The organism is Verrucosispora sp. SN26_14.1 (genome assembly GCF_004307965.1).
GTDB lineage: Bacteria > Actinomycetota > Actinomycetes > Mycobacteriales > Micromonosporaceae > Micromonospora.
Genome location: NZ_SISL01000008.1, coordinates 1 through 48675 on the forward strand (window position 1 = coordinate 1; position 48675 = coordinate 48675).

Sequence of the window (48675 nt, forward strand, 5' to 3'; positions counted from 1 at the left end):
TGATTTGTATAAGAGACAGGACTCGGCCGATCCGCGCGGCCCCCGCCTACGTCGGTGGTCAGCGACCGGCGAGCAGCCGGTTCACCGCCGTGTCGACGTCCAGGTGCTCGGCCTCCCGGCCGCGCGGGACGACGACGTAGGTCCGCCGCAGGAAGCGCACCAACACGCTGCGCGGCACCTCGAACAGGGCGTTGCCGTCGGGCGACGACAGCGCCAGCGCGACGAAGTCGCCGCGCGGGGTGGCCCACGGCCAGACCCGCACATCACCGATGCCGGCCGGTTCGTCGAGGCCGGTGACCAGCAGTTCGCGAGCGAACGACCAGCTCACCGCCTCGCCACCCGCCGATTCGGCGTGGAACAGGACATGGACCGCATACGGGTCAGCAGGGTCGTAGCGCAGACTGGCGCGCACCGGCAATGCGGTGGCGTCAGGCGCGACTAGCCTTAGCGACGTCTCGACCTCAACGGTCGTCGGTCGGATGACACTCATGGACGTTCTCCCCCCGGCACCGCGTGCGGAACGCGCGTGTCCCGCTTTTCCCATACTCAGGCGCTACCTCTGGCTACGCTCCGCCATACGCTGACTTCACCCAGTGGTGGGAGAGGGTTCGGAAAGGCCGCGAGAATGTGAAAATTCATCTAGGATTTCCGGTTCTGCCCAGTGCCTTGATCCCGCCCGATCATCGGGTAGCTCAGTCGTCGACTTACTCCGGTAACGTCCAGTCGGCCGTTGCAGTGACGGTCCCGCGCCACACTGGGCGTGAAATGATCGGTGAGCGATCCTCAGTGGATCAGCTGGCGAGGCGGGACCCGTCGAACGGCGCGGCCCGCAGAGCCGAACAGCGGGGGTGCGGGTGCCGAACGAACAGCACGACCGGCACGGTCGGTCAGTAGTCGACCACGAACCGGTCGACAATCGCCGAACCGGCCGCAACGAACGAGGCTTCACCGATGGGAATAGCCCCGCCGGACGGGGAAACCCTCACCGCATGCGGAACGAGCGAACCGAGACGGACCGGACCGACGCCGGGCCGGACGCCACCGGCGTACCCGGGCGGCCCCGCTGGCGGCAACGCGTCTCCACCACCCTCGCGCTGATCCGCGCCAACCCCACCGGCCGCCTCGCCCTCCGGGTCGTCATCGGCATCCTCGGCGCCCTCGTGGTCACCATCGGCATCGTGCTCATCCCGCTACCCGGCCCCGGCTGGCTCCTGGTGATCGCCGGCCTCGGCATCTGGGCCGTCGAGTTCCACTGGGCCAAACGCCTGCTCGCCTTCACCCGCCGTCACGTCCACGGCTGGACCGCCTGGGTGAAGCGACAGTCCCTGATCCTCCGACTGGTCATCGGCTCGGTCGGCCTCGTCTTCGTCGCCACCGTCGCGCTGCTCTCGATCAAATACAGCCTCGGCATCGACGTGATCGCCCAGGTCCTGCGCTACCTCGCCACGAACTGACCCCGGATTCGCGGGTCGGCCGCACGATCGGGTAGAGTCAGCCGCGCTGAGGGCGATTAGCTCAGCGGGAGAGCGCTTCGTTCACACCGAAGAGGTCACTGGTTCGATCCCAGTATCGCCCACGCAGCTCAGGCCACTTCCCGGCTTCGGGAGGTGGCCTTTCTGCTGCCCGTACAGCAGCGAAGTACAGCAGTTCGTCACCGCGTCAGGGATTCGCCGAGACGCTTGAGCGCGTCTCTCGTCGCCTGCGAGGACACCTGCGTGTAGATCTCCATCGTCACGGAGAAGCGGGCGTGCCGGAGGATCTGCATGGCGACTCGCGGGTGCACGTCGAGGTCGGCCAGGAGGGTGGCGCAGGTCCGCCGGGCGTCGTGAACGGTGATCGGCTTCGTTGCCGCCCTGTCGCAGCGGGTCTGCCAGGAGCGCTGGAAGTTGCGCGGCTCGATGGGCGTGCCGTAGCGGGTGGTGAACACCAGGTCGTTGTCGTGCCACGCCTTACCGGCCGTCGCGCGGGCCTCGTCGCGTTGGTGTTTGCGCAGTCGCAGTGCGGCCAGGCAGATGTCTGGCAGCGGCAGGGTGGCGTCGGATGCCTGGGTCTTGGTGTCGCGGTGCAGGAGCTTTCCGCGTACGCGTTGCAGTTGCCGCCCGATGGTCAGCTCCCCGGCGCCGAGGTCGACGTCGGCCCAGGTGAGGCCGAGGGCTTCGCCTTTGCGCAGGCCGGTGACGAGGACCAGGGCATACGCGGCGTAGAGCGGATCGGCGTCGGCGCGGGCGGATTCGAGGAAGCGGCGTGCCTCGTCGCTGGACCAGGACTTGCCGCGTCGACGGCGGACGGTGGCGAGGGTGACCGGCACGGCCGGATTCTTGGTGATGAGGTCTTCGGCCTGGGCGTGGGTGAGGGCGGCGCGCAGTGCGGCCCGGATGTCGCTGACCGTGCGCGTCGACGGGACCGCCTGGCAGCAGCGACCGACCGCGCAGCAGCGCCGCTTCTCCTTGCGGCGGGCGGCGTCCTTGCCCTGGGCGCAGCACTGACAGGTGCGGGCCACCTGGTTCAGCCAGGTCTGCACGTCCCGCGCCTGGAGCCGGTCGAGTCGCTTGGTGCCGAGGCCGGGGGAGAGGTAACGCCGGACGAACGTCTCGTAGGTGGCGTAGGTGAGCGGCGCCCGGTTCGGCTCGATGATCTCGGTCAGCCAGTAGGCGAGGAAGCTGCCCACGGTCGGCCCGCTGGTCGCCACCGGTCCGGCCTTGGCCTGCTGGTGCAGCTTGATCCACTTGTCGTGGACGGCGTCCCGGGTCTTGCCGTAGACGTACTTGCGGGTGCGCTTGCCGTCGGGCTTGGTGACCCAGACGTACGCGGCGAAGCCGTTGCGGTACGGGAAGATCGAGCCTTCGCCGTTGGCGCGGGCACGGGCGGGCATCAGGCGGCCTCCTGCCGGTCGATCTGCTCGCGGATGTAGTCGTCGACCCATTCGGGGAGGATGCGGCGGTACTTGCCGTCCTTGATGGAGCGCAGCTCACCGGTGGCGATCTTCATTTTGACCTTGGAGATGCCGAAGCCGAGCAGGACGGCGACCTCGGCGGGGGAGTACCACCGTGGGGTGAGGGTTCGGGTCACGCCGCCACCTCCGACCACAGCTGGTGGGCGAGTTCTTCCCGGCCGACGCGGCGGCGTTCGCGGTGTTGGGCGGCGGCGGTGTTGGCGAGCAGCGCGTCCCCGTCGGTGAGCCATCCGGAGCCGACGAAGGCGAGGGTGCCGACGGTGACGGAGCTGTCGTCGGTGCGGCGGTGGGTGGCGCGGGTGTCGCGGAGCAGTCCGAAGGTGACTGAGTACCGGCGGGCCTTGGTGAGGAAGTGACCGCCGTAGCCGAGCATGTGCGCCCACCGTCGCAGCCCGGCGTAGACATCGGGTGTGATGTCAAGGTTGCCTTGACGGTCGTCGGCCTGGGTGGCGGTGTCGCTGGTGCGGTGCCGGGTGGGGCGGCCGAGTCGCCAGCAGGCGTCGATGAGCCGGGCCAGGTGGTCGCCCTCCGGGTCGGCGTAGGCGTCGACGGTGCCCGGGGTGAGTCGGGTGGAGCAGTGGCCGGTGACCTCGGTGGCCTTGGTGGCGTACTTGGCCAGGTAGGCGGCCACCCTGGCGTCGGTCACGTCCCCGTCGCCGGTGCCGATGCGGCGCACGTCGACCTGCTCACCCCAGGCGACCGCCCAACCCTGCGGCCGATCGGGATGCGGCGGGGTGGCGAAGACGATTTGCCGGGCGGCGGCGTGCACGGCGGCGTCGAGGTCGTCCACGGTGATCCCGACCGGTGGCGGGACGAGGGCGTGCCGGTCGTCAGGGTCGACCCCGTCGAGACGCAGCAGGACGTGGAAGTGCACCGCGCCCCGGCGCTGCATCTCGGCGACCTTCCCGTGTGACACCCGCACCGGCGGCACCCGCCGCACCCGGCCGGAGTCGGTGACGACCTCGACTCTCGGGATACCGCGTCGGCGGCAGAGGGCGGCGAGCTGGCGTTCGACGGCCTGCTTGGTGCGCCGCCACAGCTCACCGGCGAAGACGTTCCAGACGACCTGGTGATCGTGGTCGTAGCAGTCCAGGCAGAGCGGCCGACCGAGCTGCGGATCGGCACGGTCGTGCCGGGCGAAGCAGGCCCCGGGCTGCCCGTGCGGGCAGGTGACAGCATCGCGGCGGGCGTGGCAGGGGGCCGGTCGGCAGTCGCAGCGCCGCCGGTCGGCACAGGTGTGCCGGGCTACGTGCCGGTGGTGGATCGCGCCGAACGACGGCGCGGTGAAGGTGGCGAAGACGACCGGGTGCCGAGCCACCGTGGCGGGGACGTTCTTTCCGCCGGTCAGGCCACAGCGGACGACCTGGAAGGCGTCACCGGCGTAGACCCAGGAGCAGTCCGGGCACTGAGCGGCCCGCCGGTTGCCGCACGCCTTGTAGAGCACCCGGTCGGGCAACTCATCGGTGTGCTGCTCGCCCAGGACCCGCCCGGTGTCCCGGTCGACGGCGGTCATGGTGCCGGTCAGCCGGATCGGACGGGCACAACCCCCGGCCGTCCGGGTGTGCTCCAACCAACCGAAGTAGTCGGGCGTGGCGGCCCGGTGCAGGGCCTGGGCGTCACGACCAGCGGCGACGCTGGGACGGTGCAGGGTGGACACGATCTCTCCTCAGGGCGGGTGGCAGGGACGGGCGACGAAACGCCACCGGTCGCCGGAACGCTGTCCGTCGGTGGTGTTCGTGGTGTCTCCTGGCACCGCCGTGGAGGGCGGCTGACGCCGGAGGGCGGGTGTGGCTGACCGCCGTTGAGGTGTGGTCCTTCCGGTTGCCGTGCTGGGTGAGGCCGGGACGGGTGGGGTGCCTGGAGGTCGGCATCCGGCGGGTTGCCGCAGGTGAGCCCCACCCGTCGAGGGAATGCGAATCCGGGCCATCGTGACGGCGGGAAGGCCGTGCTGGGCCACTCAGCGGATTCCGGGGCCGACATCGCGGCCAGCGTGATCGAGAGCTGGCGGGATCTGGCCCGCATCAGCGGCAGGAAGGCCGCTCAGCATCTCCGTGATCGAGCCCAGCGATCCGGCAGGAAGGCCGCACTGGCGTGCTCGACGACCGCCAGAGTAGCACCGGGTGCCGACTCGTCAACCCGCCGTGAACCTCGGTGCTGAGCTGGTCCGGACCGGCTGCCGACTGGTGTGGGAGGACTTTCTGTACGTCTATCAAGGCGGCCCTGAACGGGCCGCACGCGCCGCCGCCTGGGCGCGTGCCCGTCGCTCCGCTGGCGCTCCGACTCCGGCCACGCAATACGCCCGGCGGCTGGCGCGGAGAGCGGGTAGCCCGGTGGGCCGCCGCATGACGACAGGCCGTTTCCCGGTGGGGTGATGGGCCGGCAGCCGGCCGGGCCGCGCGGCGAGCACCGCGCGGCGTAGGGGAGCGCACGCCAGGTCCGTCGGCGGCTGCCGGGTCGGTGGCGGGGTTGCGGTTACTGCGCCTCCGGCGGGGGCGCTCCGGCTCCAGGATGGCCGGGGCTCCGTCGGCGGCTCGCGGTCCGTGGGTGGTTGCGCGGGCCATCCCGCCTGCCCTCGACCCGGGCAAGCCGAGCAGACCACCGCCCGACCCGCCAGCGTCCGACCGTGCGTCAAGGCCGTCTTGACGTGGCGGGCCGGGCGGCGGCCCGCTCCCCGGTGGGCGGGTCGACGGCAGACGGGATGGTAAGTGCTGGCCGCTAGCTAGCGCTCCTAAATGGCCGAGCGCTACTCTAACCTGGCCATAGTGGTAATAGCTTAACTACACCGTCAGCAATCGCCCCGAAAGGCGCGAGAAGCGCGGCTGTCCGTGCTGAGAAGTCACGGACTTTCGCCAAGAAGCCAGTTCCGGTCTCAGGAGTGTTCTGTAGCGCTGCACCCTCGGCTGCGATGCGTTCAACAATCGATGAAGGAAGTTGCCCGCTCGATTTCAATTCGGAGAGGAAGTGATCTAGCGCTATCCGACTCATAGCTTCCAGGTGCTGCGTAAACTGAATGCTTTGGTCGAATTTTGCCGCAATGTCGGCCGTCGAGTTCGCATTGACTGTTACGCCCGCGCTGTTCAGCGAGGCGGCAAAGCTTCGGCGAAGCTCGACAATTTCCGCCTTCGCGTCTTCCAATTCCTTGGCGAGGGCCGCTTGGGCCCGTGCTTGTCGAATGGCTACATCAATAGTCAAGCTTTGGTTCATTAGAATCTCTTGCAACTTTTCGCTGCTGGGATTTCTGAGCCGCACTATGACCTGTGCCGCCTTGTTGCAATTTGCCCTTGCGATTTGGTAGTGGGCTATTGCCTGCGAATACTCGCGGGACTCAAGAGCCACGAGCGCGGATGCGCGCTCCTTGTTCACAATGCTTTTGAGCTGCTCGGCTTCGAGTGTAATTGCGAGCCAGTCGGGTGCGCTTGCTGCACCTTCCAGGGTTTGTGTGATAACCTCGCAGGCGGCCTCGGCTTCTTGAAGTGCGCTCTCGTAGTGCCCACGAGATACGTGATCCTGGTATGCCATGTTGTGGAACATGTAACGAAACCCATTGACGTCGATCATCATCAGGTCGTCGATATTTGGGGGAAAGCCGAAATCGCCATTACTCCGTGCCTCGACTATTTGACGAGATGCTTCCTCTTGGAGCGCGATGGCTTGGCCCAGTAGAAGGTGGGCTCGCGAAAAGTTCCCACGGTTGCTGGACTGAATGGCTTGACTGAGCAGTAGTTGAGCCTCTGCGCTGGACAGGAACCACCTGGCGTCGTTGTCTTCGCTTGCACGATTCTGCAAATGGTCTACTGCAATACCGAAGAACCTGGCCGATTCCTCTGTATTCTGCATGGTCCTGAAATGCAAACCCATTTGTATGCCATGCATGCCGCCATAAAAATCAGCCGAAGCGCGCAATTCTTCAATAGCCTCGGCGGCCTTGTCTAATTCGTGAAAATTGGCCTCGGTGGAAGTTCGCACCTTGTCTTGTAGTGCAATAGCTGCATTCAACAGCCCTTGCGAGGCGGCCTGATAAAGTGTTCCTGATTTCGAGAATTTCCCTTGCGCTCCATACCCCCCCGCTCTCTCTGCCATCTCATGAAAGTGAGAAAGCAAATCTAGGTAGTGTTCAATCATCTCGGTCGTCAGGGGCTCCGACAGGGCGGCCGTCGCGGCTTCTGCGAGGCTGTCCAATTCGTCCTGCTCTTCCCATAATAGCTGAACATCGAGCACCATCGGTGCATGGTAGTCGTGGGAGGAGAGTTTCGGTCCGGCATGACTGAAAGGCGACACTTCGAACCTTTGGTCGGCCAGCCCTCTTGGCGAAGCATGCCGGAGAGAGAGGAGGCCCTCTCAAGTTGAAGCCCGAGCTCAGGAACCGATGATTGTGGGTGTAAGCCCCGTGGAGCCAATAGATCGGCCGACATCACAAGATCCGGAACATGCGCGGAATGATCAAGCAGCCGGCTGGCAAGCCGGTCGGCTCTCGTGCTGATAGGACGCGGAGTGCTGGTGCCGGCGCTACACCCTTCCTGCACCGTCTGCTAAACGCCGGTGCGGCAAGCTGCGGCGGACCTGCTCGGGGCACGCAGGGGGCACAAGACACCGTCAAACGTCGGCAACCAGCCAGCAGCGACGGCAGCCCACGACGGGGCGTGACCAGCGTGCCGACCAGGTCGCCGCAGGTCACCACCGAGCCGGTCTAAGTTCCGTTTCAACGTCTGACGCCGGAACTGGGTGACGATGGGCACGAGCAACGCTGGACGTCCATGGACTGCGGCGGACCGTCCTGGCAGCTGAGCCCTACTGCTGGCCCAGCTCATCGAAGGCGGGTGGTTCTCGTTCGCACCGAACCGGTCGTCGTGCCCGATGCAGGGGTCAATACCGGCGCGCAGGGGCACACCGGCTGCGGCAAGCTGGACGCTGCGTGCTCCGCCTGCCCAGTGGGACGACTACCCACGGTGCAGATCAGCACGATTCCCAAGCAGAGGGTCGCTGTCCCGACCAAGGGTCTTCATGCGCGCCAAGGCGCTTCGGGATCTCCAAGCGTCTCCAGCATCAGGTTGCACCAGGTAGTGGCAGCCCCAGCGGCAAGACGGGCATGGCGTGGACGGACCCATCCAGGGACTGAGTCACGTCCATGTCCCACACCAACCTGGTTGCGTAACTCAGTGACCCCTTGAGTCAGGCGAGACAGCGATCCGAGGATAGTCTTCAACGCCTTTGCTTCTTCTGTCGTGTCGGCTACGCCGGCAGCATGGAGGCGTAGTGCCTGCTGTGCCTGTGCGACCAGTGCTGGGAGGTCATCCTTTGGGTTGTATTCGACGCCACGTTCTCGCAGGACGAGCTTTGCGGTACTTTCAACCAGGTCTTTTGCGACGCTGACTGCCAGCCGAGGGTCGGTGTCCACACTGGCGGCGAGGCGCTTCAGATGCTCAGTGATGACGGCTGGGTCTGTGAGGGCGTTGAGAGCTGGTACCACCACGGTGCCTGCGGGAACTTGCTCCTGCAACCGGTAAAGCCGCTGGAGCAGGGGCTCGAATGCCTCGCCGACCATCTGTCGACGAGCTGCCCATGATCCGTATCCGTCGTGTGCTAGCCAGTAGCTGCGAAAGGATGTGAAGTCCTGCCAGGGGACTTCGATCGCTAGGCCGAGCCGGGCGCAGGTCGACCGTAGGGCTCGCAGAGCGAGGCGGGCCTCAGCGTCTGATAACCGCTCTCCTCCTCCCGTGCCAAAAGCCATGAAGTCGCCGTGTAGCAACAATGCGAGGGCTTCGGCCACATCCACATCATCAACGGCATCGACCGGACCTCGACGCAGCTGTTCCAGCAGATCAGTCTTGAATTTGCTGTCTACCGTAGGCCAGCTGCCGCCGAAGCCAGTGGTGGTCGTGGTATCGAAGAGGTCGTCAGGCGTCATCGCAAGCTCTCCGTGAGGTAAGGGGCGGCTGACGTTGTGATCACCATACGACGAGTTGGGATAGCAGTATGACTGGGCGTCTTTGCCGAACAGTCAGCCCGCTGCTGCCGACAGCAACGGTGACAGCAACAGGGCCAGACGTAGAGAGCCGGTGGTGGAGGGCTACGGATCAGCGCCCGACGTCATAGACGTGCGCGGACGGTGCCGGACAGTACGCCCAGAACTTACAAGCGAGGGGTCCGGATACCACTCCGGCGTGGAACGGGTCGCTGGCGTGTGAGGGTTATGGGGCGTCGGGCTGGTCGGTAGCGTTGGCGGTGGTGGCGGCCGATGGGTCGGTGGTGCGTCCTGTGCTATGCGAGGGGGGTCCGGGTGGATTCCTTGCCGGAGTTGACGTTCGGGCAGCGGTTGAAGGTCTATCGGGAGCGGTCCGGGAAGTCTCGGACGGTGCTGGGTGGGTTGGTGGGCCGCAGCGCCGAGTGGGTCAAGGCGGTGGAGACGGATCGGATTCTGCCGCCGCGAATTCACATGCTGGATCGCATCGCGCGAGCCTTGAAGATCGACGTGTCCGCCTTGGCTGCGGAGCTGGGCGATCGGTCTGTTGTGGTCAACGGGCCGGAGCATCCGGCGTTGGTGTCGGTCCGGGCGGCCCTGAATCAGGTGGCGCTTCCTGATGACGCGCCGCCGGAGTCGTTGTCTGGTCTGCGGGAGCGGCTTGCGGCGGGGTGGCGGGCGCGTCATCAGGCGGCGGATCACCGTACGGTGCTGGGCGGGCTGTTGCCGGGGTTGCTGCGGGACGGGCAGCGGGCCGTGTTGGCGTACGAGGGTGACCAGCGGCGGGAGGCGCAGGCCCTGTGGGCGGAGACGCTCGGGCTGGCACAGATGTTCGTCGCCTACCAGCCTGCCGCCGAGTTGTTGTGGCGGGTGACGGATCGGGCGATGGTGGCGGCGCAGGAGTCCGGTGATCCGGAGGCGCTCGCCCGTGCGGGGTGGTTCCTGTGTCAGGTGCATCGGGAGGCCGGTGACTGGGACACCGCGATGAGGGTGACGCTGGAGGTGTTGTCGGCGTTGGAGGCGCGGGCGGCTGACGGGAGCACCAATCTGTTGGCGTTGTGGGGTGCGCTGAACTTCGAGGCCGCGTACACGTCTGCTCGTGCTGGTGAGGAAGGTCGTGCCTGGCGGTACTGGGACCGCGCGGACCAGGTGGCGCAGCGCCTGCCGGAGAGCTTCTATCAGTCGCAGACGTCGTTCTCGCGGGTCATCATGGGTGCTCATGCGGTGACGGTGGCGGTGGAGTTGCAGCAGTCGGGCGAAGCGGTGCGGCAGGCCCGTCGCCATGATGCGGCGGCGATTCCGTCGAGGCCGCGTCGGGCACGCCACCTGATCGAGGTCGCGCGGGCGCACTACGGCAAGGACGACAAGGAAGCGACCGTGGCGGCGCTGCGGCAGGCGTACGAGTCTGCTCCGGAGACGATCCGGTTCAACGGGTACGCCCGCCAGATCACCATGGACCTGCTCGACGGTCCGCGTTCCACCCGGGATGCCGCCCGTGACCTGGCGACGAAGGTCGGACTCGTCTCCTGAACCAGGGGTAGGAACCTTACCCATCCCGCCCGGCCACCGACCGTAGCTTTCCGCTCACGGGATGCGGTGGTCGGTGCGAGTCACGCCCGGCCGCCGTGTCCCTCAGCCAGAGGGCGACCGAGCCGCCCTCATGAGCGACGAGGGAGGGTACGTGCGGCGCGTCTCATACGACGAATACGTCTCCGCCACCGCGTTGACCTTCGCCCGGCGGCATCGGCCGGTGTGGTCCTGGCAGCACTGGCGGCGCATCTGCAACTGCGGAGCCGACCTGCCGTGCCGAGCCCGACACCGGATACCGATCACCCGAGGACGCTGGCCGCAGACGGAGGACCAGCGATGACCAGCCACGGTCCGATGATGCCGATCTGGAGCTGCGGCGGGTGTGACCTCCCGTGGCCGTGCCCGACCCGGCGGCGGGAACTGCGCGCGGAGTACGCCGACGCGCCGGTGTCGCTGGCGCTCTACCTCGGGGCCTACCTCATTCAGGCCGCCGAGGACATGCCCTGGACAGCAGCCGGCACCCTGCACCGCCGATTCATCGGCTGGACGAGACAGCCGCCGGAAGTACAGCAGCGAAGTACAGCAACCGTGCCACCCGCACCGGACCGGAACGAGCGTCACCAGCCCAGATGACCTCGTACGACACCCGATCCGGCCGGTCTGCCGTGAGTTCACACCGAAGAGGTCACTGGTTCGATCCCAGTATCGCCCACAAGTCCCCAGGTGCCCCCTGTCCGCAGAACGCGCGGACCAGGGGGCCTTGTCATTTCTGCTCCGGGGGCCGAGCCCCCGGATAGCCCACGATGCGGTGGGTGCGGCGCACAGAGCTTGTAAGCGAGTGCTCCGGGGTATCACCGGCCCCGGCATGCCAGCATGCTGCGCGGACGGCCGCGACCGAGTAAGCGGGGGTCGCATAGCAAGTCACTAGCTTGGAACGCGCAGCCGGGCACCAGTGCCGGAGGCTGGCCTCGCGATGCCGGCAAGCGCGCGTCTGGCCAAGAGCATGCGGAAGGCCACGGCCGCCCGTTGGTACTCAGCCTCAGCTTCCGGGCTCCGCTGCGTCCGTGTCGGCTCCACGGCGGCTGGCGCTTGCGTCGATGATGCTGGCGGCTGAGCTTGCAGTGTCGCGTCCAAGCCCCGTGGAACCGGAGGCGCTTCGATGGTCGCCACGCCCTCTGCATTCCCTTGATGACGAGCAAACGTGTGCCACACGTGCCAGCCCATCAGTGCGCTAATCACCGCAAAGAGTGCAGCGGCCGGCCACATCTCGGCATCCTGCGACGCTGTACCCACGACCGCTACCACGGTGTTGATACCCATGATGGCGAGGAGGCCGACCCGCGCGGCTGGCCACTTGATGTACGCCTTCACGATCCAGTACATGGCAACGAACGGGATTGCGATCATGGCGCCGGCAATCCACAGACAGCCCACTCTGCCCGTCACGGTCGGGGCGGAACTCGGCTGGGAGAGTGCAGTGGAGCGGGTGCGATTGACGCGGTGGTCATTGACCCAGTGGCCACGTCTCCAATGCCTACGACGCCGGTAGGTCGTCATGGGGCTCCCTCGCTGGGCATCGGCGATCGCTCCTTCCCCCGCAACCGGACTACGAAAGCGCACCGCCATGTCAGCAGGCCATGGGAGAGGCCCACGGCGTACCAGGGCCCCAGCGGTGTTTCCTCAATTGTCAGCAGAGAATCCAAAGGGGAAACCTTCAGGATCCGCAGGGGCAGGGTAATCACCAAGATCCACTATGGCAGTCGTCCGACCGGACACTCCAGGACGAGACACTGCGGCAGGGGCCAAGGCGGCAGAGGCGCCAGGGCCGCCGAGCAGCCGAGGGAGCAGCCAAACCGGCGAGCACCTGTAAACGACCACGGACCGGGACGGCATCTTGAACAGGAAAAGCAGGCGTAGACCCAGCGCCGGGAGACGGACTCACATGAGCAGGTCAGCCTCTATCGCAAGGTCCGGAAGGGAAAACAGCAGCATCGGCCAGCGGCAGACGACATGGGACGGCAAGGTCGCCGAGCTTCCGTCCGTACAGGCGTCAAGGTTGTCTTGGCGTCAACCGGACTGCGCGGTCTCCTATCCGACAGGCATCATGCAGCGCCAACACTCGATGCTACTTTCTGTGATGGAATTTCCCACTGTCCGTGGTGTGTCGTCGAGGCTTGGAGGGTTTGATGAGGATCAAGCGAGCCATGGCGGTGCTCGCCTCGGTGATTGCCGCGACGGCAGCGATAGTCGCCGTCGGGACACCGGCGCAGGCGTTCGGCCCGTCCTACTGCAACAGTTCCACCTGCTCGTTGTCGAACTCACCGAGCACCGGTGGCATCTACTTCGAGATGCCACGGGCCACCGCAGTCACGATGCTGTGCTGGACTGACAATCAGTGGTGGAACGGTACCAACCGCTGGTTTAAGGTCGACTCGGTGTACGGGCGTGGTTACATGATCGCCACCCAGGTGTCGAACCAGACGAAGGTCGGCCACTGCTAGTACGACAGCCATCGATTGCCCGTTCCATGTCCGACGCAGAGGGCGGCATTGGTCTGCACCCGACAACCGGCTGAGGGTCAACGTTCCGTGGCCGCCGCGAGTCAGGCCGGCACGGTTGCGCCGGCCAAGCCCACCAGACCACGTCCCGTCGCCGCATGGCACCAGTGTAAGTCGATCAATCGGGTGACCAACTGGATGACGACCGGGGCGGTTGACGCCAAACCCGACGGACGACGGTGAACAACCGAATAGGTCGCTGCCGGACAGCAGCGACCTACCCCGCCGACGTGTTGTAGCGATCAAGTGTCGCTTTAGACGTCGAGGCGTCGCGGAAGACGAGTTCCCATGGGCCGGTGTTCACGTCCATGTCCTTGCCGAAGCCGATCCACTTTCCGGCCATCCGTCGACCGGTCGGCTCGGCGATGAGCTGGATTGCCCCGTGGTACCGGGCGCCCCGGTAGTAGCCGGTCGGGTCGGTCTGCTCTACCCAGGTGCCGGTGACGACGGCACCGTCCAGAGTCAGGTCCAGCGAGAGAGACGAGGACGCCGAGCCAGGCAGGCTGCGTGCCGTCAATCGATCGCCGTGCTGGAGCAGCACCACGAAGTGTTGTCCAGCGAAGGAGTCCCCTCGCCCGCTGGAGTAGAACTGGTAGCGGCTGAGCCACACGCCTTCGTACGAACGGCCGGTTGTCGTGGGCTTGGACGTCGGTGTCGGCGTAGCCAGGCTGGACACGGGAGAAGTCAGGTCGTGGCCGCCGTGGTCGTCGTCAGCGACATGCCCGTTGGGTACCGCTGCGAAGCCCAAGAGTGAGATGGGTAGCCCGGTGACGACTTCCAGCGCGCGGGCGTAGACGGGGCGCGGCGCGGCGATCGTGCCGGACTCCCATCGCTGGACGAGTCGCTTGTTGGCGTCATTGGGCTCGCCGACGCGGTGGCCCGCGGCCTGGAGCGCGCGAGCGAAGTCGTCCTGGCTCATCCGCATGCCGGTGCGGACAGCGCGCAACGCGGTGTTGGGGGCGGTCATGACCGTCACCCTAGCGTCATGTCGCCCAAATGTCGCCGGCTATGTGGTTGATTTGTCGGGTCTTGTGCCGTCGCAACAGGTGACATCCCGACGTCACTGTGGATCTGCGACGGTCAGCGTGCCGCCGCTTCCTACAGGCGGAGGTCAAGGATGCCGGGTAAAGGCGACGAGCCGGCGGTCAGTCGGGGTGAGCAGATCCAGGCGGCCGAGCGGGAGGCGGCGAAGCGTCGGCTGTTGGCCGAGGCGGAGGCGGATCGAATCCCGGTGGAGGAGACCACGCGGGCGGTGCCGGATCGGCGGTGGCGTCGTGGGCGTCGTTGAGCTGTTGCCGGTGGGGCGGCGGGTGGCGTACTGGCGGGGGCGGCGGAAGCTGTCGCAGCAGGTGTTCGCCGATCGGTTGGGGAAGTCGAAGAGTTGGGTGGACAAGGTTGAGCGGGGAGTGCGCTCGCTGGACAAGGTGTCCACGCTTCAGGAGGTCGCGACGGTCCTGCGTATCGACGCGGCGGTGCTGCTGGGCCGGGACGTCCAGCCGACGGATGTGTCCGACCGGACCGCAGACGTCGAACGGGTCCGCGCGGCCCTGTCGCGGTACGCGATTCCCCTCGGCCGACCGGCGGGCAGTCGTCCGCTGCCGTCCGGCGCGCAGGTGGACCGGCAGGTCGCCTACGTCTGGACGACTTTCCAGCACGCCCGCTACGAGCGGGTGGCCGACCGGCTGCCGGAGTTGCTGGCCGACGTCGAGCACGCTCACGCGGCGGATCCGGTGGCGGGTCGGGGGTCGCTGGTGGAGGCGTACCGGATCACCGCGTCGCTGTTGGTGAAGATGGGTGAGCCGGATCTGGCGTGGCTGGCGGTCGATCGGGCGATGACCGCTGCCACCGGGGACCGCATCCTGGTGGCTGCGGCAGCGGTGCAGCTCGGTCAGGTGCTGCGGGGGTGTGGGCAGGTGCGGGCGGCCAGGTCGGCGATGTTGGCCGCCGCCTACCGGATCGCGCCGCAGGTCGTCGAGGAAGGCGCACCTGAGGAAGTGTCGCTGGGCGGGGCTCTGCTGGTGCAGGCGGCGTTGGCTGCCGCCCGATCAGGTGACGAGACGGCGGTGGCTGATTTGCTCGACGAGGCGGCAGCGTTGGCCGTCCAGGTCGGTGACGGGCATGATCACCACCGCACCGGGTTCGGGCCCACGGCGGTGCAGGCGGCCAGGGTGAGCGCAGCGGTGGAGTTGGGCGACGGCGGCGACGCGGTGGCGTGGCATGAGAAGGCGACCGACCGGGACGGTTGGCGGTGGTTGCCCGTCGAGTACCGCGCCGGGCACCTGATCGACGCCGCCCGCGCGTACCTGCACACCGATGATCCGATCAACGCCGGCCGGGCACTGGTGGAGGCCGATCGGATGGCGCCGGCCGAGGTCCGGCACCGTCCGGCGGGCCGGGACGTACTCGCTCAGATCGTCCGCGACCCCACCGCCCCGACCACGCTCGTGCACCTCGCCGCCACCATCGGGGTGGGCTGAGGATGACCGCGCCGTTCCTGTCCCTGGCCCAGATCCGCAACCGACTGATCCTGACTGCCCGCTGGGTACTGCGCGACCACCGACCCGGCCCCGACGGCTGCTGCCCGATCTGCCGCACGGCGGACTGTCCAGTGGCTGCCGCCGCGCGGGACGTCCTCCGATCGGCGAAGGAAACACGGCTGTGGAGTACCGCAGGACAGCCGGAAGAGGGTGACTCCGGCTGACTGCGGTCGTCGACCTGCATCGGTTGACCTCAACCTGACGTCAGGTTGCATGCTCTCGATGTTCGCGTCGGCGAACGGACGGGAGCGGGTGGAATGCGAGTGGTCCAGGTAGTTCGTTTCGGGGGACCCGAGGTGCTGGTGCCGGCTCAGGTGCCAGATCCGGTGGCCGGACCGGACCAGGTCGTGGTCAGCGTGGCGGTGGCGGGGATGACGTTCGTCGAGACGCAGATCCGGCGTGGCACCGACAGGTGGCATGAACGGCCGGAGGTGCCGTACGTGCCGGGAACTCTGGTCGCCGGGCTGGTGAGCGCGGTCGGTGCGCAGGTGGATCCGGCGTGGCGGGGACGGCGCGTTCTGGCCCGCACGCGCGAGACCGGCGGTTTCGCCGAGCAGGTGGTGGCGCTGGTCGGGGATCTGTTTCCGGTGCCGGACGGCCTGGGTCTCCCGGAGGCCACCGCCCTGTACAGCGATGGCAGCACGGCGCAGGGGTTGGTCGAGCACGCCACCATCGGCGCCGGTGAGTGGGTTCTCGTCGAAGCGGCGGCAGGTGGGGTGGGCAGCCTGTTGGTGCAGCTCGCCCGTGCGGCGGGCGCGAGGGTGGTCGGAGCTGCGCGCGGGTCCCGGAAGCTCGATGTGGTCAGGGGCCTGGGCGCCGACGCGGTGGTCGACTACTCCGAACCGGGCTGGGCCGGGCGGGTCCTCGAAGCGACCGGCGGCAGGGGAGCGGATGTGGTGTTCGACGGTGTCGGCGGCCCGATCGGGCGGGCCGCGTTCGAGGTGACGGCCCGTGGCGGTCGGTTCTCGGTGCACGGTGCGTCCAGCGGCGAGGCCACGGTCATCGAGCCCGCCGAGGCGCGTCGCAGGGGTGTGGAGGTGATCGGCATCGAGCAGCTGTTCGGGTTCGGGCCGGAAGTGGCGCGGTGGGCGGAGCAGATGTTCGCCCGGGCGGCGGCGGGAGTGGTGCGGCCGGTCATCGGGCAGACCTTTCCGTTGGAACGTGCCGCCGATGCCCACGCGGCGATCGAGAACCGCACCGCAGTGGGGAAGACCCTGCTGCTGATCTGAGCGCCTCGGAAACCGACCGGGCTGCGTCGGGGCATCACTGCCCCGACGCAGCCCCTGCTCCGGTGCGGTCAGAGCCAGTTCTTGTGCCACCTCTGGTAATTGCCGTTGTTGCACGGTTCGGCGTAGGCCCATCCGCTGTAATTGTTGTCGGCACACCGGCCGGTCAATTCGTTCGCCACTCGCGACGGCTGCGTGAGGAAGTACCAGAATTGGAGCGGCTGGCTGTTCTCGCACGCTGCGGTGTAGAGGTCACCGTTGTAGTTGGTGGAGAGGCATCGACCCGTGGCGACGTTCACCATGATGTATCGGTGGACGATGGGGGCGGCGGGCAGGTCGTACCACTTCTGGTTGTTTCCGCCGTTGCAGGCCAGGGTGTAGACGGTGCCCGACGAGTTGCTGTCCAGGCAGAGCCCGGTCTGCACGTTGCGCAGGTGGTACACGGGCGCCGCTGCGGCGGACGCCGCCTGTGGCGCGGCGATCACCGTCATGAGGCTGGCGAGGAGGGTGATCACCATGGTGAACAGCGCCCCGGCGGACTTGCTACGGATCATTCTGCGGTCTCCCGGATGAGGTGATGACATTCGCCGTGGTTGCTCACGCTGAATAGTGAGCTTTGTGGACGGCGGCGGCAGTCATTACATCGACACGGTTGTTGTCGGCGCAAGTTTCGATCCGGTGACCCTCTACACAAGATCTGTAGTGAACTTTGGGCGAGTGGTGTCGTAGCGGCGGATAAGTGTTGTCGGTCACGTGAACCATCGGCCGCCCGGATCGTCGTCATCGGTATGCGGGAAATTCGATCCACCGCGCGTGGGAAATCCACAGCGCGCTTCGTCCGAGCACTATCGACGCTGCTGCTGATACCGGTGGCGGTGCTGGCCCCCTCCCCCTCCCCGGCCCAGGCGACAGCACCGGCGGCGGCGGTCCAGACAGCCGCCGTCGACCCGACCGCCGCGAACCTGACCGCTGCCAACCGGATCGAGCCCGTCGCCGGGATGCCCGACTGGTCCCGCGCGGGCTATCTGGGTGGCGCGCCGTTGCCGTCCGACGGCGACCTGGCCGGTGGCGCCTGCACGATCAGCACGGCTCGGCTCGCCAGCGAGTTCGGCGTCCGCGCGAACGACAGCATCGACGACAGCAGCGGCCTTCAGGCCGCGATCGACCAGATCAAGGACTCCTGCTCGCCCTCGGGCAACCACCGCCGGCTCTCCCTGATCACCCTGCCCGCCGGGCGGATCGACATCACCCGGCAGATCTACGTCGACGCCAGCTTCCTGATCCTGCGGGGCCAGGGTGCGGGCGACGGCGGCACCCGCGTCGTCTTCCGGCCGGGCGCCGACACCCGGTACGACACGCTTACCGCCGACGGCAGCCGGTGGCACCAGGACTCGATGATCTGGGGCACCGCCCCCGACGAGGGCAGGGGCGGCTGGATCTGGCCCGGTCGTGCGCTGTTCAAGGTGCAGACCCGCGAGGTCGCCGAGCGGTACCTGGACGAGTGGATTACCGCACCGCGCAACCGCAAGGACCTGTTCGAGGGGTCGATCAACCAGCACTGGGCCTCGGGCGTGAAACTGGCTGCGGCCTCCGGCGACCCGGGCTTCTCGGCCCGTACCGGACGCTCTGTGATCCACATCGACGCGGCGGCGAAGATGGACCGGTTCGTCGTCGGTGGCTACGTCTGGGTCGGCGCCGCGAACAGCCGGAACTTCTACGAGCAGCAGGGCCTGTCGCCGGACGACCCGGGCGTCCGCGAGAACCTGCACATGCGCCAGCAGATGTTCCGGGCGGTCCAGGTGGACCGCACCCGCAAGACCGTGACCCTCGACCGGCCGCTGGAGTACGACGTGCCGGTCGACTCGACGTCGGACGGCTCGGCGCCGATCGGCAGCACCGCCTACACCAGCAAGATCACGCCGTTGCGCGTGGTCGAAGGGGTCGGCTTCGAGAACTTCGCCTTCAGCCAGGAACTGCTGGACATGCCGAAGCACGGCGGTGGTCGCTACACCACGCCGCCGGGCGACGCGGTGCACAACTACGGCAACCTCGCGCCCGAGTACGCCATGCACGGCCTCGCCTTCAAGTGGGCCGCGAACAGTTGGGTGCGCGGACTGACCGGCACGATGACCGGCTCGCACCCGGTCGTCACGGAGGTCGCCCGCAACCTGCAGATCGAGCACAACACCTTCGACGGCGCGTGGAACAAGGGCAAGGGCGGCAACGGCTACCTGCGCGGCAGCCGGGTGTGGGACTCGCTCTGGGCCTACAACACCAGCCGGAACCTTCGGCACTTCACGTTCCAGTGGTCGGCCAGCGGCAACGTGGCGTTCCGCAACGACCTCGACTCCGACCTCAACCTGCACGGCGGCTGGGAACGGTACAACCTTTTCGAGGGCAACACCGTACGCGTGCCGTACGAGCACCGGTCCGGCAACTGCACCGCGAACTGCGGCGGTGAGGGCGGCGAGCTGGAGGACGGCACCTGGTTCCCGATCTGGTGGGCGGCGGCGGCCAAGGCGATCAAGTGGTCCGGTGCCTCCGGCCCGCAGAACGTCTTCCACCAGAACACCCTGATCAAGCAGTCCACGCCCGGCGGCCCGTTCCTGCCGTACGCGCCCTACTCGGTGGGTAGCGGCAACAGCAGCGCGATCTACCAGTTCGGCTCCGACGCGAACAACCCGCGCGCGTTCGCCCCCTTGAGCCAGGGCGGCGCACCGATCAAGGACTGGGCCGGGCGGGAGACCGCGACCTTCGACGGCCAGGGCGTCGTCGTCCGCAACGAGCGGTGGCCCTCCCTGTTCCTCCGCGACGTCGGCCAGCTCGATCCCCGGGACGAGAACCGCCAGGAGGTCATCACCTGGAACATGCAGGGAGCGGGGTCCGCGGCGGATGGCAGCTACCAGAACAAGTACCAAGAGGTGAGGAGCTTCCTCACGCAGAGCCAGGCATTCGTCGTAGCTCTGCAGGAAGCCGGAGTGCCCTCGCCGGGCATGACCCGTCTAGCCCAGCACCAGCAGAATGTCTACGATCGGGGCAATGTCCCGAATGGCCCGGGATTCCCGACCGTCGATGAGTACCGCTGGGGCAGCGAAGGGCGCCCCGGTAGCGCGAGGTTGTACTGGTTGCACACCGACACCTCGCCGGCGGGCTTCGGGCGAGTCAACCTGGCGGTGGCCACCCGAGAGCCGGCGGACGAGGTCATCGTGGTCGCCGCCGGACTCAACGGCTCCCGTCCCGCTCTCGGCGTGCGGCGCGGCGAGACGGTGTTCTTCACCGTGCACGGCTGGTCGCCCGGCGGCCCCGACACGCCAGCTCTATTGCAGAACATTCGTACGCACATGCAGAACAACCCGGGCCCGAACGGTCCTTACGAATGGATCGTGCTCGGCGACTTCAACCGGGAACCGAACAATCTCCGTAACGCGCTGCCTGCGCAACAGTTCGGAGTGATGGATCCGCCTCAGCACACGCATCCCACCCAGAATCCGACGCACAGTTATGACTACGGGGTGACGGATTTCGGGGGCGGGGCGCCGACCCTGCTCAACGCCAGGACACTGACGACGACCGTCTCCTCGGATCACTTTCCCGTCCGGTACAGCCTGACGCTGCGCGCGGCTGCGGAGAACCCACCGCTTGCCACTCCGACGCTGCCGGGCCTGGCGTTGCTGCGCAACGCCGCCACCACGAACGTGGCCGACGTCGAGCCGGGCGGTGGCCCGCTGGTTCCGGACACCGCCTATGACGCGGGACGGGACCAGCGGTGGCGGCTGGACTGGGACTACGAGTTCGACGGTCACCTGCGGCTACAGAACGTGGCGGACGGCCGGTACATCGGGCTGGAGAGCAGCGCGCCGAACTCCCGCGCCGCGCTCAGCTCGGCACGGAGGCTCGACCAGTTGTGGCGGCCGATCATCGCCGACAACGGCGCGTGGACGCTGCGGAACCACGTGAACGGACAACTGCTCACCGCCATCACGCCCGGTGACTTCCTGCTGGGTGTCCGGGACGCGGACGGTTCGGCGGAGCAGCTCTGGTTCTTCGCCTCCCAGACCGAGGTCGGCGAACGGCGGGAGATCCGGCACGTGGCGACGTCGCCGCAAGGGGAGACCGAGATCGATGTCGCCGATCCGGACGGCGTCGAGAATCGACCGGTGCGGCTGCTGCCGAACGACACGGCGACCGAAGGCTGGGAGCCGATCTTCGTCGGCCAGCGGGGTGCCGACCGCTGCTTCCATCTGCTCTTCGGTGACGAGTACCTGACGTCGTCGCCCGGCGGGACGGAGCCGCTGCCGGGTGGGCAGGTGGTACTGGAGCCGTACGCGCCGAACAGCGACGGCCAGGTGTGGTGCATGCACCAGGACACCGACTCGATGAGCATCTACAACATGACCGGGTTCCACGGTGCACCGGTTCCGTTGTACCTGACCGACCACGGGGTCCACGCCCAGCTCACGGTGGAGTTCGCCGGCTCCGACGGCGTCGAGAACTGGCGCTGGGCGGACTGACTCACGTCGAGGCGGCCCCAGGCCGGGCAGGTCGCCTGGGGCTGCCTCAGCCGGCGCACCGATACCGACGAATGAGATCCCCGCACCCGTTGGTGCGGGAGGAAGGAACTCGCCATGGAACGACTTCAGGGTAAGACCGCGCTGGTCACGGGCGGAGCGATGGGAATGGGAGCGGCAACCGTGCGCCGGTTCGTGACGGAGGGCGCCCACGTGGTCATCGCCGACGTCAACCGCACCGTGGCGGAGGCGCTCGCCGCGGAACTCGGGCCGCAGGCCGTCGCCGAGAGACTCGACGTCCGGTCGGCAGAGGAGTGGGCAGCCCTCGTCGGGCGGACGGAGGAGCGCTTCGGCTCCGTCGACATCCTGGTCAACAACGCCGGCATCGCCGACCCCGCTCCACTGGAGCAGTGGGACGCCGCGCGGTTGCAGCGTACGTTGGACGTCAACCTGATCGGTGTCTTCAACGGCATCCAGGCCGTCGTCCCGGCGATGAAGCGGGCCGGCGGCGGATCGATCGTCAACATCGGCTCCGTCGGCGCTCTCCAGGGCGTGCCGAGGATGTCCGGCTACGTGGTGTCGAAGTGGGGCGTACGGGGCCTGACCAAGACCGCCGCGCTGGAGTTGGGCGTCCACGGGATCCGTGTGAACGCGGTGCACCCCGGCCAGATCCAGACGCCGATGACCGAAGGAGTCACGTTCGACACGAGCAACGTCGCGCTCGGCCGGGTCGGGCAGCCGGACGACATCGCCCGGATCGTCCTCTTCTTCGCCAGCGACGACTCGGCGTTCGTCACCGGCAGCGAGGTGGCGGGCGACGGTGGGCAGATCGCCGGCCCGGCCGACTACCAGGGTCTGCCTCAATGACGGGCACGCCACACCCGAGGGTGGGAGAGGGGGTGCGGCCTCAGGTGAACCGGCGGACCTGATCGCGGCGGTGGCCCCAGACGGTGAGTCCGGCGAGGACCGTGATCCAGACCGCGAGCATCACCAGTGACAGTGGCCCGACGGACTCCCCGGTGAGCGCGACCAGCACCAGGTCGGTCGCGCCCCGGGTGGGTACGAAGGGTGCGATCTGCTCGATGATCTTCGGCGTGTCCGCGTCGTCGAAGAACATCCCGCCGGCCACCGCCAGCGGCAGGAAGCCGACGCTGTTGGCGATGGCGGCCACCCGCATCGACATCAGGTAGCCCATCGCCAGCCCCAGCAGGGTGAAGGTCACCACCGCGACCATCAGCGCCCCCGCCGCCAGCAGTACCCGTGACGGCGGAGCCGAGGCGGCGGTGAACACTCCGGCCACCAGCAGGATCGGGATGACCGCCGCGGCGACGACCGCCAGCCCGACCAGCAGATAGCCGGACATCTGCGGCCCGATTCCGCCGGGCAGGGTGCGCAGGTAGTTTCCCCAGGCTGACTCCCGCTGCGCCGCGATCGCCACGCTGAAGTGACCGACGCAGGCCATGAGCACCCCGAACACCACCAGGGTCGCGGTGGCCGAGGTGATCGCCGCCGGGTCCTGGCCGATGAAGGGTACGACGAAGAACACCATGACTCCGACCGGAACCAGTGCCACGGTCAGGAACATGGTGGGCGTCCGGATGGTGTCGGCGAGGTTCCGCCGCGTGTAGGTCATGGTCAAGGAGGACATCGAACGGCCTTTCCGGTCAGGTGGTCCGCCGATCGCCGGTGATCGCCAGGAAGGCGTCCTCCAGCGAGGCGGATTCGATCTCGATGTCGGTGAAGGACGCGCCGGCGGTCACCAGTTCCCGGACCAGCGCGGCGGCATCGTTGGTGAGCAGATGGGCGCGGTCGTCGTCCGGCTCGATCGAGGCGACTCCGCTGAGTGCGGGCAGCACCGGGTCGGTCAGTGTGACCCGCTTGAGCCGTACCCGGCCACGGATCTCGGCGATACCGCCGTCGGCGATGACCCGGCCATGGTCCATCACCACCACCCGGTCGGCCAGTGCCTCCACCTCCTCGATGTAGTGGCTGGTCAGCAGCACGGCTCCGCCGTCGGCGTGGAAGGACCGGATGCCGTCCCACAGCGCCCGCCGGGCGTCCACGTCGAGACCGGTGGTGGGTTCGTCCAGGAACACCAGCCGGGGCCGCCCGGCGAAGGCCAGCGCGACCGCGACCCGCCGCTGCTGTCCGCCGGAAAGACCGCCGGCCTGCCGGTCGGCCAACGAGGTGAGGTCGAAGCGGTCGAGTAGTTCGGCCCGGTCCACTGGATCGGGGAAGTGCGCCGAGACGAAGTCCACCAGTTCGGCGACCCGCCAGGTCTCCGGGAGCCCGGTCTCCTGCGGCGTCACGCCGATCATGCGGCGGGTCGACTCGCTGCGTGGGTCACCGCCGCACAGCTCGACACTGCCGGAACTGGGCCGGAGCAGGCCGGTCATGACGTTGATCAGGGTGGACTTTCCGGCACCGTTGGGACCCAGCAGTCCGAGTACCTGCCCGGCCGGGATGTCCAGGGACACACCGTCCAGCGCGGCCTTGTCGTGGTAGCGGCGGGTGAGGTCGCGTACGCGGGCGAGGACGGTCATGCGGCGGCCTCCGGGACCTGTCGGTGCGGGTCGGACATGATCGACGGAAGGTCGGGGAAGGCGAACGGGCTCGGCTCACCGTGCGGTACGACCGGCCACGCCTGCCCGGTCCCGCCGCGTGTCAGCACCAGCTCGGCGACCTCGGCGACCCGTTCGGGCGACAGGACGGCCACTCCCAGGTCGCTGATGAAGGGGACCGCCTCCCCCAGGATCGGGGTGTCGACGAAGGTGGGGCACAGCGCGTTGACGGTGACGCCCCGGGCGGCCACGATCGGCGCGACGGAGCGGACCAGCCCGATCACCGCGTGTTTGGTGGCGGCGTAGATCGGGTTCATCGGGCTCTCGCTCAGGCCGGCCAGGCTGGAGGTGGCCAGGATCGCGCCGGATCCCTGCGCGGTGAACACCCCCAGAGCGGCGTGCAGCCCGTAGACCACCCCGTCGAGGTTGACCGAGACCAGGTCGCGGTAGTGCTCGGGCCGGAAATCGTCGGTGAAGCTGCCCTGTTCACCGATTCCGGCGTTCAGCACGGCGACGTCGAGGCGGCCGAAGTGCGTGGTCGCGGCCTGGACGGCGGCGATGTTGTCGGCCAGCCGGGCGACGTCGGTACGCACGAAGGCGCCGGCAACCTCCCGGGCGACCGCCTCCCCGGCCGGATCGACGTCGGCGATGACGACGCGGGCGCCGCCGGCCGCGAAGCGACGGGCGATGGCCGCACCGATTCCGCTGGCGCCACCGGTGACGAGTGCGACTGTGCCGTCGAGGGGGTTCATGTCTTCTCCGTGCGGGACGGGACCGGCCGGGTGGCGTGGTCGATGGCGGTGGTGATCTCCCGCACGTAACGGTCGATGTCGAGGGCGGGATCGCGGGAGAGCGCGGTGGGCACGGCGTCGATCACGCCGCGCACGATCCGGGCCATGACGGTGACGTCGAAGTCCCGGAAGTCGCCGCATTCCTGCCCCGCCGTCAACAGGTGCTCCAGCGGCAACAGCAGTTGCCGGTCGAATTCGGCGGGGTCGGCGTCGGACACATCGGCCAGGCCGCCGCTGGTGAGGATCTCGACGAGGGCGATCATCCGGGCCGGGTGGACGCGCATGTACTCCAGGTTCGAGCTGATGTAGGCGCGCAGTTGGCCCGCAGGCGTGGTCTCGGCGTCGATCACCGGTGCCATGGATGCCGCCGCGTCGGTGTAGACGGTCGTGACGACCTGGGTGATCAGCTCGGACTTCCCCGCGAAGTGATACGAGATCAGTCCTCGGCTGATCCCCGCACGAGTGCCGATCTTGCCCATCGACGCACGGTGATAGCCGACCTCAGCGATGGTCTCCACGGCGGCGTTCACGATCTGCGCCCGCCGCGCCTCCTCGATGAAGGTGCGTGACTGGCTGCCGGGTTCAATATTTGGCACCATGGCCAAAATTTAGCACGCACTGCCAACGGCCCGTCAGTGCAGCCAGTTCCGCGGGGATCTGTGGGCGGCTCCGAGGACCGCGCGCCGCCGCGCGGGCGAGTCGTGCGTAGGTCGGGTGCCGGGATGCCGCTCAGCGTGCGGTGTGACGGAGGCCGTCGACGACGAGCGTCAGGACCTGGTCCGCATTGGTGCGGAAGCTCGGGTGGTCGTAGGCCGCGCAGATGCCGTTGATGGCGATCATGACGGCGTCGGCGCTCACGTCGTCGCGGATGGATCCGGCCTCGGCGGCGTCGGTCAGGAGGTCGGCGATGACCTGGTGCAGGGCCTGGGCGCCCTCGGCCAGGGTCTCCGAGCGGGTCGTCATGAGCGTCGCGAGGGTGCGGGCGAGACCCTCGTGGGCGTCCAGGTGGGCTACGAAGCCGCGCAGGAAGGACTCCAGTGCCTCGTCGGCGGGGAGGGCGGCGTGCAGCTCGCGGGCGCGGTCGCACAGCGCGGCGAGTTCTTCGCGGTAGACCGCCTCGGCCAGGGCCTCCCGGGTGGGGAAGTGGCGGTAGAGCGTGCCGGTGCCCACGCCGGCCAGCTTGGCGAAGTCGTCGAAGCGCAGGTTGAAGCAGTTCTTGGCGAAGAGTTCGCGGGCCTTGGCGATCAGGGCTTCGCGGTTGCGGCGGGCGTCGGCGCGGAGCGGCTTGGCGTCGGTCACGTGAGGTCCCAGGTTGACAAGTGGAGACTGTCTCCATATTTTTGGAAGTGGAGGCAATCTCCAATTATAGGGTACGAGGTGGCGCGTGAAGATCTTGATGTTCGGTCGGGGCGTTGTCGGTGCAGCCTATGGGTGGGCCCTGGAACGGGCCGGGCACCATGTCGAGTTCTACGTCCGGCCGGGGCGGGCGGCGACGTACGGGGACACGATCGACGTTGATCTGCTGGATGCGCGACGGCGGCCGTGGGGGAAGCGGGTCGTGGAGAAGTGGCCGGTGCGCCTCCGCGAGTCGCTGGAGCCGGACCATGACTTCGACCTGATCGTGCTGAGCGTGCAGCACTACGGCTTCGCCGAGGCGGCGGCATTCCTGGGGCCACGCGTGGGCGGGGCCACCGTGCTCGTCTTCAACAACCTGTGGGTCGAGCCGCTCACCGCGATCGAGCATCTCCCCACCGAGCAGGTGGCCTGGGGCTTTCCCGGGGCCGGCGGCGGGTTCGGCGACGACGGGGTGCTGCGGGCGTCCCTGCTGCCGATGGTCTTCCTCGGTACGCTCGACCGGCCGCCGACCGAGCGGGAGCGGGCCGTCCGCGAGGTGTTCCGCGGGGCCGGGTTCCGGACCCAGGAGAACTCCGACTTCCGGGGCTGGCTGGCGGTCCACTTCGTCCAGAACGCGGGTCTGCACACGCAGAGCCTGCGGCGGGGTTCCCTGTCCACGCTGACGCGGGGCGACATGCGCGAAGCGATCCTCGCCGTCCGCGAGCTGCTACCGCTGGTCGAGGCGCGGGGCGTCGACCTGCGGCGGCATCGGTCCTCGCTGCTGCCGTTCACCGGACCCGTCTGGCTGGCCGCGCCGGCACTCGCCTGGATGATGGGCCGATTCCCGCCGGCGCGCAGGGTGACGACGGCGCACGCCAACCCCGAGGAGTTGCGCGCGGTCTGCCGCGACACGCTGGCGGAGGCGCGCCGGCTCGGCATACGGGTGCCCCGGCTGGAGGCGGCCGAGCCCTACTTCACCGACGCGACGACGGCGGGAACGGCGGCGGCTGCGTAGTCGGTGCATGTAAGGAGGGGTCCCCTGCTAACGCCTGGTGTATAGCAGGGGACCCCTCCTTACATGCGACGCCGCGCGTCACCGAGTCTGGAGCCGCCTACGCCGGCTGCATCCCTTGCGTCGGCTGCGCCGGCTGCGGATCCGGCTGGAACGCCACGTCGGTGACGTCGGCGACCAACTCGGTGAAGTCGGTGCCGTAGGCGGCCGGCTCGATGATGCGCAACACCAGCGCGAACGGCCGGTCGGCACCGTAGGTGCGGGCCAGCTCCGGGTGGTGCGTGCTCAGGTAGCGGGCGGCGGCGAGGTTGCTGCCGGCGGTCAGGCCGCCGATGAAGAACACCGGGCGACCACCCACCGGACCCCAGAACCGGGCGAGCAGGACGTAGCTGGTCTCCGGGCGGTAGACGTACTCGGTGCCGCCGACCGTGAACGACCTCCGACGCTTCTCCTCGTCGAAGATCTCGTACGTCACGCCACGGAGGATCGCGCGTACGTGCGTGACGCTGCGCGGGCTGGCACCGCCAGGGCCGCCGACGCAGAACTCGGTCAGCCGGCCGATCTCCCCGGTCGGCTGGTCCTCGCCGACCCGGTCCGCGTGCGCGCCGCATTCCCGGGCGATGGTGGCCAGCTCCACCAGTGCGGCGACGTCGCGGCGGTGGACGCTGAACTCGCGCGGCGACGACGCGTGCCGGGAGACCACCAGGAGGCAGCTCGCTCCGGCGGTCAGGCCGAAGAACGCCCGTGCCCGGTTCAGCTTGCGCCGACGTAACAGAAACCCCGAGAGCCAGACCGCCGTACCGGCGATGACGCTCGCCAGCAGATTGATCACAAGGTCACCCACGCCTCGATCATGTCCGATGCCGTCACGCCGGGCGTCAGCGGCGGGGTAGCACGCCGAGGAGGGTCGCGGTCAGGGCCAGTCTCAGGGAGTCCCGTAGCTCCATGTGGAAGCGGGCCAGGTCGGGTTCGGCCTGGTAGGCCGCTTCCAGGCTGGGTGGCGGTGTGCTGTACGCCGACAGCGCGCCGGCCATGACCATGGTCTGCAGGCTGAACAGCGTGGCGGTCTCGCCCAACTCCGGCAGGCGCTTCTCGATCAGGGTGGTCATGGTGGCCAGGTGCGCCTTCGAGGCGCGCTTGTGGCGCAGGGCGACCTCGACGGAGACGTTGTGTTCCAGGACGGCGACCTGTGCGCCGAAGAGGTCGCAGAGCACCACTCGGGCGGCCAGTGAGCGGCTGAGGACCTCGGCCACCGCCGTGGCCCGCTCGGCCATGGGCAGGTCGTCGTCGACCGAGTCGGCCAACTCGCCGGCCAGGTCGGCAAGCCACTCCTGGAGGTGGCGGTCCAGCAGTTCGAGCAGCACCGCCTCGCGGGACTCGAAGTAGCGCAGCACGTTCGGCTTCGCCAGACCCACCCGGCGACTCAGCTCGTTCAGGGTGACCGAGGCCACGGGCATCTCGTCGAGCATCGCCGACGCCGCGTCGAGGATCGCCCGTCGGCGGATCTCGCGCTGCTCCTCGGTCCGGGCCCGCTGGAAGGTCACGATCGCCAGCCTAGCTTAGGTACCTCCGGTACGTTGACAACGTACCGCGAGTACTTTAGCGTCGTCGTTACAAAGTACCTCCGGTACCTAAAGCGATGGGGAGCCTCGCATGAGCGAGAAGTGGACGACGGCGAACATCCCGGACCAGCGCGGGCGGGTCGCCGTGGTGACCGGCGCCAACACCGGTCTGGGGTACGAGACCGCGAAGGCGCTCGCCGAGCGTGGCGCGTCCGTGGTGCTCGCCGTACGCGACGTGACGAAGGGCCAGCAGGCCGCAGCACGGATCGCCGGGGACGTGACCGTGCAGGCACTGGACCTGACCTCGCTCGACTCCGTCCGGAGCGCAGCGGGGGAGCTACGGTCCCGACTCGACCGGATCGACCTGCTGATCAACAACGCCGGGGTGATGTACACCCCGAAGCGGACCACCCGCGACGGCTTCGAGCTGCAGTTCGGCACCAACCACCTCGGGCACTTCGCGCTCACCGGGCTGCTGCTGGACCTGATGCGGCCGGTGCCCGGCTCACGGGTGGTGACGGTCAGCAGTGTCGGCCACCGCATCCGGGCCGACATCCACTTCGACGACCTGCACTGGGAGCGGTCGTACGGCCGGGTCGCCGCCTACGGCCAGTCCAAGCTCGCCAACCTCCTGTTCACCTACGAGTTGCAGCGCCGGCTCGCCCCGCACGGCACCACCGTCGCGGTCGCCGCGCACCCCGGCATGTCCAGCACCGAACTCGCCCGCAACAGCCCGGCGGCACTCCGGCTCCCACTCACCTGGCTCGCCCCGCTGATCACCCAGTCACCGGCGATGGGCGCGCTGCCGACCCTGCGCGCCGCCACCGACCCCGCCGTGCTCGGCGGCCAGTACTACGGCCCCGGCGGACGCAACGAGGTCATGGGCCACCCCCGACTGGTCACCTCCAGCCCGAAGTCCTACGAGGTGGCCGTCCAGAAGCGACTCTGGGCCGTCTCCGAAGACCTCACCGGAGTCACGTTCCCGGCCGTCGAACCTCCGCAGAAGTCGCCCATCGTCGGCCTGCGCGCTGCCTGAGAACGGTCAGGAGTCGCGGGCGGCGTCCAGCGTCGGGGTGTGGACCTGGTCGCAGGCGGCGAGCAGCGTACCGAGACGGCGACGCGCGTCGGTCACCAGCGGATCGCCCTCGCGGCGCAGCACGCGTACCGCCGTCGCGGTGGCCTCGGCCGCCCAGACGGTGAGCTGCGCCGCGGCGAAGGCGTCGGCGATCGCCAGCAATCCGGCGCCGTCCTCGGCGGCGCAGGCCCGCGCGTGCCGGGCCAACAGCGGCGACAGGGTCCCGTCGGTACGCTCGGCCAGCTCGGAGAGGCGTTGGGCCACCGAACGCCGTGCGCCGTCGGCGCAGGTCGGGCCGATCAGGGTGGCCGCCTGGCCCAGTCGGGTCAGGTCGTGCAGGGCCAGCACCTCGTACCCGGTCATCCCGTCGGAACGCAGCCGGTCGGCCAACGCGACCAGGTGCCTGACGGCGGCGGGTAGGTCGCCCGTGGCGGCGATCGTCCCGCCACGGGCCAACTCCAGCCAGGGATAGAACACCGCGATGCACGGGGAGTACGAACGGTCTGCCGCCGTCATCGCCGCGAGAGCCGTGGCGGCGTCCCCGCGCCAGGCCGCCACCTGCGCCCGCTCGCCGTGCGCGAGACTGCCGTAGAGCCGGCTGGTGGCCAGCATCGCGCCGGCCGTGTCGCTGAAGGTGACGGCCTGGTCGGTCCGCCCCCGGAGCCGTGCGGCGTAGGACTGGAGGACGGTCAGGAAGCCGCTGCCGAGCCGCAGGCCGCCGGAGCTGACCAGGTCGGCGAACTCGTCGGCGGCGATCGCGTCGATGCCGGCCAGGTCGCAGGTGAGCGCCAGCCGGGCGGCCCGGCTCGACTCCACCATCGCCTGGAGGTAGGGCACGTCTGCTCGCCAACCGGCGACGTCCGCCTCCACCTGGGCGACCGCGTCGGCGTTGCGGCGGAACAGACCGCGTGTTGCGTCGACGTAGGCGACCACGCACCGGGCCAGGCCACGGGCACCCGGACCGGACGCCGGGCGGGCCAGCACCGACTGGCTCAACCGCAGTGCTGCGGCGATCTCCATCCGGTGCATCCGCATGAGCGCCTCGAAGGCCCAGACCCGCGCCTGGTGGCCGGGATCCGTCAGCGTGACGGCCGCCTCGGCCAGGCTGTCGACGGTGGACTCCGCACCGAGGCTCCAGTACGTCACCATGCCCCGCACCGTCAGCCAACGGCTCCGACGCCGCTCGTCGACCAGATCGTCCCGGGCCCGGTCGAGCACCTGGAGTGCCTCGTGGGGGCGCTCGCAGAGCATCAGGACGGTGGCGAGCAACTCGGCGGCGTCGTAACCACCACCGGCGTGCAGCGCCGCCTGCGCCAGTTGGACCGTCAGCGGTACGTCGTAGCGGGCGAACGCCTGCGCGGCACCGCCGAGCAGGAGGCGGGGATCCTGTGCGGAGCCCGCGCCGAGCCGCCACAGGGCGGCCCGTAGCAGGTCACCCGGGCGGCGGGCACCGGTGGCCTGCACCAGTTCGGCCAGCTCGGTCTGCAACTGCCGCGTCCGGGCCGGCGGGCAGCGGCGGCGCAGCAGATCCCCGTACAGCGGATGCGTCAGCTGGACGTCGACCCGCCGGTCCCGCCGGACGATCGCGATCAGGCCGTGTTCCTCGGCCTGCCTGATGTCGTCGGCATGTGTCGCCGTGGTGAGCAGCCGCAGGCCGAGTTGCTCGCTCAGGGCGACCAACTCCACCACCTTGCGGACGCCGGGAGTGAGGTGGTCGATCCGGGTGCCGATCACGTCCGTCACGTCGAGCGGTCGCGTCGAGTCGCCGTTCCACTGCCACAGCCCGCCGGAACACGCCCACTCGCCACTGCCCGTCGTGCTGCGGAGCAACTCGTGGAGGAGCAGCGGGTTGCCGACCGACAGGCGGAGCATCCGGTCGATCGACCCCGTGTCAGCCGGCCCGCCGAGGACGTCCGCGAGCAACTCGGTGGTCTCGTCCCGGCCGAACGGGGTCAACTCGACGCGCTCGACCAGATCGTCGACGCAGAGGGGCCGCAGCGGCAACGGCACCTGCTCCCCGTCGTGCACCGTCCCGAGCAGGACGACGTCCTCCTGTCGGGCGAGCACGTGCACCAGTGCCGCCGACGGCGGGTCGAGCAGATGGGCGTCGTCGATGGTGAGCACGATCGCCCGACCCATGGCCTGCTCGTGCACCGAGTCCACCACCCACCGCAGCACCCCGGCGGGGGTGAGCCCGGCCGGCTGCGCGACGGGCAGCACCTGGGCCAGACCGCCGAAGGGCAGGGCCGTACTCGGATGGCCGGCGGCGATGGGCAGGACGACGTACCGGCTCGCGGGAAGCTTACCCACGGCCTCGCGCACCAGCCGACTCTTGCCGACACCGGCGTCGCCGCTGAAGAGGACGCCACGCCGGCCGATCCCTTCCACCACCGCTCGCAGGTGCGTGAGCTCATCGGTTCGGCCGACGAAACTTCCCCGATCCACCGAGGCATCGTATCGACGCGGACCCCGACCCGATGTCGCACACCGTGTGCGTCGAGATCGGATGACGTCGGCTAACCCCGTCGCGGCAGACACTCTCGTTTGCATCCACCGTGCTCCGCGTGACGGTGAGCGGGCGTACGGATCAGCCGAACTGGTTAGGCTGACTGCCCTGAGGCTGGCCGGCGGAGGCATCGAGATGTGGCGGGTTCTGCTCGGGCTGGTGTTCGGCGTCCTGCTGATCGTGATCGGGACGGCTCTCGCCAGCGATTACCGCGGCGTCACGACGAAGCACGTGGACCTCTCGACGCGGTTTATCCGTCCGCTCAATCCCTTCCGGTCGTCTGACGACCGAATCGTCCGTCGCCGCGCTCGCTTCGTCCTGCTCGACAGGTTCATCGGTGCACTGATCGTGCTGGCCGGTGTGGGTGGGCTGGTGGCTGCCGTACACCTGCTACTCGGTGAGTACCGCTAGCTCGGCGAAACGTCGCCCACGAGCCGGCCTCAGCTCTCGGGTCGGCCCGCGCTGATGATTTGGTGCGTACCTGGTGACCGGGCTCTACACTGGATGCAGCTAGAAGGGGAGTACCCCTCCGCTCGGTACCCGCCTAAGGCGCCAGCACAGGCAGCGCGCCCGGGGCCGAGAGCCCGGCAACGGGCTGGGGGAGACCTTCGGCCGACCTACCCTGGTCGAGCCGAGGTCGCTGAGACCCCATCGCTCGACCCGAGCGATGGGAGTGTCTTCGATGGGGATCACCATCGGGATCGTGGCCTGGGTCCTTGTGCCCGTACTAGCTCTTGCTGCCCGCGTCGTCATCGTGTTGATAGCTCTTCGCGGCACGAAGCCGAGCGAGCGCCCGGCAATCCTGCGGGCCCTGGCAGTTCTCCTGCCCTTGACTGGGCATACCGTTCCGAGGGACAACCACCGTGTCGAAGGGGGCGTCCGCGCCCCTCGAAGCGGGGGGTGTCCCGGTCCCGACCAGGTCTCGTAGGGTGCGCTCACACGTACCTGGAGGAGTTGGGCTCGATGGGATCGAAGCGCAGGCGGGCCCGGGTGGGGCTGACGGCGGCGGCGGTGGCTGTCGTCGTACTCGGTGTCGGCATCGGCGCCGCCGGCGCGAGCGGCCGACAGCCCTGGTGGGGCCTCGGGCAGCAGGCCACGCCCACGCCCACGCCGAGCGTGACCCCGGGCGACGCCCCGACCTCCGATGCGTCGTCGGCCCTGGGCGCGCCGGTGAGCGCCGGGCCGACCACGGCGGCGCCGTCGGCGAGTACGTCCCCGAGCGTGCCCGCGACCACGCCGTCGCCCTCGCGAACCCCGTCGGCCTCCGGCAGCCCGGCCGCGTCCGCCCCGGCGACGACGACGCCGGCAAGTACCGGCAGCACTGCCGCGACGTGGGCGCCGCCGCCCGCCGATGCCGGGTTCGACTACCAGATCGGCGGGGTGTACGCGCCGCCGTCCGGCGTCACCGTGGTCAGCCGTGACCTGGAGGCGTCGCCGGCCGCCGGGCTGTACAACATCTGTTACGTCAACGCCTTCCAGGCGCAGCCGGGCGCGGAGTCGTGGTGGAAGACCAACCACCCGGACCTGCTGCTGCGGGACGCGCAGGGCAACCTCGTGGTCGACGAGGACTGGGACGAGCTGATGCTGGACTTCTCGACCGCCGCCAAGCGGACCGCGTTGACCACGATCGTGGGCGGGTGGATCGACCGGTGCGCCAGCAAGGGGTTCAAGGCGATCGAGCCGGACAACCTGGATTCGTTCACCCGGTCCAAGGGGCTGCTGACCGAGTCGCAGGCGGTCGCGTACGCGGCGTCGCTGAGCGCGTACGCGCACGGCAAGGGGTTGGCCGTGGCGCAGAAGAACCTCGCGGAGCTGAGCACCTCGAACGCCCGCAAGGCCGGGTTCGACTTCGCCGTCGCCGAGGAGTGCGGCACGTGGAACGAGTGTGACGCGTACACCCGCACCTACGGCGCCAACGTGATCGTGATCGAGTACACCGAGAGCGGCTTCACCAAGGCGTGCGGGTCGCACGGCAGTCGGCTCTCGATCGTGCTGCGCGACCTCGCCGTGTCGGCACCCGGTTCCCGCACGTACGTCCGCAAGGCGTGCTGAGCGGGGTCCTCAGCTTCCGGCCACCACCTGGATGACGCTCTCGCCACCGACCGCGTTCCCCTGGTCGGCCATGGAGCTGATCAGGTTGTAGTAGCCGGGGCCGGCGTCCGGGGCGATCGCGATGGTGCTGACCGGCCGCCGGTCGGGCGCGTCGGCGGGGCGCACCGGCTCGGCCGGGTAGGTGACCAGCCCGGGGACGGTGAGCGTGCCCATCGCGTGCGCGGTGAGCTGCTCGACCGACTCGAACGGGCCGATCAGGTGGGCGGTCAGCTCGACGCCGGGCCCGGGAGTCGGCGTGACCGGCGGGTCGTCGGGCGACTCGACGATCCAGTTCAGGGTGAAGGTCTGCCCCGGCTGGTACAGCTTCTCGACGTCGGCGGCCTCACAGCAGGAGTAGGTGACCGTCGACGCCACGACCTCCTCCACCGGGCTGGCCACGCAAGCGGCCAGGAGCGGAAGCAGGAGGGCCAGCGGCCACGCGCGGTAAGCCTTCATGCGCCGGATCGTATGCCCCGGTCGCAACCCCTGACCTCGACGTTCGTACCAGGAGCGGACGAGTCGGGGTCAATGGACGGGAAGTCGTCACTTCGGCCGTTCGCGGATGAAGCCGGTCCGCAGACCGACCGCCAGGAGGACCGCGCAGACGCCGACATGCAGGAGCGTCGGCAGCAGGGACTCCTGCCAGGAGTCACGAAAGGCCCTATTGACCAACAGCACGAGCGGTAGGGAAGCGAGCAGGGCGAGGAACATCCGCAGGGGGTACGGCCACCGTCTCATGACAGGTTCGTACCCGTGTAGCGCCCCTTCGATGTGTTGCACGGCTCGGCCGCCGCCGGGGTCGGCGGCGGCCTGCCGTCGTCGTCTGTGGTGCTGGTCGGGTCAGCCGTTGTCGATCAGGCCGGCGATCTCGTTGTAGATCAGGTGCGCCTTCGCGCCCTGGTTGGAGGGGCAGCCGCCGAGGTGGTGCAGGGCGATCACCCGGTGGCTGCTGTTCAGCACCGGCGAGCCGGAGTTGCCGCCGGAGGTGTCGCAGCTGTAACTGATGTTCCAGGTGTTGTAGTTCGCGTTCCGGACGGTGCAGCGTGCGCCGTTCTGGGCGTCCTCGAAGATGGACAGGCGCTTCGGGCTGCCGTCCCCGTGGCCGGGGATGTACATCTGGGTGCCGGTGGTGGTGGCGGTCGTCGCCAGGTAGAGCGTGCCGAAGCCCTGGATGGCCGCGAAGTTGTTCACCGAGAACAGGGCGTAGTCGAGCTGGTTGGAACCGCCGCTGCTGACCCGGTAGAGCGTGGCGCCGCTGACCTTGGTGCCGGCGCCGGGGTTGGCACCGCCGCAGGTGCCGCACTGGTAGTTGAACTGCATCTCGCTGCCGCTGACCGCCGACTGCGTCGAGAAGCAGTGCTTGTTGGTCAGCATCCGGTTGGTGTTGCCGACCCGCCAGGTGGTGCACATGCCGCCGCCGCTGATCAGCAGGCGGGCCACGGCGTTGCCCCGGGCGAACTCGGTCGGGTGGCTGTTCTGGTAGCAGACCACGTCGCGGCGGGCGTCGGTGCTGCACACGGACTGGGTGGAGAAGTTGTGCGCGGCGATCTCGGTGCGGTCGTAGCCGCGCCAGAACCGGTCGATGGTGGCGGCGCTGCTCCGGGTGGCGCGGGTGCTGTGCAGCGTCACCACCGCGGTGTCGCCCTCGACGGACATGGCCCAGAAGCCCGGCCGCCCGTCGGTGGTGTAGTCCGCGCCGGTCGCCCGGTTCAGGTGCCGGTCGTACCGGTAGCTCTCCCGGCCGTCGGGGCTGGAGACGGTGACGTACTCGCCGGGGCCGAGTCGCAGCGAGGCGAAGTGCACCTTGACGTAGGTGGCGCCGGGGTGGTGGATGACCTGGGTCCGGCCGTCACGGGCGTACGACAGCGCGCTGTCGACGGTGCGCAGCTCGCCGACGGTCGTCACGCCCTCGGCCACGAACTGGTCGGACTCGGGGGCGCGCTCGGACTGCGGCGCGAGAGGTGGCGCCGAGTACGCCTCGGCGGGTGCCGACAGCAGGCTCAGCCCGAGCGTGCAGGCGCTGAGCATGACCGCCAGCGTGCGCAGACGGCGCGGGGCGTGTGTCATCGTCGCTCCTCCCAGGAGACCGGAACCTTAACGATTGCTCAGTCTTCATACACGAGCTGCGGCAACACATGCAAGGATGTCGATATCTTCTCGATGTCGACGGGCGCGTCGTCAGACCGTCCCGGACAGGTAGTCCTTCCGTCGCTGCGGCGGGAACTTCTCGATCGCGTACCGCAGCATGACCCTCGGCATCGCCCGGTAGTGGCGGGCCAGGAACTCCTCCTCCGCCGCCGCGTCCCGGTTGCCCACCTCGCGCAGCATCCATCCGACCGCCTTGTGCACCAGGTCGTGCGGGTCGCGCAGGAGTCGCTCGGCGAGCCGGAACGTCCACGCGAAGTCGTCGGCCTTGATGAACGCGAGAGTGGCCATCACGGCGATCCGCCGGTCCCAGACCAGGGGTGATCCGGCCAGCCGGTCCAGGACGTCGCGGTCCTTGTCGAGCAGCCACGGCCCGAGGACGTACGGCGCGCAGGAGTCCACCAGGTCCCAGTTGTTCAGGTGACCGGTGTGCGTCAGGACCAGCTCGACGATCCGACCGCGTTCCGGCTCGTCGGCCCCGCCGAACTTGCGCACCAGGATGAAGATCGCGGTCAGCCGCTCCTCGTGCACGTCGCTGCTGAGCAGCGTGGCGGTGTCGGCCAGGGCGAGTCCGCGCCAGTGCCGACCGGCGACCCGGCGCTGCTGCGGCACGGTGACCCCGATGGCGCGGTCGCCCTCGCCGTACCCACCCGGGAACATCTGGAGGTACCGGCTCACACCGGCGGCGCGGGCCGGGTCGGCGAGTTGGGCGAGGTCGTGCCGGACGTCGGCGGCGGTGGTGGCCATGACTCGGCAACCTACCGCGAGCGGTGTCCGGTGTGGTCGTGGCGCGTAGTCGTGGCGCGGCGACGTTTCGAATCCGTCACGCAGTTCTGTCGGGCGTTGCGGGAAAGTGCTGGGTAGGTGAATTCCAAGAATGCGTCGCCCTGTGACGTCCACCATGTTGACAGTTTCCGGTGGCGCTCGATTCACGTCGCTTCACGAGTCGATTCACGTCCTCCGTTTCGGCAGTGACCTCGCTATTCACGTCGGTGTGCCGGAATGGGATCACACGTGGTTCTGGATCATTGTTGGCCGACGCTGTCCGAACGGTATTGTCGCTGACACTTTCCGGTAACCCCGAACCTCGGCGGATTCGCTAACTTCAGCGTCGCCCGGCAGGGGGCCGGGAAAGTAATCGGGGAGAGGGCGCATGCGCAGAAAACTGATCCGGCAATTACTCGCCGGTATCGCGGTGGGGGCGTTGCTGGTGCCGGTCGTGGTGTCGCCGGCCTCGGCGGCACCCGTGTCGCAGGTGCAGTCGTCGCAGGTGCGGTGGGAGCCCTGTGAGCAGGATGGCGCTGCCCTGTGTGGCACGCTCGACGTGCCGGTGAACTGGGCCGATCCGTCCGGACCGACGATCGAGTTGGCGCTGGCCAAACGGCCGGCGACCGACCCTGAGGCGCGGCGCGGATCGCTGCTGGTGAACCCGGGTGGTCCGGGTGGGTCGGGCGTGGACTCCGCGTTGTGGGCGACCTACGGCGACGAATTGCGTCGTCATTTCGACATCATCGGTTTCGACCCGCGTGGAGTGGCCCGCAGCGCGCCTGTCATGTGCGCGGTCGACAAGATCTCGGCGTTGCCGGCCGACGCCATCCGGACGTCCGCCGACTTTACCCGAATGGTCACCGCGAGTCGGGCGCTGGCCGACGACTGCCGCTCCCGGAGCGGGCCGGTATTCGATCACGTGAACACGCTCCAGGTGATCCGGGACATCGACGCGATCCGGGTCGCCGTGGGTGACCCGCAGTTGAATTTCCTCGGAATGTCGTACGGCACGCTGATGGCCCAGCAGTACGCCGAACTGTTCCCCACCCGGGTACGCGCCATCGTCGCCGACAGCACCATGGACCACAGCCTGGACGCCCGGGGTTTCGCGGTCACCCAGGCGGCCACCGGGCAGGACTCGTTCAACGAGTTCGTGGCCGGCTGCTCCCGGTTGCCCCAGTGCGCGCTGCACGGGCGGGACATCCGTGCATTCTGGCGGCGGCTGCTCGACCGTGCCGGACGGGGTGAACTGCCGGACCCGGACGACCACAGCTACAAGATCACCAAGCGGGATCTGGTCAACTTCGTGCTGGGCAACGTGAACTACCAGCCGTACTGGCTCGACATCGCCGCCGAACTGGAGCGGGTCGACGCCGGCCGTCCCTGGGGCGTACCGGCGGCCCGCCAGTCGACCGAGGAGCAGCCGCCGACCGTGGTGCCCTTCGCGTACCAGGCGGTGCTCTGCGAGGACTGGAACCTCGGAGCGCAGAACATCGGGCAGTGGCGGTCGATCGTCGACGCGGCCCAGCTCGCCTCGCCGGACCTGCCGGACCTGCCCCGGGCGGCCATCGGTGCCATCTGCCTCGGCTGGCCCAGCACGGCGGACAACCCACAGCGGCCGGTCGCCCCGACCAACCAGGCCAAGCTCCTCTTCGTCAACTCGTTGCACGACCCGGCGACCGGCTACAACTGGGCGCTCGGTGCCACCGCACAGTTCGGTGACCACGCCGAGTTGCTCACCTACGAGGGCTGGGGGCACATCGTCTACGGCCGGGTGGCCTGCGCCGACGAGGCGATCGAGGCGTACCTGATCGACCTCGTGGTGCCGGCGGACGGTACGCGGTGCGCGGCAGCACCGCCGCCGGGCACCGAGTCCGACCAGGCCCGGGGCCGGTCTGCGGGTCCGTCAGCCGAGGTACCGCCCCTGGCGCCGCTGCGCGGCACACCGGCGCTGCCGACCTGGCTCTTCTGACGTAAGGAGGGGTCCCCTGCTAACGCCTCGTGCATAGCAGGGGACCCCTCCTAACATCCGTCAGCGGTGCAGGTGCCGCCGCCAGTCGCGGGGGACCCGGTCGGTGGGGCCGGGCACGCCCTGGTCGAGAGGGCGGTGAGCGGGGGCGGCAAGTTCCGGACCCTGCTCGTACATCGTCTCCGCGGCGTAGTCCCAGAACCATGCCTCGCCCGGCTCGTAACTGCGGACGACATTGTGGCCGGTTGCGGCGGCGTGGGCGCTGGCGTGCTGGCTCGGCGACGAGTCGCAGCAGCCGACCTGCCCGCACCGGGCGCAGCGCCGCAGGTGGACCCACCAGCCCGGTGGGTCCGCGGCCTCGCAGTCGGCGCATCCCGGGCCGCTGGGTGGGACCGAGGGGTCGATGCCGTCCATGGGTTTCCTCCGTGAGAAGTGTCGGGTGCGGCGGGTCAGGCCCGGCTCGTGGCCAGATGCGGGACGTCGCGCAGGCTGAGCGCGACGGGCGGCGGCAGGGGGCCGTCGCCGGCGAAGGCCGTCAGCAGGTACGCGACGAGCCGCCGGGAGGCGGCCAGCGCCGCGTCGGCGGAGTTGGCGACGATGCCGCCGTTGGCCATGAGCAGCAGGACGAGGTCGTCCTCGCTGAAGTCGGGGCGCAGCCGCCCGGCGGCCTTGGCCCGTCGGGCCAGTTCGGCGAACCCCCGCAGGCCGCGTTCGCGTTCCCGGTCGAGGTCGACGGCACGGGGCAGCGACGCGACGACGGCCGCGCTGAATCCCCGGTCGACGGCCTGCATGGCGCACACCTTCTCGACCAGGGTGCAGAAGCCGCGCCACGGGTCGGGGTCGGCCAGGGCCTCGTCGACCACCGACACGCAGGCCGCGAACTGGTCGGCGAAGACCTCGGCGACCAGCGACTCCTTGGTGGGGAACCGACGGTAGAGCGTGGCGACGCCGACCCCGGCACGGCGGGCGATCGCGGCCATCGGCACGTCGAGCCCGCGTTCGGCGAACAGTGCGCGGGCGACCTCGACGATCCGGTCGCGGTTCTGTCGTGCGTCGGCGCGCAGCCCGACCGTGGTCGGCATCTGAGAGGCGTTCCCACTCACTCTTCTCACTTTAGCCTAAGCGGATGGTGCTCTCCGCTTGAGCTGTTAGTTTGGCGGGCACCGAGATCGCTGGAGGTGTGGTGCGCTACCGAATTGCCCTGCCCGTCAGAGCCGTGGCGCGGGTGAACGCCTGTGCGCTGACCCTGCGCTCCTCGCGCCGATGGGGTCGCCTGGTCGGCAGGTATCTGACCGTCATGACGTACACCGGACGTCGTTCGGGACGCACCTTCAGCACCCCGGTGGGATACCGGCGTACCGGCGACACGGTGACGATCCCGGTGGGCCTCGCCGACGCCAAGAAGTGGTGGCGCAACTTCCTCGGTGAGGGCGGCCCGATCACGCTGAACCTGGACGGCGTGGACCGCACCGGCCACGCGGTCGCCCGACGCGACGGGAAGGGCCGGGTCACCGTCACCGTCCGCCTCGACGGCTGACCCCGACCGATCGCGACCGCCGGACCTCGCCCCGCGCCGCCCGGCGGCCGGAGATGTTAGGAAGGGTCCCCTGCTATACGCGAGGCGTTAGCAGGGGGCCCTTCCTTACACCCGGTCCAGGAAGGCGGCCAGGCCGTCCAGGACCCGGGTGACGTCGCTGTCGTCGTTGTACGGGGCGAGGCCGAGCCGGAGCGCGTGCTCGTCGTCCAGGCCGAGGCGACGGAACGGCTCGTACGCGTAGAAGGAGCCCGCCGGGGCCAGGACGTCGTGGTCGAGCAGGAAGCGGTAGGCGTCGCGGGTCTTGCGGCCGGGCAGCGTGACCAGCAGCGTCGGGGTGCGGTCGGCGGCCCGGGAGTGGACCACCACGTCCGATCCCAGGTCCGCCAGTCCCTCCTCGATCCGCTGCCGCAGGCGGGTCTCGTGCGCGTCGACGGCGTGCAGCGAGGCGCGCAGCCGCTCCCGCCGGGACGTGTTCGCCGGGTCGTCACCGGGGACGATGTCGGCGAGGAACTCGACGGCGGCGGTGGCACCGTCCAGCATCTCGTACGGCAGGGTGCCGAGTTCGAAGCGCTCGGGCACCACGTCGGTGGCCGGGATCAGCTTGTCCGGTCGCAGCGTCTCCAGCAGGGCCGGGTCGGCGGCGAGCACACCGCAGTGCGGTCCGAGGAACTTGTACGGGGAGCAGACGTAGAAGTCGGCACCGAGTGCCGGTACGTCGACGAACTGGTGGGCGGCGTGGTGCACGCCGTCGACGAAGACCAGTGCGCCGACCGCGTGCGCGGCGTCGGCGATCGCCCGGACGTCGGGTCGGGTGCCGAGCAGGTTCGACGCGCCGGTGACGGCGACCAGGCGGGTCCGCTCGGTGATGGCGGCGGCCACCGAGGCGGGGTCGAGTTCGGCGGTGGTCGGGTCGAGGTCGATCCAGCGCACCTCGGCACCGGCCCGTTCGGCGGCCAGCACCCACGGTCGGACGTTGGCGTCGTGGTCGAGGCGGGTCACCACCACCTCGTCACCGGGACCCCAGTCCCGGGTGAGCGTCCGGGAGAAGTCGAAGGTCAGCTGGGTGGCGCTGCGTCCGTACACGATCCCGGCGGCGGGTACGCCCAGCAGGTCGGCGTAGGCGAGCCGGAACGCGCCGACGGCGGCGTCCGCGTTGGTCTCCGACAGTGCGCCGGTGCCCCGGTTGGAGATCGGGGCCGTCATCGTGGCGGCGACGGCGTCGGCGACCGACCGGGGCGTCTGGGTGCCGCCCGGGCCGTCGAAGTGCGCGATGCCCGAGGCCAGCGAGGGGAAGTGGGCACGGAGCGCGGCGACGTCGAATCCGGTCGGTCCGGCGGATGCGGGGGAGGTCATCTCGGTCTCCTGGCGGTCGAGCGGGTGGTCCGGCGCCGGTGCGGGGCGTGGCGCCTGCAACATAGTGCAGGCCGGTGGAGTTCGGCAGGATGGGCACGTGGACATCGAGCCGGTCGACTGCGCGCCCGCGCAGGCTTTCCGGCGGGTGACCCTGCGCCAGCGCTGGGAGGATCTCGTCTTCCTGCACTGGCCGGTCGCACCGGGCCACGTCGCGCCCCTGCTGCCGGCCGGCACCCGCCCGGACACCCTCGACGGGGTGAGCTACGTCGGTCTGATCGGCTTCCGGATGGTCGGGCTGGGCCTCGGACGGGGGCCCGGGGTGCCGTACTTCGGCACCTTCTGGGAGACCAACGTCCGGCTCTACTCGGTCGACGACACGGGCCGGCGGGCCGTGGTGTTCCGGTCGCTCGACGCGTCCCGGCTGGTACCGGTGCTGGTGGCCCGGGCGAGCCTGCGGCTGCCGTACCTGTGGTCGGGGATGGGGCTGGACCGCGACGGTGACCGGCTCACCTACCGGTGCCGGCGGCGCTGGCCGGGCCCGGCCGGGTCGACCAGCCGCATCGTGGTCCGGGTCGGTACGCCGATCGCCGCACCCACGCCGGTGGAGCACTTCGTCACCGCCCGGTGAGGTCTCCACACCCGAGCCTGGGGGCGGACACGGCACCTGCCGAACTGGCATCCGCGCTGGCCGCTGCACCGGGCCGAACTGCTGGACCTGGACGACGACCTGGTCACCGCAGCCGGTCTGCCCCGGCCGATCGGGCCGCCGGCCAGCGTGCTCTATTCGCCCGGTGTCGCGGTGCGGTTCGGTGCGCCGGTCACGCTGCGTCGGCCCGCCGGTCGGTGAGCGTACGCGGGGGCGGCGGGGGCGGCGACCGTCCCTCCGGCGCGGCTAGGCTGACCGACGACAGTGGTCCTAATCAGACTGAGGGTGCGAACGTGGTGGACGGTGCGACGGTGACCGGCGGCGAACAGGACAGGCCCATTCTGGACACCGGAGTGCCGCAGACCGCGCGGATCTGGAACTACCTGCTCGGCGGCAAGGACAACTTCGCCGCCGATCGCGAGGTCGGCGACCAGATCATCGCCAACCTGCCGCAGCTCGCGCAGAACGCCCGGCTGTCCCGGGCGTACCTGGCCCGGGCGGTGCGCTACCTGGCCGGCACGGCGGGTGTCCGGCAGTTCCTGGACGTGGGCACCGGCCTGCCGACCGCCGACAACACGCACGAGGTGGCGCAGTCAGTCGCCCCGGAGGCGCGCATCGTGTACGTCGACAACGACCCGCTCGTGCTGGCGCACGCCCGTGCCCTGCTGGTCGGCACCCCCGAGGGCGCCACCGACTACGTCGACGCGGACCTGCGCGACCCGGACCGGATCCTGCACGAGGCGGCCCGGACGCTGGACCTGGACCAGCCGGTCGCCGTGATGCTGATGGGCATCCTCGGTCACGTCGAGTCCGACGAGGAGGCGAAGTCGATCATTCGCGGACTCGTCGACCGTCTGCCCTCCGGCAGCTACCTCGCGATGTACGACGGCAGCGACACCAGCGAGGCGGTCACCGAGGCAGTCAGGATCTGGAACGTCTCCGCCAACCCCCGATACCACCTGCGCAGCCCGGAGCGGATCGCCGGACTGTTCGAGGGCCTGGAACTCGTCGAGCCGGGCGTGGTGTCGGTGACCCGCTGGCGTCCCGACGGCGACCCGGCCGAGCTGCCCGAGGAGATCGACCAGTACTGCGCCGTCGGCCGTAAGCGCTGACCGGGGCGGCGGCAGTAATCAGTCGTCGGGCATCTAGCTGGCGGGCCATCTCGTTGGTACTGTCGCCCGATGCCGACGGATTTCGAAGCTGAGGGCGTCGACCGTACCCGCCTGGGTCGGCTGCTCGCGCGGGAGCGGTCCACGTTCGTGGACCGCCACCCCCGCTCGGCCGCCGCGTACGCCGATGCCGGGCACCTGTTCGGCAAGGTCCCGATGACCTGGATGAACAAGAACGCGGCCGGCTTCCCGGTCTATCTGGACCGGGCTCGCGGGGCCCGGGTCACCGACGTCGACGGCAACGAGTACGTCGACTTCTGCCTCGGCGACACCGGGGCGATGGCCGGGCACTCCCCGGCGCCGGTGGTCGAGGCGGTCACCCGACGTCTGGCCGATCTCGGCGGGGCGGCCACCATGCTGCCCACCGAGGAGGCGGCGTCGGTCGGTGTCGAGCTGACCCGTCGCTTCGGGCTGCCCGCCTGGAGTTTCACGCTCACCGCCACCGACGCCAACCGGTGGGCCATCCGGCTGCTGCGCGCCGTCACCGGCCGTCCGCGCATCCTGGTCAACAGCTACTGCTACCACGGATCGGTGGACGAGTCGCTGATCGTGGTCGGGCCGGACGGGCGGCCCCGCAGCCGGGCGGGCAACGTCGGTGCCCCCTGCGACGTGACCACCACCAGCCGCGTCGCCGAGTTCAACGACCTGGACGGGCTCGCCCGCGAACTCGCCCACGGCGACGTGGCCGCCGTGCTGATGGAGCCGGCGCTGACCAACATCGGCATCGTGCTGCCGGAGCCCGGCTACCTCGACGGGGTGCGGGCGCTCACCCGGCAGCACGGGACCTACCTGGTCAACGACGAGACGCACACGTTCTCCGCCGGGCCGGGAGGCGCGACGGCCGCCTGGGACCTGACGCCGGACGTGGTCACCATCGGCAAGGCCATCGGCGGAGGGATCCCGGTCGGCGCGTACGGCCTCTCGGCCGAGCTGGCCGCCGACCTGACCGCCCGGACGGACCTCGACCTGGTCGACATGGGCGGCGTCGGCGGCACGCTGGCCGGCAACCCGGTGTCGGTCGCGGCCACCCTGGCCACCCTGCGCGAGGTGCTCACCGACGAGGCGTTCGCCGGCATGGCCGAGACGGCGGCCCGCTTCGCCGAGGGGGTGGGCGCGCTGTTCGCCGAGTACGCGTTGCCGTGGTCGGTGAGCCGGCTCGGCGCGCGGGTGGAGTACCGCTTCGTCGACCCGGCCCCGCGTACCGGCACCGAGTCGGCCCGGTGCGCCGACGCCGACCTGGAGGACTACCTGCACGTCTATCTGCTCAACCGGGGGATCCTGATGACCCCGTTCCACAACATGGCGCTGATGTGTCCGCAGACCACGGTGGAGGACGTACGCCGGCACCACGAGGTCTTCGGCGACGCGTTGGGCGAGCTGGTGGGATGACCGATCGGGTGGGAACAGTCGAAACCTATTGACTCTCGATAGGTAGCGAGTGATAGTCGATGCATGCTGGTGACACGTTGGGCGGTGGCCGCCCTCAGAGTCTTCCTCGTGGTGCTGTTCGGGATCCTGGTCGTGTTCCAGACCCTCTCGCTGCCGGGGCAGTTCGCCCACATGGCGCAGGAGTCACCGGAACAGGCGTACCTGCGATGGCCGTTGACCGCCGTCACGGTGTTCTGGGTGCTCTGCGTCCAGGTGGTGGTCGTCTGCACCTGGAAGTTGCTCACCCTGGTCAAGAACGACCGCATCTTCAGCCCGGCCGCGCTGGTCTGGGTGGACGTGATCGTGTGGGCCGTCGCCGCCGCCTGGGTGGTGCTGGTGGCCGTCTTCCTCTACGTAGGATTCAGGGCCGACGACCCCGGAGTCCCGTTCCTGCTGCTCCTGCTCTCGACCGGCGTCGCCGTGCTGGGGCTGCTGATGGTGGTGCTGCGCGCGCTGCTGCGCCAGGCCACCACGCTGCGGACCGACATGGAAGCGGTGATCTGATGCCCATCGTGGTACGCATCGACGTCCAGCTCGCCAAGCGCAAGATGAGCGTCGGTGAGTTCGCCGAGCGGGTGGGGCTCACACCGGCGAACGTGGCGGTGCTCAAGAACGGCCGGGCCAAGGCCGTCCGGTTCAGCACCCTGGAGGCGATGTGCCGGGTGCTCGACTGCCAGCCCGGTGACCTGCTGGAATGGGTCGAGGAGTGAACCCTGCGGGGCCCGGCCGTCGCGCCGGGCCCCGCGAGGTGCGGCCTCAGTAGCCGTAACGGCTCTTGAGGTGCCGCCACCAGTCCCGGAACATCCAGGCGTCGAACTCGGTGATCGAGCTGGCGCTGCCGGCCCGCATCAGGAACCCGCCGACTCCACTGGGCGTCCAGTCGTAGAAGTCGTCGAGGCCGAAGGTGTGGCCTATCTCGTGCAGCAGGATGTGCATGTTCTCGGCGTTCAGGTTGTTCATGTAGTACTCGCGGCCCATGCGTTGGCCCCAGTCGCCGCCGGCACCGCCGCCGAACCCGTCGGTCAGCCACAGCGACTGGTCGTAGTGGCGGGCCACCCCGCCGGGGCAGTTCGGGTACTGCCCACCCTGGTTGAAGAAGCGACCGCACGCGGGCGCGCACTGCGGGGCGTTCTCGCGGATGTCGTTGACGTAGACGTCGACGCTGGTGTCGGTCCACTGGAGCTGGCCGCGGTCGCGGACCGCCCAGCCGACCACCTTGATCGGCACCTGCTGGTAGGGCCAGGCGTTGTGCCCGACCATCACGTCCATCCACTTCCTGTACTGCCGGGCGAGCGTGGCGTGGATCTGGTCGCGCTGGGCGGCGGTGACGGTGGCGCCGGAGTCCCAGCGGACACAGAAGTTCAGGTAGCCGCGGTTGGCGATGACCTGGTCCCAGCCGTAGTTGCGGAAGCCGTACGGGTTGCCGTTGTGGTAGGTCTGTTCCACGTGCTGCCACACCTGGTTGAGCGGGTTCACCAGGTGCGCGGGCGGGTTCCAGCCGCTGGTCGGCGTGGTCGGGCTCGGTGCCGGGGTCGTCGGGGCGGGCGTGGTCGGTGCCGGGGTGCCGGGCGTGCCGGTGCAGGTGACGCCGTTGAGCGCGAACGTGGTCGGTGCCGGGTTGCTGCCGCTCCACGACCCGTTGAAGCCGAACGAGGCGGCGGCGCCGGTGCCGAGGGCACTGTTGTGGCCGACGCTGGTCGCGGTGACCCGGCTGCCGCTCTGCGTCACGGTGGCGTTCCACGCCTGGGTGACGCTCTGCCCGGCGCCGTACGTCCAGGTCACCGTCCAGCCGTTGAGCGGGTCGCCGAGGTTGGTGGCGGTGACCTCGGCACCGAACCCGCCGGACCACTGGTTGGTGACCCGGTAGTCGACCCGGCAGCCCGGGGCGGCGGCCTGCGCGCCGGTCACGGCCAGGGTGGCTCCGCCGGTGAAGGCCAGGGTGGCGACGACCGCCACACCGAGCCGTGGTCCTGTTCGGGGTGATCTCATAGGTGGTCCTCCCGGTGTCGGAGACGCCGTCGGTGGACACACCGATAGCGATAGATTGGCGTCGATGTAAACTAAATGGCGGCAGGTGGGAGGGCTGGTCGGGCTGACCGGTGTTCGCAAACCCTGCCGTATTCGGCCCCGGGCTATTGCCGAAATGGTTTTCGTGGACGAAGCTGGCCCGCTTGGTCCTCTGCGGGGTGCCGGAGCGGGCCTGATTGCCGAAATCCCGTGATCTCTGCGATCGGTTTAAGCCGGAGATCTCCTGGGAGGGATTGCCGAAATGGTTTTCGAGGTTCATTGTCGGAGATCAGACCACCGGGGTCCTCGCGCGTACGCGGGCCATCGGTCCCGGCGGCACGGGCGACGCGACGGGGACCTCTGGGCAGGGGAGAGCAGGCGATGATCGAGAAGAGCGGCGGGTCACGGATGGGCGCGGCGAACAGTGGGGCCGGCGCCGGGCGGTCCAGCGGTCGATCGATCATGCGTGACGTCGCGGCGCGGGCGGGGGTGTCGGCGCAGACGGTCTCCCGGGTCATCAACGGCCACCCGTACGTCGCCGACGACACCCGCCAGCGGGTGCTGGCGGCGATGCGGGAGCTGGACTACCAGCGCAACCCGGCGGCCCGCGCCCTGGTCACCCGGCGTTCCGGCACGCTCGGGATCATCGGCTACGAGAGCCCGCTGTACGGGCCGACCTCGATGCTCTACGCCATCGAGGGCGCGGCCCGATCCGCCGGCTACTTCGTCAGCGTCGCCAGTGTGCGACACCTGGACCGGCGGTCGGTGCTCGACGCCGCGGACTGGTTGCGTCGGCAGTCGGTCGAGGGACTCATCGCCATCGCGCCCAAACCCGCCATGGCCGGGGCGCTGGCCGAGGCGGCGGGCGAGCTGGCGGCGGTGACCGTCGGCGGTGGATGCAGCGACGAGATCGCCAGCGCGCAGATCGACAACGTGGCGGGTGCCCGACTCGCCACCCGACACCTGCTCGACCTCGGCCACGCCACCGTGCACCACGTGTCCGGCCCGGAGGACTGGCCCGAGGCGGACGAACGGATCCGTGGCTGGCGGGAGGCCCTGCGGGCCGCCGGTGCGCCGGTGCCGGCCGTCGTCCCCGGCGACTGGAGTGCCAGCACCGGCTACCAGCAGGGGGAGCGGCTGGCCGCCGACCCCGACGTCACCGCCGTCTTCTGCGCCAGCGACCAACTCGCCCTCGGCGTGCTGCGGGCGTTGCACGAGGCGGGCCGCCGGGTGCCGGAGGACGTCAGCGTGGTCGGCTTCGACGGCACGCCGGACGGGGCGCACTTCCTGCCGCCGCTGACGTCGGTGCGGCAGGACTTCGCCGAACTGGGCCGGCGCAGCCTGGGACTGCTGCTGGCGCAGCTCGACCCGGCCGGGCAGACGCCGGCGCGCCGACGCGACCTCCTGGTGCCGGAACTGGTCAGCCGGCGCAGCGCGTCGGCCCCGTGC

General features: G+C 69.4%; 46 protein-coding genes, 1 tRNA gene and 1 pseudogene. 23 read left to right on the top strand and 25 right to left on the bottom strand.

Annotated features, from left to right (window positions below; translation table 11 throughout):
- Positions 1-58 precede the first annotated feature (58 nt).
- The gene (locus tag EYA84_RS01655) at positions 59-490 is read right to left on the bottom strand and encodes an SsgA family sporulation/cell division regulator (protein ID WP_007457244.1); all 432 of its coding nucleotides are present in this window, start codon (positions 488-490) and stop codon (positions 59-61) included.
- Between the two features lie 499 nt (positions 491-989).
- On the opposite strand from EYA84_RS01655, the gene EYA84_RS01660 reads away from it, so the two are divergent.
- Both EYA84_RS01660 and EYA84_RS01665 read left to right on the top strand, forming a co-directional pair.
- Entirely contained in the window at positions 990-1454 is a 465-nt protein-coding gene (locus tag EYA84_RS01660; RefSeq protein ID WP_131051200.1) for a TIGR02611 family protein, read from the top strand.
- Positions 1455-1504: 50 nt separating this feature from the next.
- Positions 1505-1576 (top strand) — tRNA-Val (locus EYA84_RS01665).
- A 75-nt stretch (positions 1577-1651) separates the two neighbouring features.
- Here EYA84_RS01665 and EYA84_RS01670 read toward each other — a convergent pair.
- The 5 genes from EYA84_RS01670 to EYA84_RS01690 form a co-directional block, all read right to left on the bottom strand.
- A complete protein-coding gene (locus tag EYA84_RS01670; protein ID WP_131051201.1) occupies positions 1652-2872 on the bottom strand; it encodes a site-specific integrase in 1221 nt (406 codons plus the stop codon).
- Positions 2872-3069, bottom strand: coding sequence for an excisionase family DNA-binding protein (locus EYA84_RS33270; RefSeq protein WP_236145548.1), 198 nt, complete (start codon positions 3067-3069; stop codon positions 2872-2874). Before EYA84_RS33270 ends, EYA84_RS01670 begins: the two co-directional genes overlap by 1 nt.
- Complete coding sequence (locus EYA84_RS01680; protein WP_394347541.1) at positions 3066-4613, bottom strand: replication initiator; 1548 nt, start codon at positions 4611-4613, stop codon at positions 3066-3068. The genes EYA84_RS33270 and EYA84_RS01680 overlap by 4 nt, the downstream gene beginning before the upstream one ends.
- 1088 nt (positions 4614-5701) lie before the next feature.
- A complete protein-coding gene (locus EYA84_RS01685) occupies positions 5702-7174 on the bottom strand; it encodes a hypothetical protein (RefSeq protein WP_131051204.1) in 1473 nt (490 codons plus the stop codon).
- Positions 7175-7952: 778 nt separating this feature from the next.
- Positions 7953-8858 (bottom strand): abortive infection family protein, encoded by a 906-nt coding sequence (locus EYA84_RS01690; protein WP_131051205.1) that lies wholly within the window; start codon positions 8856-8858, stop codon positions 7953-7955.
- Between the two features lie 372 nt (positions 8859-9230).
- Between EYA84_RS01690 and EYA84_RS01695 the strand changes: the two genes are divergently transcribed.
- The 4 genes from EYA84_RS01695 (at position 9231) to EYA84_RS01710 (ending at position 12943) form a co-directional block, all read left to right on the top strand.
- Positions 9231-10442: a helix-turn-helix transcriptional regulator gene (locus EYA84_RS01695; protein ID WP_131051206.1), complete on the top strand. Its 1212-nt coding sequence runs from the start codon at positions 9231-9233 to the stop codon at positions 10440-10442.
- A 151-nt stretch (positions 10443-10593) separates the two neighbouring features.
- Positions 10594-10782: a hypothetical protein gene (locus EYA84_RS01700; protein ID WP_236145549.1), complete on the top strand. Its 189-nt coding sequence runs from the start codon at positions 10594-10596 to the stop codon at positions 10780-10782.
- Positions 10779-11075: a hypothetical protein gene (locus EYA84_RS01705; protein WP_131051208.1), complete on the top strand. Its 297-nt coding sequence runs from the start codon at positions 10779-10781 to the stop codon at positions 11073-11075. The genes EYA84_RS01700 and EYA84_RS01705 overlap by 4 nt, the downstream gene beginning before the upstream one ends.
- A 1553-nt stretch (positions 11076-12628) precedes the next feature.
- Positions 12629-12943, top strand: coding sequence for a hypothetical protein (locus EYA84_RS01710; RefSeq protein ID WP_131051209.1), 315 nt, complete (start codon positions 12629-12631; stop codon positions 12941-12943).
- 274 nt (positions 12944-13217) lie between these two features.
- Here the strand turns inward: EYA84_RS01710 and EYA84_RS01715 are convergent, their stop codons facing one another.
- Entirely contained in the window at positions 13218-13976 is a 759-nt protein-coding gene (locus tag EYA84_RS01715; RefSeq protein WP_131051210.1) for a DNA-binding transcriptional regulator, read from the bottom strand.
- Between the two features lie 141 nt (positions 13977-14117).
- Between EYA84_RS01715 and EYA84_RS33275 the strand changes: the two genes are divergently transcribed.
- From EYA84_RS33275 to EYA84_RS01730, 3 genes are all read left to right on the top strand, one after another.
- Entirely contained in the window at positions 14118-14288 is a 171-nt protein-coding gene (locus EYA84_RS33275; RefSeq protein WP_236145550.1) for a hypothetical protein, read from the top strand.
- Entirely contained in the window at positions 14275-15477 is a 1203-nt protein-coding gene (locus EYA84_RS01720) for a helix-turn-helix domain-containing protein (RefSeq protein WP_236145551.1), read from the top strand. Before EYA84_RS33275 ends, EYA84_RS01720 begins: the two co-directional genes overlap by 14 nt.
- A 317-nt stretch (positions 15478-15794) precedes the next feature.
- Positions 15795-16766, top strand: a complete 972-nt coding sequence (locus EYA84_RS01730) for a zinc-binding dehydrogenase (RefSeq protein WP_131051213.1) — start codon at positions 15795-15797, stop codon at positions 16764-16766.
- Between the two features lie 68 nt (positions 16767-16834).
- Here the strand turns inward: EYA84_RS01730 and EYA84_RS01735 are convergent, their stop codons facing one another.
- On the bottom strand, positions 16835-17317 hold the full coding sequence (locus EYA84_RS01735) for an RICIN domain-containing protein (protein WP_161594883.1): 483 nt from the start codon (positions 17315-17317) through the stop codon (positions 16835-16837).
- A 315-nt stretch (positions 17318-17632) separates the two neighbouring features.
- Here EYA84_RS01735 and EYA84_RS01740 point away from each other — a divergent pair, with 315 nt between their 5' ends.
- Positions 17633-21274 carry an endonuclease/exonuclease/phosphatase family protein gene (locus EYA84_RS01740; RefSeq protein ID WP_131051215.1) on the top strand — a complete coding sequence of 1214 codons (3642 nt, stop codon included), beginning with the start codon at positions 17633-17635 and terminating at the stop codon, positions 21272-21274.
- A gap of 114 nt (positions 21275-21388) precedes the next feature.
- Positions 21389-22138, top strand: a complete 750-nt coding sequence (locus EYA84_RS01745) for an SDR family NAD(P)-dependent oxidoreductase (protein ID WP_131051216.1) — start codon at positions 21389-21391, stop codon at positions 22136-22138.
- A gap of 40 nt (positions 22139-22178) precedes the next feature.
- On the opposite strand, the gene EYA84_RS01750 is transcribed toward EYA84_RS01745, so the two are convergent.
- From EYA84_RS01750 to EYA84_RS01770, 5 genes are all read right to left on the bottom strand, one after another.
- Positions 22179-22919, bottom strand: coding sequence for an ABC transporter permease (locus EYA84_RS01750; protein WP_131051217.1), 741 nt, complete (start codon positions 22917-22919; stop codon positions 22179-22181).
- Positions 22920-22935: 16 nt separating this feature from the next.
- Positions 22936-23814 carry an ABC transporter ATP-binding protein gene (locus tag EYA84_RS01755; RefSeq protein WP_131051218.1) on the bottom strand — a complete coding sequence of 293 codons (879 nt, stop codon included), beginning with the start codon at positions 23812-23814 and terminating at the stop codon, positions 22936-22938.
- Positions 23811-24584 carry an SDR family NAD(P)-dependent oxidoreductase gene (locus EYA84_RS01760; protein ID WP_131051219.1) on the bottom strand — a complete coding sequence of 258 codons (774 nt, stop codon included), beginning with the start codon at positions 24582-24584 and terminating at the stop codon, positions 23811-23813. The genes EYA84_RS01755 and EYA84_RS01760 overlap by 4 nt, the downstream gene beginning before the upstream one ends.
- Positions 24581-25222, bottom strand: coding sequence for a TetR/AcrR family transcriptional regulator (locus EYA84_RS01765; protein WP_131051220.1), 642 nt, complete (start codon positions 25220-25222; stop codon positions 24581-24583). Before EYA84_RS01765 ends, EYA84_RS01760 begins: the two co-directional genes overlap by 4 nt.
- Before the next feature lie 130 nt (positions 25223-25352).
- Positions 25353-25922, bottom strand: a complete 570-nt coding sequence (locus EYA84_RS01770; protein WP_131051221.1) for a TetR/AcrR family transcriptional regulator — start codon at positions 25920-25922, stop codon at positions 25353-25355.
- 85 nt (positions 25923-26007) lie between these two features.
- Here EYA84_RS01770 and EYA84_RS01775 point away from each other — a divergent pair, with 85 nt between their 5' ends.
- The gene (locus tag EYA84_RS01775) at positions 26008-26973 is read left to right on the top strand and encodes a ketopantoate reductase family protein (protein ID WP_131051222.1); all 966 of its coding nucleotides are present in this window, start codon (positions 26008-26010) and stop codon (positions 26971-26973) included.
- A 97-nt stretch (positions 26974-27070) separates the two neighbouring features.
- Here EYA84_RS01775 and EYA84_RS01780 read toward each other — a convergent pair whose 3' ends face one another.
- Both EYA84_RS01780 and EYA84_RS01785 read right to left on the bottom strand, forming a co-directional pair.
- Complete coding sequence (locus tag EYA84_RS01780) at positions 27071-27814, bottom strand: hypothetical protein (protein ID WP_131051223.1); 744 nt, start codon at positions 27812-27814, stop codon at positions 27071-27073.
- Between the two features lie 34 nt (positions 27815-27848).
- Positions 27849-28514, bottom strand: a complete 666-nt coding sequence (locus EYA84_RS01785) for a TetR/AcrR family transcriptional regulator (protein WP_131051224.1) — start codon at positions 28512-28514, stop codon at positions 27849-27851.
- 109 nt (positions 28515-28623) lie between these two features.
- Between EYA84_RS01785 and EYA84_RS01790 the strand changes: the two genes are divergently transcribed.
- Positions 28624-29568: an SDR family NAD(P)-dependent oxidoreductase gene (locus EYA84_RS01790; RefSeq protein WP_131051225.1), complete on the top strand. Its 945-nt coding sequence runs from the start codon at positions 28624-28626 to the stop codon at positions 29566-29568.
- A 6-nt stretch (positions 29569-29574) separates the two neighbouring features.
- Here the strand turns inward: EYA84_RS01790 and EYA84_RS01795 are convergent, their stop codons facing one another.
- On the bottom strand, positions 29575-32052 hold the full coding sequence (locus tag EYA84_RS01795; protein WP_161594884.1) for an AAA family ATPase: 2478 nt from the start codon (positions 32050-32052) through the stop codon (positions 29575-29577).
- Positions 32053-32248: 196 nt separating this feature from the next.
- Here EYA84_RS01795 and EYA84_RS01800 point away from each other — a divergent pair, with 196 nt between their 5' ends.
- Positions 32249-32524 (top strand): hypothetical protein, encoded by a 276-nt coding sequence (locus EYA84_RS01800; protein WP_131051227.1) that lies wholly within the window; start codon positions 32249-32251, stop codon positions 32522-32524.
- Between the two features lie 524 nt (positions 32525-33048).
- On the opposite strand, the gene EYA84_RS33280 is transcribed toward EYA84_RS01800, so the two are convergent.
- A complete protein-coding gene (locus EYA84_RS33280; RefSeq protein ID WP_236145552.1) occupies positions 33049-33435 on the bottom strand; it encodes a hypothetical protein in 387 nt (128 codons plus the stop codon).
- Here EYA84_RS33280 and EYA84_RS33285 point away from each other — a divergent pair.
- A complete protein-coding gene (locus EYA84_RS33285) occupies positions 33335-34165 on the top strand; it encodes an endo alpha-1,4 polygalactosaminidase (protein WP_255446589.1) in 831 nt (276 codons plus the stop codon). The two genes, EYA84_RS33280 and EYA84_RS33285, sit on opposite strands and share 101 nt — an antisense overlap.
- Before the next feature lie 9 nt (positions 34166-34174).
- On the opposite strand, the gene EYA84_RS01810 is transcribed toward EYA84_RS33285, so the two are convergent.
- The 4 genes from EYA84_RS01810 to EYA84_RS01825 all read right to left on the bottom strand — a co-directional run bounded on the left by EYA84_RS01810 (position 34175) and on the right by EYA84_RS01825 (position 37096).
- Entirely contained in the window at positions 34175-34660 is a 486-nt protein-coding gene (locus EYA84_RS01810; RefSeq protein WP_236145554.1) for a hypothetical protein, read from the bottom strand.
- A gap of 87 nt (positions 34661-34747) precedes the next feature.
- A complete protein-coding gene (locus EYA84_RS01815; RefSeq protein ID WP_131051229.1) occupies positions 34748-34942 on the bottom strand; it encodes a hypothetical protein in 195 nt (64 codons plus the stop codon).
- 102 nt (positions 34943-35044) lie between these two features.
- A complete protein-coding gene (locus tag EYA84_RS01820) occupies positions 35045-36271 on the bottom strand; it encodes a serine protease (protein ID WP_131051230.1) in 1227 nt (408 codons plus the stop codon).
- A 111-nt stretch (positions 36272-36382) separates the two neighbouring features.
- The gene (locus tag EYA84_RS01825; protein WP_131051231.1) at positions 36383-37096 is read right to left on the bottom strand and encodes a DNA alkylation repair protein; all 714 of its coding nucleotides are present in this window, start codon (positions 37094-37096) and stop codon (positions 36383-36385) included.
- A gap of 406 nt (positions 37097-37502) precedes the next feature.
- Here EYA84_RS01825 and EYA84_RS01830 point away from each other — a divergent pair, with 406 nt between their 5' ends.
- The gene (locus tag EYA84_RS01830) at positions 37503-39089 is read left to right on the top strand and encodes an alpha/beta fold hydrolase (RefSeq protein ID WP_131051232.1); all 1587 of its coding nucleotides are present in this window, start codon (positions 37503-37505) and stop codon (positions 39087-39089) included.
- Positions 39090-39149: 60 nt separating this feature from the next.
- Here the strand turns inward: EYA84_RS01830 and EYA84_RS01835 are convergent, their stop codons facing one another.
- Complete coding sequence (locus EYA84_RS01835; protein WP_131051233.1) at positions 39150-39500, bottom strand: UBP-type zinc finger domain-containing protein; 351 nt, start codon at positions 39498-39500, stop codon at positions 39150-39152.
- A 35-nt stretch (positions 39501-39535) separates the two neighbouring features.
- Entirely contained in the window at positions 39536-40189 is a 654-nt protein-coding gene (locus EYA84_RS01840; protein WP_236145555.1) for a TetR/AcrR family transcriptional regulator, read from the bottom strand.
- Between the two features lie 80 nt (positions 40190-40269).
- On the opposite strand from EYA84_RS01840, the gene EYA84_RS01845 reads away from it, so the two are divergent.
- The gene (locus EYA84_RS01845; protein ID WP_131051234.1) at positions 40270-40623 is read left to right on the top strand and encodes a nitroreductase/quinone reductase family protein; all 354 of its coding nucleotides are present in this window, start codon (positions 40270-40272) and stop codon (positions 40621-40623) included.
- A 105-nt stretch (positions 40624-40728) separates the two neighbouring features.
- On the opposite strand, the gene EYA84_RS01850 is transcribed toward EYA84_RS01845, so the two are convergent.
- Positions 40729-41976 (bottom strand): cysteine desulfurase-like protein, encoded by a 1248-nt coding sequence (locus EYA84_RS01850; RefSeq protein ID WP_131051235.1) that lies wholly within the window; start codon positions 41974-41976, stop codon positions 40729-40731.
- 97 nt (positions 41977-42073) lie between these two features.
- On the opposite strand from EYA84_RS01850, the pseudogene EYA84_RS01855 reads away from it, so the two are divergent.
- The 5 genes and pseudogenes from EYA84_RS01855 to EYA84_RS01875 all read left to right on the top strand — a co-directional run bounded on the left by EYA84_RS01855 (position 42074) and on the right by EYA84_RS01875 (position 45929).
- Positions 42074-42823, top strand: a pseudogene (locus tag EYA84_RS01855) (YqjF family protein).
- Between the two features lie 95 nt (positions 42824-42918).
- Positions 42919-43734 carry an SAM-dependent methyltransferase gene (locus EYA84_RS01860; RefSeq protein ID WP_394347542.1) on the top strand — a complete coding sequence of 272 codons (816 nt, stop codon included), beginning with the start codon at positions 42919-42921 and terminating at the stop codon, positions 43732-43734.
- A 69-nt stretch (positions 43735-43803) separates the two neighbouring features.
- Positions 43804-45180 carry a transaminase gene (locus EYA84_RS01865; RefSeq protein ID WP_131051236.1) on the top strand — a complete coding sequence of 459 codons (1377 nt, stop codon included), beginning with the start codon at positions 43804-43806 and terminating at the stop codon, positions 45178-45180.
- Positions 45181-45243: 63 nt separating this feature from the next.
- Positions 45244-45723, top strand: coding sequence for a DUF2975 domain-containing protein (locus tag EYA84_RS01870; RefSeq protein WP_131051237.1), 480 nt, complete (start codon positions 45244-45246; stop codon positions 45721-45723).
- Complete coding sequence (locus tag EYA84_RS01875) at positions 45723-45929, top strand: helix-turn-helix transcriptional regulator (RefSeq protein ID WP_076472788.1); 207 nt, start codon at positions 45723-45725, stop codon at positions 45927-45929. The genes EYA84_RS01870 and EYA84_RS01875 overlap by 1 nt, the downstream gene beginning before the upstream one ends.
- A 46-nt stretch (positions 45930-45975) precedes the next feature.
- Here EYA84_RS01875 and EYA84_RS01880 read toward each other — a convergent pair whose 3' ends face one another.
- Entirely contained in the window at positions 45976-47208 is a 1233-nt protein-coding gene (locus EYA84_RS01880; RefSeq protein ID WP_131051238.1) for a cellulose-binding domain-containing protein, read from the bottom strand.
- A gap of 399 nt (positions 47209-47607) precedes the next feature.
- Here EYA84_RS01880 and EYA84_RS01885 point away from each other — a divergent pair.
- A partial coding sequence (locus EYA84_RS01885) for a LacI family DNA-binding transcriptional regulator (RefSeq protein ID WP_343232746.1) occupies positions 47608-48675 on the top strand: 1068 nt, incomplete at its 3' end.

Coding starts and splice junctions, on each gene's coding strand:
- EYA84_RS01820 (WP_131051230.1), bottom strand. CDS start 36,271: ATGACACACGCCCCGCGCCGTCTGCGCACGCTGGCGGTCATGCTCAGC.
- EYA84_RS01655 (WP_007457244.1), bottom strand. CDS start 490: ATGAGTGTCATCCGACCGACGACCGTTGAGGTCGAGACGTCGCTAAGG.
- EYA84_RS01760 (WP_131051219.1), bottom strand. CDS start 24,584: ATGAACCCCCTCGACGGCACAGTCGCACTCGTCACCGGTGGCGCCAGC.
- EYA84_RS01825 (WP_131051231.1), bottom strand. CDS start 37,096: ATGGCCACCACCGCCGCCGACGTCCGGCACGACCTCGCCCAACTCGCC.
- EYA84_RS01710 (WP_131051209.1), top strand. CDS start 12,629: ATGAGGATCAAGCGAGCCATGGCGGTGCTCGCCTCGGTGATTGCCGCG.
- EYA84_RS01850 (WP_131051235.1), bottom strand. CDS start 41,976: ATGACCTCCCCCGCATCCGCCGGACCGACCGGATTCGACGTCGCCGCG.
- EYA84_RS01880 (WP_131051238.1), bottom strand. CDS start 47,208: ATGAGATCACCCCGAACAGGACCACGGCTCGGTGTGGCGGTCGTCGCC.
- EYA84_RS01875 (WP_076472788.1), top strand. CDS start 45,723: ATGCCCATCGTGGTACGCATCGACGTCCAGCTCGCCAAGCGCAAGATG.
- EYA84_RS01800 (WP_131051227.1), top strand. CDS start 32,249: ATGTGGCGGGTTCTGCTCGGGCTGGTGTTCGGCGTCCTGCTGATCGTG.
- EYA84_RS01670 (WP_131051201.1), bottom strand. CDS start 2,872: ATGCCCGCCCGTGCCCGCGCCAACGGCGAAGGCTCGATCTTCCCGTAC.
- EYA84_RS01735 (WP_161594883.1), bottom strand. CDS start 17,317: ATGATCCGTAGCAAGTCCGCCGGGGCGCTGTTCACCATGGTGATCACC.
- EYA84_RS01865 (WP_131051236.1), top strand. CDS start 43,804: ATGCCGACGGATTTCGAAGCTGAGGGCGTCGACCGTACCCGCCTGGGT.
- EYA84_RS01745 (WP_131051216.1), top strand. CDS start 21,389: ATGGAACGACTTCAGGGTAAGACCGCGCTGGTCACGGGCGGAGCGATG.
- EYA84_RS01690 (WP_131051205.1), bottom strand. CDS start 8,858: ATGACGCCTGACGACCTCTTCGATACCACGACCACCACTGGCTTCGGC.
- EYA84_RS01790 (WP_131051225.1), top strand. CDS start 28,624: ATGAGCGAGAAGTGGACGACGGCGAACATCCCGGACCAGCGCGGGCGG.
- EYA84_RS01705 (WP_131051208.1), top strand. CDS start 10,779: ATGACCAGCCACGGTCCGATGATGCCGATCTGGAGCTGCGGCGGGTGT.
- EYA84_RS01730 (WP_131051213.1), top strand. CDS start 15,795: ATGCGAGTGGTCCAGGTAGTTCGTTTCGGGGGACCCGAGGTGCTGGTG.
- EYA84_RS01815 (WP_131051229.1), bottom strand. CDS start 34,942: ATGAGACGGTGGCCGTACCCCCTGCGGATGTTCCTCGCCCTGCTCGCT.
- EYA84_RS01830 (WP_131051232.1), top strand. CDS start 37,503: ATGCGCAGAAAACTGATCCGGCAATTACTCGCCGGTATCGCGGTGGGG.
- EYA84_RS01765 (WP_131051220.1), bottom strand. CDS start 25,222: ATGGTGCCAAATATTGAACCCGGCAGCCAGTCACGCACCTTCATCGAG.
- EYA84_RS33275 (WP_236145550.1), top strand. CDS start 14,118: ATGCCGGGTAAAGGCGACGAGCCGGCGGTCAGTCGGGGTGAGCAGATC.
- EYA84_RS01750 (WP_131051217.1), bottom strand. CDS start 22,919: ATGTCCTCCTTGACCATGACCTACACGCGGCGGAACCTCGCCGACACC.
- EYA84_RS01810 (WP_236145554.1), bottom strand. CDS start 34,660: ATGAAGGCTTACCGCGCGTGGCCGCTGGCCCTCCTGCTTCCGCTCCTG.
- EYA84_RS01755 (WP_131051218.1), bottom strand. CDS start 23,814: ATGACCGTCCTCGCCCGCGTACGCGACCTCACCCGCCGCTACCACGAC.
- EYA84_RS01835 (WP_131051233.1), bottom strand. CDS start 39,500: ATGGACGGCATCGACCCCTCGGTCCCACCCAGCGGCCCGGGATGCGCC.
- EYA84_RS01660 (WP_131051200.1), top strand. CDS start 990: ATGCGGAACGAGCGAACCGAGACGGACCGGACCGACGCCGGGCCGGAC.
- EYA84_RS01685 (WP_131051204.1), bottom strand. CDS start 7,174: ATGGTGCTCGATGTTCAGCTATTATGGGAAGAGCAGGACGAATTGGAC.
- EYA84_RS01870 (WP_131051237.1), top strand. CDS start 45,244: ATGCTGGTGACACGTTGGGCGGTGGCCGCCCTCAGAGTCTTCCTCGTG.